The 57671-nt window shown below is 66.4% G+C and carries 45 protein-coding genes and 2 pseudogenes (1 of these 47 only partly in view); 30 read left to right on the top strand and 17 right to left on the bottom strand.

Features of this window, described 5'->3' with window-relative positions:
* Positions 1–119: 119 nt before the first annotated feature.
* The 6 genes from QX132_RS16400 to QX132_RS16375 all read left to right on the top strand — a co-directional run bounded on the left by QX132_RS16400 (position 120) and on the right by QX132_RS16375 (position 10751).
* Positions 120–1403, top strand: a complete 1284-nt coding sequence (locus QX132_RS16400; protein ID WP_315782703.1) for a nucleotide sugar dehydrogenase — start codon at positions 120–122, stop codon at positions 1401–1403.
* A gap of 10 nt (positions 1404–1413) precedes the next feature.
* A complete protein-coding gene (locus tag QX132_RS16395; protein ID WP_315782701.1) occupies positions 1414–2430 on the top strand; it encodes an NAD-dependent epimerase in 1017 nt (338 codons plus the stop codon).
* 11 nt (positions 2431–2441) lie between these two features.
* Complete coding sequence (locus QX132_RS16390) at positions 2442–3854, top strand: mannose-1-phosphate guanylyltransferase/mannose-6-phosphate isomerase (protein WP_316161951.1); 1413 nt, start codon at positions 2442–2444, stop codon at positions 3852–3854.
* Between the two features lie 69 nt (positions 3855–3923).
* The gene (locus QX132_RS16385; protein ID WP_316161950.1) at positions 3924–6146 is read left to right on the top strand and encodes a tetratricopeptide repeat protein; all 2223 of its coding nucleotides are present in this window, start codon (positions 3924–3926) and stop codon (positions 6144–6146) included.
* A gap of 81 nt (positions 6147–6227) precedes the next feature.
* Entirely contained in the window at positions 6228–8447 is a 2220-nt protein-coding gene (locus QX132_RS16380; RefSeq protein WP_316161948.1) for a tetratricopeptide repeat protein, read from the top strand.
* 84 nt (positions 8448–8531) lie between these two features.
* Positions 8532–10751, top strand: coding sequence for a tetratricopeptide repeat protein (locus QX132_RS16375; RefSeq protein ID WP_316161946.1), 2220 nt, complete (start codon positions 8532–8534; stop codon positions 10749–10751).
* Positions 10752–10764: 13 nt separating this feature from the next.
* On the opposite strand, the gene QX132_RS16370 is transcribed toward QX132_RS16375, so the two are convergent.
* Entirely contained in the window at positions 10765–11475 is a 711-nt protein-coding gene (locus tag QX132_RS16370; protein WP_315782692.1) for a DUF1223 domain-containing protein, read from the bottom strand.
* 360 nt (positions 11476–11835) lie between these two features.
* Between QX132_RS16370 and QX132_RS16365 the strand changes: the two genes are divergently transcribed.
* Positions 11836–12846, top strand: a complete 1011-nt coding sequence (locus tag QX132_RS16365) for a Gfo/Idh/MocA family oxidoreductase (protein ID WP_316161945.1) — start codon at positions 11836–11838, stop codon at positions 12844–12846.
* A gap of 55 nt (positions 12847–12901) precedes the next feature.
* Positions 12902–14053: a DegT/DnrJ/EryC1/StrS family aminotransferase gene (locus tag QX132_RS16360; RefSeq protein WP_316161943.1), complete on the top strand. Its 1152-nt coding sequence runs from the start codon at positions 12902–12904 to the stop codon at positions 14051–14053.
* Positions 14054–15264: 1211 nt separating this feature from the next.
* On the opposite strand, the gene QX132_RS16355 is transcribed toward QX132_RS16360, so the two are convergent.
* Complete coding sequence (locus QX132_RS16355) at positions 15265–15912, bottom strand: hypothetical protein (protein ID WP_316161942.1); 648 nt, start codon at positions 15910–15912, stop codon at positions 15265–15267.
* 781 nt (positions 15913–16693) lie between these two features.
* On the opposite strand from QX132_RS16355, the gene murJ reads away from it, so the two are divergent.
* From murJ to QX132_RS16335, 4 genes are all read left to right on the top strand, one after another.
* Positions 16694–18223: a murein biosynthesis integral membrane protein MurJ gene (murJ, locus tag QX132_RS16350; RefSeq protein ID WP_315738879.1), complete on the top strand. Its 1530-nt coding sequence runs from the start codon at positions 16694–16696 to the stop codon at positions 18221–18223.
* Positions 18224–18373: 150 nt separating this feature from the next.
* On the top strand, positions 18374–20683 hold the full coding sequence (locus tag QX132_RS16345) for a xanthine dehydrogenase family protein molybdopterin-binding subunit (protein ID WP_315798844.1): 2310 nt from the start codon (positions 18374–18376) through the stop codon (positions 20681–20683).
* A gap of 130 nt (positions 20684–20813) precedes the next feature.
* Complete coding sequence (locus tag QX132_RS16340; RefSeq protein ID WP_315738876.1) at positions 20814–21263, top strand: cytochrome c; 450 nt, start codon at positions 20814–20816, stop codon at positions 21261–21263.
* Positions 21264–21430: 167 nt separating this feature from the next.
* Positions 21431–22351, top strand: a complete 921-nt coding sequence (locus QX132_RS16335) for a cytochrome c (protein WP_316161940.1) — start codon at positions 21431–21433, stop codon at positions 22349–22351.
* Between the two features lie 26 nt (positions 22352–22377).
* Here QX132_RS16335 and QX132_RS16330 read toward each other — a convergent pair whose 3' ends face one another.
* Positions 22378–23538 (bottom strand): ABC transporter substrate-binding protein, encoded by a 1161-nt coding sequence (locus QX132_RS16330; protein WP_315738874.1) that lies wholly within the window; start codon positions 23536–23538, stop codon positions 22378–22380.
* A 237-nt stretch (positions 23539–23775) separates the two neighbouring features.
* Between QX132_RS16330 and QX132_RS16325 the strand changes: the two genes are divergently transcribed.
* Complete coding sequence (locus QX132_RS16325) at positions 23776–26298, top strand: EAL domain-containing protein (protein ID WP_316161939.1); 2523 nt, start codon at positions 23776–23778, stop codon at positions 26296–26298.
* Here QX132_RS16325 and QX132_RS16320 read toward each other — a convergent pair.
* Positions 26252–27316 (bottom strand): helix-turn-helix domain-containing protein, encoded by a 1065-nt coding sequence (locus tag QX132_RS16320; RefSeq protein ID WP_316162096.1) that lies wholly within the window; start codon positions 27314–27316, stop codon positions 26252–26254. The genes QX132_RS16325 and QX132_RS16320 overlap by 47 nt on opposite strands.
* Positions 27317–27689: 373 nt before the next feature.
* Positions 27690–27935 (bottom strand): Lrp/AsnC ligand binding domain-containing protein, encoded by a 246-nt coding sequence (locus QX132_RS16315; protein ID WP_172112765.1) that lies wholly within the window; start codon positions 27933–27935, stop codon positions 27690–27692.
* 121 nt (positions 27936–28056) lie between these two features.
* Here QX132_RS16315 and thiD point away from each other — a divergent pair, with 121 nt between their 5' ends.
* A complete protein-coding gene (gene thiD, locus QX132_RS16310) occupies positions 28057–28857 on the top strand; it encodes a bifunctional hydroxymethylpyrimidine kinase/phosphomethylpyrimidine kinase (protein WP_316161936.1) in 801 nt (266 codons plus the stop codon).
* 6 nt (positions 28858–28863) lie between these two features.
* Here the strand turns inward: thiD and QX132_RS16305 are convergent, their stop codons facing one another.
* Positions 28864–29937 (bottom strand): AraC family transcriptional regulator, encoded by a 1074-nt coding sequence (locus tag QX132_RS16305; RefSeq protein WP_315773354.1) that lies wholly within the window; start codon positions 29935–29937, stop codon positions 28864–28866.
* A 139-nt stretch (positions 29938–30076) separates the two neighbouring features.
* Between QX132_RS16305 and QX132_RS16300 the strand changes: the two genes are divergently transcribed.
* From QX132_RS16300 to QX132_RS16265, 8 genes are read left to right on the top strand one after another with little or no spacing between them, the layout of a single operon-like run.
* The gene (locus QX132_RS16300) at positions 30077–30901 is read left to right on the top strand and encodes an alpha/beta hydrolase (protein ID WP_316161934.1); all 825 of its coding nucleotides are present in this window, start codon (positions 30077–30079) and stop codon (positions 30899–30901) included.
* 47 nt (positions 30902–30948) lie between these two features.
* Entirely contained in the window at positions 30949–31593 is a 645-nt protein-coding gene (locus tag QX132_RS16295) for a hydrolase (RefSeq protein WP_315712755.1), read from the top strand.
* 14 nt (positions 31594–31607) lie between these two features.
* The gene (locus QX132_RS16290) at positions 31608–31895 is read left to right on the top strand and encodes a XapX domain-containing protein (protein ID WP_315813262.1); all 288 of its coding nucleotides are present in this window, start codon (positions 31608–31610) and stop codon (positions 31893–31895) included.
* Complete coding sequence (locus QX132_RS16285; protein WP_316161932.1) at positions 31892–33769, top strand: amidohydrolase; 1878 nt, start codon at positions 31892–31894, stop codon at positions 33767–33769. Before QX132_RS16290 ends, QX132_RS16285 begins: the two co-directional genes overlap by 4 nt.
* Before the next feature lies 1 nt (position 33770).
* Positions 33771–34196: a DoxX family protein gene (locus QX132_RS16280; RefSeq protein ID WP_316161931.1), complete on the top strand. Its 426-nt coding sequence runs from the start codon at positions 33771–33773 to the stop codon at positions 34194–34196.
* A gap of 26 nt (positions 34197–34222) precedes the next feature.
* Positions 34223–35113: a glyoxalase gene (locus QX132_RS16275; RefSeq protein WP_316161930.1), complete on the top strand. Its 891-nt coding sequence runs from the start codon at positions 34223–34225 to the stop codon at positions 35111–35113.
* A 30-nt stretch (positions 35114–35143) separates the two neighbouring features.
* Positions 35144–36547, top strand: coding sequence for an alginate export family protein (locus QX132_RS16270; protein ID WP_316161929.1), 1404 nt, complete (start codon positions 35144–35146; stop codon positions 36545–36547).
* Positions 36548–36568: 21 nt separating this feature from the next.
* Entirely contained in the window at positions 36569–37261 is a 693-nt protein-coding gene (locus QX132_RS16265) for a YoaK family protein (protein WP_315758372.1), read from the top strand.
* Between the two features lie 8 nt (positions 37262–37269).
* Here QX132_RS16265 and QX132_RS16260 read toward each other — a convergent pair whose 3' ends face one another.
* Positions 37270–40593, bottom strand: a complete 3324-nt coding sequence (locus tag QX132_RS16260; RefSeq protein ID WP_316161928.1) for a CHAT domain-containing protein — start codon at positions 40591–40593, stop codon at positions 37270–37272.
* A gap of 313 nt (positions 40594–40906) precedes the next feature.
* Between QX132_RS16260 and QX132_RS16255 the strand changes: the two genes are divergently transcribed.
* Both QX132_RS16255 and QX132_RS16250 read left to right on the top strand, forming a co-directional pair.
* Positions 40907–42172: an HlyD family secretion protein gene (locus QX132_RS16255; RefSeq protein ID WP_316161926.1), complete on the top strand. Its 1266-nt coding sequence runs from the start codon at positions 40907–40909 to the stop codon at positions 42170–42172.
* A 13-nt stretch (positions 42173–42185) separates the two neighbouring features.
* Positions 42186–43766, top strand: a complete 1581-nt coding sequence (locus QX132_RS16250) for a DHA2 family efflux MFS transporter permease subunit (RefSeq protein WP_316161925.1) — start codon at positions 42186–42188, stop codon at positions 43764–43766.
* A gap of 123 nt (positions 43767–43889) precedes the next feature.
* On the opposite strand, the gene QX132_RS16245 is transcribed toward QX132_RS16250, so the two are convergent.
* Genes QX132_RS16245 through QX132_RS16230 form a run of 4 tightly spaced genes read right to left on the bottom strand, consistent with a single transcriptional unit; the run spans position 43890 to position 48579 of the window.
* Positions 43890–44738 (bottom strand): fumarylacetoacetate hydrolase family protein, encoded by an 849-nt coding sequence (locus QX132_RS16245; RefSeq protein WP_315798855.1) that lies wholly within the window; start codon positions 44736–44738, stop codon positions 43890–43892.
* Positions 44739–44747: 9 nt separating this feature from the next.
* The gene (locus QX132_RS16240; RefSeq protein ID WP_316161923.1) at positions 44748–46070 is read right to left on the bottom strand and encodes an MFS transporter; all 1323 of its coding nucleotides are present in this window, start codon (positions 46068–46070) and stop codon (positions 44748–44750) included.
* 33 nt (positions 46071–46103) lie between these two features.
* Positions 46104–47654: a bifunctional 3-(3-hydroxy-phenyl)propionate/3-hydroxycinnamic acid hydroxylase gene (locus QX132_RS16235; RefSeq protein WP_316161922.1), complete on the bottom strand. Its 1551-nt coding sequence runs from the start codon at positions 47652–47654 to the stop codon at positions 46104–46106.
* 31 nt (positions 47655–47685) lie between these two features.
* Positions 47686–48579, bottom strand: coding sequence for a VOC family protein (locus tag QX132_RS16230; protein WP_316161921.1), 894 nt, complete (start codon positions 48577–48579; stop codon positions 47686–47688).
* Positions 48580–48753: 174 nt separating this feature from the next.
* Between QX132_RS16230 and QX132_RS16225 the strand changes: the two genes are divergently transcribed.
* Positions 48754–49470 (top strand): GntR family transcriptional regulator, encoded by a 717-nt coding sequence (locus QX132_RS16225; RefSeq protein ID WP_315712735.1) that lies wholly within the window; start codon positions 48754–48756, stop codon positions 49468–49470.
* A 2-nt stretch (positions 49471–49472) separates the two neighbouring features.
* On the opposite strand, the gene QX132_RS16220 is transcribed toward QX132_RS16225, so the two are convergent.
* Positions 49473–50129: a TetR/AcrR family transcriptional regulator gene (locus QX132_RS16220; protein ID WP_315753189.1), complete on the bottom strand. Its 657-nt coding sequence runs from the start codon at positions 50127–50129 to the stop codon at positions 49473–49475.
* A 188-nt stretch (positions 50130–50317) separates the two neighbouring features.
* Here QX132_RS16220 and QX132_RS16215 point away from each other — a divergent pair, with 188 nt between their 5' ends.
* On the top strand, positions 50318–50746 hold the full coding sequence (locus tag QX132_RS16215) for a CHRD domain-containing protein (RefSeq protein WP_316161919.1): 429 nt from the start codon (positions 50318–50320) through the stop codon (positions 50744–50746).
* 30 nt (positions 50747–50776) lie between these two features.
* On the opposite strand, the gene QX132_RS16210 is transcribed toward QX132_RS16215, so the two are convergent.
* The 5 genes and pseudogenes from QX132_RS16210 to QX132_RS16190 all read right to left on the bottom strand — a co-directional run bounded on the left by QX132_RS16210 (position 50777) and on the right by QX132_RS16190 (position 54996).
* Positions 50777–52351, bottom strand: a complete 1575-nt coding sequence (locus QX132_RS16210; RefSeq protein ID WP_316161918.1) for an EAL domain-containing protein — start codon at positions 52349–52351, stop codon at positions 50777–50779.
* Between the two features lie 161 nt (positions 52352–52512).
* Positions 52513–53700, bottom strand: coding sequence for an MFS transporter (locus tag QX132_RS16205; RefSeq protein ID WP_316161917.1), 1188 nt, complete (start codon positions 53698–53700; stop codon positions 52513–52515).
* A 27-nt stretch (positions 53701–53727) separates the two neighbouring features.
* Positions 53728–54318, bottom strand: a pseudogene (locus tag QX132_RS16200) (FAD-dependent oxidoreductase); the annotation flags it as partial.
* Positions 54318–54413: pseudogene (locus tag QX132_RS16195) on the bottom strand (transcriptional regulator); the annotation flags it as partial. The pseudogenes QX132_RS16200 and QX132_RS16195, both read right to left, overlap by 1 nt.
* Before the next feature lie 103 nt (positions 54414–54516).
* Complete coding sequence (locus QX132_RS16190; protein ID WP_315777161.1) at positions 54517–54996, bottom strand: hypothetical protein; 480 nt, start codon at positions 54994–54996, stop codon at positions 54517–54519.
* Positions 54997–55072: 76 nt separating this feature from the next.
* On the opposite strand from QX132_RS16190, the gene QX132_RS16185 reads away from it, so the two are divergent.
* The 4 genes from QX132_RS16185 to arsB form a co-directional block, all read left to right on the top strand.
* On the top strand, positions 55073–55723 hold the full coding sequence (locus QX132_RS16185; RefSeq protein WP_316161915.1) for a Crp/Fnr family transcriptional regulator: 651 nt from the start codon (positions 55073–55075) through the stop codon (positions 55721–55723).
* A 91-nt stretch (positions 55724–55814) separates the two neighbouring features.
* A complete protein-coding gene (locus QX132_RS16180) occupies positions 55815–56177 on the top strand; it encodes a metalloregulator ArsR/SmtB family transcription factor (protein ID WP_316161914.1) in 363 nt (120 codons plus the stop codon).
* On the top strand, positions 56170–56697 hold the full coding sequence (locus QX132_RS16175) for an arsenate reductase ArsC (RefSeq protein ID WP_316161912.1): 528 nt from the start codon (positions 56170–56172) through the stop codon (positions 56695–56697). The genes QX132_RS16180 and QX132_RS16175 overlap by 8 nt, the downstream gene beginning before the upstream one ends.
* A gap of 4 nt (positions 56698–56701) precedes the next feature.
* Positions 56702–57671 carry the 5' portion of an ACR3 family arsenite efflux transporter gene (arsB, locus tag QX132_RS16170; RefSeq protein WP_316161911.1) on the top strand. 59 nt of this gene lie beyond the right edge of the window, so only the first 970 of its 1029 coding nucleotides appear in the window; it begins with the start codon at positions 56702–56704; the stop codon falls past the right edge of the window.

Raw genomic sequence — 57671 nt, 5'->3', positions numbered from 1 at the left:
GCAGGGCCGGACCCCGGGTAAGGGGAGCCGTAGCCGCCCCTTGCGGTCCTGATGCCCCGGTGGCTAAACAGTCGCAGGGGTGGCGTCAATGGCCTCCGAAACGACCGGAATATCAATTTATGTCTCATGGCCGGAAGATTGCGGTGATAGGCCTTGGCTATGTCGGCCTGCCGGTCGCGGCTGCGTTCGCGCGGACAGGCTGCCCGGCGATCGGGTTCGATATCGATGCGGCCCGCGTCGCAGAGCTGAAGGACGCCAGGGATCGGACCTGCGAGGTCGATGCGGGCGATCTGCGGCGGCCGGGCCTGCGCTTCACCAGCGAGCCGGCCGATATCGAGACTGCCGATTTCTTCATCGTCACGGTTCCGACCCCGATCGACAGCGCACGTCGGCCCGATCTGGGCGCCATGCTGGCCGCGACGCGCGCCGTTGGCGCCGTTCTGAAGCACGGCGACATCGTCGTCTATGAGTCGACCGTCTACCCGGGCGCCGTCGAGGAAGACTGCGTCCCGTTGCTGGAGAGCTGCTCGGGCCTGAAGGCGGGGGCCGATTTCAACGTCGGCTATTCGCCGGAGCGCATCAATCCCGGTGACAAGACGCATCGCTTCGAGACCATCACCAAGGTCGTCTCGGCACAGAACCCGCAGACGCTCGAGATCGTGGCGGCCGTCTATGGCTCGGTCGTCACGGCCGGCATTCATCGTGCGCCCTCGATCAAGGTCGCCGAGGCGGCGAAGGTGATCGAGAACACCCAGCGCGATCTCAATATCGCCTTCATGAACGAGCTGTCGCTGATCTTCCAGGCGCTCGAGATCGATACCGGCGACGTGCTCGCAGCCGCCGCCACCAAGTGGAACTTCCTGCCCTTCACGCCCGGCCTCGTCGGCGGTCACTGCATCGGCGTCGATCCCTATTACCTCACCTATCGCGCCGAGAAGGCGGGCTACCATCCTGAGGTCATCCTGGCGGGCCGCCGCATCAATGACGAGATGGGCCGGCGCATTGCGCGCGAATGCATTCGCGGGCTGCTGAAGCGGAAAGGGCGCAGCGGCCTCGTCACGATCCTCGGCATGACCTTCAAGGAGAATGTGCCGGACATCCGCAATTCGCGGGTGATCGACATCATCAGCGAACTGCAGTCGTTCGGCGTCGAGGTGCAGGTCGCCGATCCCCTGGCCGATACGGCGGCGGTGCACGAGGAGTATGGCATCGGCCTCACGGCAGTTGACGCGCTGCGTCCAGCCGACGCGGTCGTGCTGGCCGTGTCGCACGATCAGTTCCTGGCCGGAGGCTGGCCTTTGGTTCAGAGCCTCCTCGGCGAGGAGAGCGGCCTCGTGCTCGACGTCAAGATGAAGCTCGACCGCGCGAGCAAACCCGCCGCCATCGAACTGTGGCGACCCTGACGGAGCGACCATGGCAGATCATCCCATCCTCGTGACCGGCGCCGCCGGCTTCATCGGATTTCACCTGTCGCAGCGGCTGCTCGCCGAGGGACGGCAGGTGGTCGGCATCGACAACATCAACGCCTATTACGATCCGAAGCTGAAGGAGGCGCGGCTCGACATTCTGAAGGCGGCGCCCGGCTTCACCTTTCACAAGCTCGATCTCATCGACCGTGCCGGCATCAAGGCGCTGTTTGCCCAGCATCGCTTTCCCGCCGTGGTGCATCTCGCGGCCCAGGCCGGCGTGCGCTACTCGCTGGAAAATCCGCACGCCTATGTCGATGCCAATCTCGAGGGCTTCATCAACGTCCTCGAGGGGTGCCGCCATCATGGCTGCGAGCATCTGCTGTTCGCATCGTCCTCATCGGTCTATGGCGCCAACACCAAGCTGCCGTTCTCGGTCAAGGACAATGTCGATCATCCGATCAGCCTCTATGCGGCAAGCAAGAAGGCGAACGAGCTGATGGCGCATTCCTACAGCCATCTCTATCGCCTGCCGGCCACCGGGCTGCGCTTCTTCACCGTCTACGGCCCCTGGGGCCGTCCCGACATGGCGATGTTCATCTTTGCCAAGGCCATCCTCGCAGGGCAGCCGGTCAAGCTGTTCAATCAAGGCCGGATGCGGCGTGATTTTACCTATGTCGACGACATTGTGCAGGCCATCGTCCGCCTGATCGGCCGCCCGCCCCAGGGAAACCCGGATTGGGATGGAAACAGGCCCGATCCGTCGAGCAGCCGGGCGCCATGGCGGATTTACAATATCGGCAACAATCATCCCGAACAGCTGATGGACGTGATAGTACTACTAGAGAAGGAGTTCGGGCGGCCGGCCATCAGGGAGATGCTGCCGATGCAGCCCGGCGACGTCGAAGCGACCTATGCTGATGTCAGCGACCTCGAACGCGACATCGGCTTCCGGCCGGCGACCTCGATCGCCGACGGCATCGGACGTTTTGCGAAATGGTACCGCGACTATCACCGAATTTAACGGGTTGATTCATGACCGGACGCATCATTCCTCTCATCATGTGCGGCGGCGCTGGGACCCGGCTGTGGCCGGCATCGCGGGAGGTTCGCCCAAAGCAGTTCCTGCCGCTGTTCGGCGCCCGTTCCACGTTCCAGGACACGCTGCTGCGCGTATCCGATGCCGATTTGTTCGAACGGCCGATCATCATCACCAACCTTGCCTATCGCTTCATGGTGCTGGAGCAACTGGCCGAAATCGGTATCGAGGCGGACGTGCTGCTGGAGCCGATGCGGCGTGATTCTGGCCCGGCCATCGCCGCCGGGGCCGCCTTCGCCCAGTCGCGCAACCAGGACGCCGTTGTGCTGGCGCTTGCGGCCGATCACGTCGTTCGTGACACCGCGGCCTTCCTCGCGGCGTGCCGGCAGGGGCTCGCTGCCGCCGAGGCCGGCCGCATCGTCACCTTCGGCGTCAATCCAGAGCGCGCGGCCACCGAATATGGCTATATCAGCCCGGGTGCATCGGTATCCGGGGAAGTGCGGGCCGTCGCAAAATTCGTCGAGAAGCCGGATCAGCCGACCGCCGAGCGCTACATCCGCGAGGGCTATCTCTGGAACAGCGGCAACTTCATGTTCCGCGCGTCGGTCCTGCTCGATGAATACCGCAAGTTCGACGCGGGCAGCGTGCAGACGGTGATCGACGCTGTCTCCAAGGCCGGCCGCGACCTCGGTTTCATCATCCTGGATTCCGATGCCTTCGCGGCGGCCAAGCCGATCTCGATCGACTATGCCGTGATGGAAAAGACCGAACGTGCCGCCGTGGTGGCGGTGTCGTGCGGCTGGTCTGACGTCGGCTCCTGGCATGCGGTCTGGGAACTGTCCGACAAGGACGGGCAGGGCAATGCCGCGCGCGGCACCGCCGTGTTCGAGGATTCCCGCAACTGCAACGTGGTCACCGACAAGGCGCTGGTCGCGCTCGAGGGCGTCGACGATCTCGTCGTGGTGGCGGCGCAGGATGCCGTGCTGGTGTCGCGCCAGCGCGATGCCAACGGCTTGAAGCGGCTGGTCGCCAAGCTCAAGACCGTGGCGCCCGAAGTGACCGAGGCGCACATCAAGGTGCACCGGCCCTGGGGCAGCTATCAGTCGGTCGACAATGGCGAGCGTCATCAGGTCAAGCGCATCATCGTCAAGCCTGGCCAGCGCCTGTCGCTGCAGAAGCACTATCACCGGTCCGAGCACTGGATCGTGGTGCGCGGCGCGGCGCGGGTCACCGTGAACGAGACCGTCAAGACCGTGCATGAGAACGAATCGATCTACATTCCGATGGGCGCGGTGCACCGGCTGGAGAACCCGGGCAAGATCCTGCTGGAGCTGATCGAGGTCCAGACCGGGTCCTATCTCGGCGAGGACGACATCATCCGCATCGAGGACGATTACCGCCGCGAGTAGGGCGGGTCTCGCCTCGAATCACGCGAGCCGTGCTAGACAGCCCCGGACGTCGTCCGCCGGAGAGCTTCGTTGCAAAGCACGATCGGATCGCGCGCGTTCCAGAATGCGCGCCTGCAGAAGAAGAATCGCAAGCAGGCCGATAGCCTGCTTCCGAAGGCCGTCGAGGCCTACCGGGCGGGCCGGCATGCCGATGCCCAGGCCATCTGCGGACAGGCTCTGGCCCTCGTGCCCGATCATTTCGACGCCTTGCACCTTCTCGGCGCCTCCGCGCTCGATAGCGGCCGGCTCGACCTCGCCGAGCAGGCCCTGACCCGCGCGGTCGCCGTGGAGCCGCGCAATGCCGAGGCCCTGGCCAACCTCGGCCTCGTGCTGTTCAGCATGAAGCGCTACGAGGAGGCGCGCGCGGTACAGGAGCGCGCCGTTGCGCTCAAGCCCAATTTCGCCACGGCTCTGACGAGCCTCGGCAACACCCTGATGAACATGCAGCTGTTCGCGCAGGCGATCGAGATGCATGACCGCGCCATCGCCCTCAAGCCGGACTTTGCCGACGCTTATTGCAATCGCGGCATGGCGCAACTGCTCCTGCTGCGCAGCGAAGAGGCCAAACAGAGTTTCGACCGCGCCCTGGCGCTGGCGCCGCGGCACATGCAGGCGACGTTCGGCAAGGGACTGGTCAGCGTCAATCTGCGGCATCTCGAGCAGGCGCTCGCTGCCTTCAACGCGGCGCTCGCCATGAAGCCGGGGACGGCGGCGGTCATCGCGCAGCGTGGCCGTCTCTACGTGCAGATGGGACGGTTCGCCGAGGCCGAGGCCGATTTCGATGCTGCGCTGGCGACCGACCCCGGGCTGGAGGCGGCGCTGCTCGGCAAGGCCCATGTCTGCGTGCTCACCGAGCGGATCGCGCCGGCCATGGTGGCCTGCAAGCGGGTGCTGGAGCAGAATCCGGCGTCGGAGGTGGCGCTGATCTGGCTCGGCACGTGCCTCGCAAAGCAGGGCGATACCGCCGGCGCCATCCAGCACTTCGACCGCGCCCTCGAGATCAAGCCGGATTTCGAGGATGCGATCATGAAGAAGATCTTCGCGCTCGATTTCTATCCCGGCGCCGACGTGGCCGTGCATCAGGCCGTCCGCCGCGAATGGTGGGAGCGGATCGGCGCGCATATCCCGCAGCGCCAGCTTGCCGCCATCGACCGCGACCCGGATCGCCGCATCACGGTCGGTTACGTGTCGTCCGACTTCCGCAGCCATTCGGCCGCGCTGACCTTCCTTCCGGTGCTGCGCCATCACGACCACGCGGCATTCAAGGTCATCTGCTACTCGTGCTCGCCGCTGGTCGATTCCGTGACGGAACAGTGCAAGGTCGCGGCCGACGGCTGGGTCGATGGATCTCAATTGTCCGACGATGAGTTGGCCGATCGCATCCAGGCCGACCAGGTCGACATTCTGGTCGATCTCTCCGGCCACTCGGCTGGCAATCGTCTCACCGTGTTTGCCCGCAAGCCGGCGCCGATCCAGGTCACCGCGTGGGGCAACGCGACCGGCACCGGATTGCCCACCATGGACTACTTCTTTGCCGATCCGGTCACGGTGCCATCGGCGGTGCGGCCGCTGTTCGCCGAACAGGTCTACGATCTCCCGGCGCTGATCACGACGGATCCGCTGCCGGGAGCGCAGGCGACGCCGCTGCCGATGCTGCGCAACGGCCACGTCACGTTTGGCGTCTTCAACCGCGTCGACAAGATATCCGACGAGGTGCTGAGGGTCTGGTCGACGCTGCTCCAAGCGTTGCCGGACGCCCGCATCGTCATCAAGAACGGCGCGCTGGAGGACGCATTCCTGCGCGACACGCTGATCGCCCGCTTCGCCGCGCACGGCGTCAACGAGAGCCGCCTCACCTGTCTCGGCGCCTCGATGCGCCACGAGCACATCGCAGCGTTCGCCAACATCGACATCTCGCTCGATCCGTTCCCGCAGAATGGCGGCGTCAGCACTTGGGAATCGCTGCAGGCCGGCGTGCCCGTGGTCGCCAAGCTCGGCAGCAGCGCGGCGTCGCGGGCCGGCGGCGCGATCGTCAAGGCGATCGGGCTCGACGACTGGGTGGCCGAGGACGACGAGGGATACATTGCGATCGCCCTGAAACACGCGGCGCGGCCGGCCGAGCTCGCTCAGCTCCGCGCGGAGCTGCCGACGCGGGTGGCCAACTCGGCCGCCGGCAATGTCGAGACCTACACGCGCAAGGTCGAGGAGGGGTATCGCCAGTTCTGGCGCCGCAATTGCGCCACTGGCGGCTGAGGCCCATCCGTCGCGGCCTGAAGCAAGGTCGCGCGTGAACAAGCCCGATATGTAGTTCCACGCGTTATTCGGAGGCCGTCTTTGGCAAGCGATGTCGGTTCCCGCGCGTTTCAGAATGCGAGGCTGCAGAAGAAGCATCGCAAGCAGGCCGATGCGCTGATGCCCGCGGCCGTCGCCGCCTATCGCGGCGGTCGCCGTGCCGAAGCCCAGGCGATCTGCAGCCAGATCCTGGCGCTGCTGCCCGATCATTTCGATGCCCTGCATCTGCTCGGCGTGACGGCACTGGACGGTGGCCAAATTGATCTCGCTTCGCAGGCGCTCACCAAGGCCGTCGAGATCGAGCCGCGACATGCCGAGGCGCTCTCCAATCTCGGCCTCGCGCTGTTCAACCGCAAGCGCTTCGAGGAGGCGCGCAAATACCAGGAGCGGGCGATTGCGCTCAAGCCGACCCTCGTGGTTGCTCAAACAGGTCTCGGCAACACGCTGATGCGCCTCGGCCTGCCGGACGAGGCGATTGCGGCGCATGACAGGGCGATCGCGCTCAAGCCGGACCATGCCGACGCCTATTGCAATCGCGGCATGGCACTGCTTCCGCTCGGTCGCAACACGGAGGCCAACCAGAGCTTCGATCGCGCACTGTCGCTCAATCCGCGCCACATGGAGGCGATGTTCGGCAAGGGGCTGGCGAGCATCAACCTGCGTCATCACGCCGAGGCGCTCGCGGCCTTCGATGCGGCGCTTGCGGTCAAGCCCGGTGCGCCGCAGGTGCTGGCGCAGCGCGGCCGGCTGCATCAGATGGCCGGCCGTTTCGACCAGGCGAAGGCGGACTACGAGGCGGCGCTGGCGCACGATCCGATGCTGGAGATGGCGCTGCTCGGCAAGGCCCAGCTCGGCCACTTCAAGGACGTCGCCCAATCCGTCGATGCCTGCCGCAAGGTGCTGGAGCGGAATCCGCGCTCCGAGGAGGCCTGGTTGTGGCTCGGCATCTGCTACGCCAAGCAGGGCGAGGTCGTTGCGGCCGTCGAGCATTTCGATCGCGCTCTTGAAATCAGGCCCGATTTTGCCGAGGCCATGACTGCGAAGATTTTCACGCTCGAGTTCATGCCGGAGGCCGACTTTGCGCTCCAGCAGGCGGCACGGCGCGAATGGTGGCAGCGGATCGGCGCCCACATCCGGCGCCGGCCGGCGCCGAAGCGCGATCTCGACCCGGAGCGGCGTCTGACGATCGGCTACGTCTCCTCCGACTTCCGGAATCATTCGGCAGCGCTGACATTCCTACCGGTGCTCAGGCATCGCGACCCGCAGAATTTCGCAGTCGCCTGCTATGCCTGCTCGCCGGTGCAGGATGCCGTCACGGCGCAATTCCGTGCCTGCGCCGATCTCTGGGTCGACGCCGCGCAGATGTCGGACGACGAACTCGCCGACCGCATCGACGCCGACGGCGTCGATATCCTGGTCGATCTCTCCGGCCACTCCGCCGGCAATCGCCTGCCGCTGTTTGCCCGCAAGCCCGCCCCGGTCCAGGTCACGGCCTGGGGCAGCGGCACCGGCACGGGGCTGCCGACGATCGACTACTTCCTGGCCGATCCGGTCACGGTGCCCGCAACGGTGCGTCATCTGTTCGCCGAGCAGGTCCATGACCTGCCGGCGGTGATCACCACTGAAGCGCTGCCGGACATCGCGCCGACACCGCTGCCGATGCTCCGCAATGGCTTTGTGAGCTTCGGCGTGTTCAATCGGTTGGACAAGATCTCCGATCCTGCGCTGATCGTCTGGACACGGATCATGCAGCAGCTGCCGGACTCGCGCATCGTGATCAAGAGCAGCTCGCTCGATGATCCCCTGTTGCGTGACCGTCTCCTGGCGCGCTTCGCCGCGCAAGGCGTCGCGCCGGAGCGCGTGGTCTGTCTCGGCTGGTCGACGCGCGAGCAGCAGATCGCGCAGTTTGCCGAGGTCGACATCTCGCTCGATCCGTTTCCGCAGAATGGCGGCGTCAGCACCTGGGAGTCGCTGCAGGCCGGCGTGCCGGTCATCGCCAGGCTCGGCTGCAGCGCGGCGTCGCGCGCCGCAGCCGCGATCGTCACGGCGGTCGGGCTCGGCGAGCTCGTCGCCGAAGACGACGACGGGTATGTCGCGCTCGCCGCGAAGTGGGCCTCGGAGCCGGCTGAGTTGGCGAAGCTGCGGGCGGCGCTTCCGGCGATGGTCGCAAGCTCGGCCGCGGGCAATGTCGAGACCTACACGCGCAAGGTCGAGGAGGGATACCGCCTGTTCTGGCGTCGCCATTGCGCCGGCGCCGGCTAGTCCTGGTGTCGCGGCATCCGCTCGTGCCGCATGTGAGTTCACCGCGTTCCCGCGATCTGCACGCCACCCGTGGAGGCAAGTCTCTTGGCAAGCAATGTCGGCTCTCGCGCCTTCCAGAATGCGAGACTGCAGAAGAAGCATCGCAAGCAGGCTGACGAGCTCATGCCGCGCGCCGTGGCGGCGTATCGTGCCGGCCGTCACGCCGAGGCGCAGGCGATCTGCGGACAGATCCTGGCGCTGCTGCCCGATCATTTCGATGCGTTGCACCTGCTCGGCGTTGCGGCGCTCGACGGCGGCCAGCCCGATCTCGCCGAGCAGGCCCTGACCAAGGCGGTCGAGATCGAGCCGCGGCATGCCGAGGCGCTCTCCAATCTCGGCCTCGCGCTGTTCAACCGCAAACGCTTCGAGGACGCCCGCAAATGCCAGGAGCGGGCGATCGCGCTGAAGCCGAACCTGCTCGTGGCGCTCACGGGTCTCGGCAACACGCTGATGCGCCTGGGGCGGCCGGAGGAGGCGATCGCCGCGCATGATCGGGCGATCGCGCTCAAGCCGGACTATGCCGACGCCTATTGCAATCGCGGCATGGCGCAGCTTCCGCTCGGTCGCAACACGGAGGCCAACCAGAGCTTCGATCGCGCGTTGTCGCTCAACCCGCGCCACATGGAGGCAATGTTCGGAAAGGGGCTCGCCAGCATCGCCCTGCGCCATTCCGATGAGGCGCTGGCGGCCTTCGACGCTGCCCTCGCCATCAAGCCGAACGCCGCGCAAGTGCTGGCACAGCGCGGCCGGCTGCATCAGCAGGCCGGACGTTTCGACAAGGCGATGCCCGATTTCGAGGCCGCGCTGGCGCTCGATCCGCGACAGGAGGTGGCGCTGCTCGGCTTCGCGCAGCTCAGTGTGATCAGGGATAACATCGCGCCGGCGATGGACGCTTGCCGCAAGGTGCTGGAGATCAATCCCGCGTCCGAGGTCGCCTGGACCTGGCTCGGCGAATGCTTCTGCAAGCAGGGCGATCTCACGACGGCCCTGCAGCACTTCGAGCGCGCGCTCGCGCTCAAGCCCGACTATGGCGATGCGATCACCGCCAGGATATTCCTGCTCGACTTCATGCCAGACACCGATTTCGCCCAGCATCAGGCGGCGAGACGCGAATGGTGGACCAGGATCGGCAGCCAGGTCGCGCGCCGTCCGGCGCCGGTGCGTGACCGTGATCCGGAGCGGCGCCTGACGATCGGCTATGTCTCGTCCGACTTCCGCAGCCATTCGGCGGCGCTGGTGTTCCTGCCGGCGCTGCGTCATCACGACCACGCCGCGTTCAAGGTGATCTGCTACTCCTGCTCGCCGCTGCGCGACACGATGACGGACCTGTGCCGCGCGGCCGCCGACCTCTGGGTCGACGCCTGGCAGATGTCGGACGAGGAGCTGAGCGATCGCATCGAGGCCGATCAGGTCGATATCCTCGTCGATCTCTCCGGCCATTCCGCCGGCAACCGGCTGCCGGTGTTCGCGCGCAAGCCGGCGCCGGTCCAGGTCACGGCCTGGGGCAGCGGCACCGGCACCGGCCTCCCCACGATCGACTACTTCTTCGCCGATCCGGTGACCGTGCCCGAAGCTGCACGTCATCTGTTCGCCGAGCAGGTCTACGACCTGCCGGCCGTGATCACCACCGATCCCTTGCAGGGATGGCAGCCGACGCCACTGCCGATGCTGCGCAACGGTTACGTCACCTTCGGCGTCTTCAACCGGATCGACAAGATCTCCGAGCCTGCGCTCGCGCTCTGGTCGCGCCTGATGGGCGCGCTGCCGGACGCGCGGATCGTCATCAAGAACGGCGCGCTCGACGAGCCCCTGCTGCGCGACGGCCTCGTCGCGCGGTTCGTGGCGCATGGCATCGCGCAGGAGCGCATCACCTGCCTCGGTCTGTCGACGCGCGATCAGCACATCGCGCAGTTCGCAGGCATCGACATGTCGCTCGATCCGTTTCCGCAGAATGGCGGCGTCAGCACCTGGGAGTCGCTGCAGGCCGGCGTCCCCGTGATCGCGAAGCTCGGCCACGGCGCGGCAGCGCGCGCGGCAGCCGCCATCAACACGGCGGTCGGGCTCGGCGACTTCGTGGCCGAGGACGACGACGGCTACATCGCCATCGCCCTGAAGCACGCCGGGCAGCCGGCCGAGCTTGCGAAGCTGCGGACGGAGCTGCCGGCGATGGTTGGCAGCTCCGCCGCCGGCAATGTCGAGACCTACACGCGCAAGGTGGAGGAGGGCTACCGCCTGTTCTGGCGCCGCACCTGCGCGTCCGCCTGACAGGCGGTCGAAGCTATAGCCGCGCGGCACCGACGATGCGCCCCTCCGGGCTTTCGAGCAGCACGGCCGCATCCTCGCCCTCCGGCATCGGCTCGGTGAGGCGCAGCGCCGTGCCGCTCCAATCGCCGAGCGTGCGCACCGAGCGCACCACGTTCAGCTCCTCCAGCGTGCGGCCGTCATTCTCGCCGCGGCGGATCGCCGTCTCATGCCGATGATCGAAGCCGACCAGCACGACGCGTCCACGTCCTTCACCGCCGCCGACCTCGACCGCGAGCTTGTCGCCATCGCGTGCGAGCTTGACCGGCGCCGCCGTCGCGCTCGCGCCCCTGGCGCGATCGATCGCGGCTCCCACCTCGGCCCTGTTGGAGCCGACATGACCCGTCACCCCGTCGACGACGATCTCCGGCGTGTAGGAGCCGTCGCCGAAGCGGCTGCCGTAGCGGGCCTGGCGATCGGTGGCGGCCGGCAATGAGAACGGGTCCTTCCAGCCCAGCCGGTCCCAATAGGTGACGTGAAAGGCGAGCGGCAGCACGTCGCGGCGCTGCCGCACCAGCTCGTTCAGATAGGCATTTGCAGGCGGGCAGGAGGAGCAGCCCTGCGAGGTGAAGAGCTCGATGACGACAGGCCGATCCACGGCGGCCACCGACGGCGACCACGGGGTAAGCGAGGCGAGCAGCACGGCGAAGGATGAGGCGTAGCGGAGCGAGGCGAGGCTGAGGGTCATGGGTGTTCTCCCGCGATGTGACGTGATCTCCTTCGCTGGCGGGATCCACCGCGTTACCTCCGGCTGCGGCCAACACGCAGGCGTGAAGGCGCCGCAACCGTTCTGTCCGCGGCCTGTCGTGACGCGTGAACAGGGCACTTGCCACACGTGAAGGGCATCGCACACGCCGTTCAAAAGACAGCGGTTTTCGTCCGCGCCCGATGTAACTTTCTGAATCAAATCGTGTCCTGAAAAAGGTTTCCGCATTCGCCTCGCTTCAACCGGCATGCTAGGAGAGCTTCGACCGGTGATTTGCAGTTCGTTAACCGTCATGGCCAATCCGTGACGTCGCAATCCGGGGACATTGATGGGGTCGATGACATGAGTTCCAAGGGGGCGGGCCACAAGGCCGAGCTGAGGCAGGCGCTGCGAGTCGGCGTCATCGGAGCCGGCGTGATGGGCAGCAACCATGCCCGCGTGCTCGCCGGACTGCCCGATGTGCACTTGGTCGGCGTGGTCGATCCGCTGCCGGCGCATCGCAGCCGCGTCACCGAGCTTGCGAACTGCCCGACCTTCGAGACGCTCGATGAACTCGTCGCCGAGGGCGTCGATGCGGTGACCGTCGCGGCTCCGACCCACCTGCATCATGAGCTCGCGCTCGCCTGCATCGCCCGCAAGGTGCATCTGATGGTCGAGAAGCCGATCGCCTCCACGGTGGACGAGGGCAGGGAGATCGTCTCGGCCGCGCATCGCGCCGGCGTCACCCTGATGATCGGCCATGTCGAGCGCTTCAATCCGGCGGTGGCCGCGATCAAGAAGGCGATCGCCGGCGAGGACCTCCTGTCGATCGCGATCACCCGCGTCGGCCCGTTCCCGCCGCGCATGTCCAATGTCGGCGTCGTCATCGATCTCGCCGTGCACGACATCGACCTCATCCGCTGGTTCACCGAGTCCGACATCATCGAGGTGCAGCCGCAACTGTCGAGTGCGGTGGCGGAGCGCGAGGACATCGCGCTCCTGCAGTTCCGCACCGCCTCCGGCGTGCTCGCCCACATCAACACCAACTGGCTGACGCCGTTCAAGGCGCGCAACGTCACCGTGGCGACGCGGGGCAAGTACATCATGGGCGATCTGCTGACGCGCCAGGTCACCGAGTGCTTCGGCTTCAAGCCGGATGGTAGCTACTCGATGCGCCATCTCCCGGTCGGCCATGACGAGCCGCTGCGCGCCGAGCTGATCGCCTTCCTGCACGCGGTGCGCTCGGGCACCTCGCCGGCTGTCACCGGCGACGAGGGCGTCGCGAGTCTGGCGATCGCCACGCAGTGCCTGGAGACCTCGAGCCATCGTCCCGCCGAGGCGGCTGCCACCAAGCGTCGCGCCGTGGCCGGCTAGCCGGCCACGCCTCCGCTTCACCCCATCGTCTCGATCCGAACCTTTGTCAGAGCTCATGAATCAGCACCTGCGTCATCAGCCCATTCCGTTCATCGACACCGCCGCGCAGCGCCAGCGGCTCGGCAAGTCGCTCGACGACGCCGTCGCCCGCGTGCTCGCGCATTGCCAGTTTCTCGGCGGCCCCGAAATCATCCAGCTCGAAGCTGAGCTCGCCGCATTCTGCGGCGCCAAATACGCGGTGAGCTGCTCCAGCGGCACCGACGCACTGCTGATGGTGCTGATGGCCCAGGGCATCGGCCCCGGCGAGGCCGTGCTGTGCCCGTCCTTCACCTTCTGCGCCACCGGCGAGGCCGTGGCGCTCACCGGCGCCACCCCGGTGTTCGTCGACGTGCTGGAGGACACCTTCAACATCGATCCGGCCTCGCTCCGGCGCGGCATCGCCACCGCCAAGCGGCTCGGGCTCAAGCCCAAGGCCGTGATCCCGGTCGATCTGTTCGGACAGAGCGCGGACCATGATTCGGTGGCCGCGATCGCTGGGGACGAAGGCCTGTTCGTGCTCGACGACGCCGCGCAGGGTTTCGGCGCCAGCTACAAGGGCCGCCGCATCGGCACCTTCGGGCTGGCGACCGCCACCAGCTTCTATCCGGCCAAGCCGCTCGGCTGCTTCGGCGACGGCGGTGCCATCCTCACCGACGATGCCGGCCTCCTGGAGCGCCTGCGCAGCGTGCGCGCCCATGGCGGCGGCAGCGACAAATACGACAACGTCCGCCTCGGCCTCACCGCGCGGCTCGACACCATCCAGGCCGCGGTCCTGATCGAGAAGCTCAGGATCTTCGAGGACGAGATCGTCGCGCGCAACAAGGTGGCCGAGCGTTACACGGCCGCGCTGGCCGATGTTGTGAAGGTGCCGCGCCTCGTCGAGGGCTGCACCTCGGTCTGGGCGCAATACACCATCCGCCTGCCCAAGGGCATCGATCGCGACACCTTCGCCGCGGCGCTGAAGGCGCAGGGCATTCCGACCGCGATCTACTATCCGAAGTCGATGCACCAGCAGACCGCCTACCGCATCTTTCCGAGCGCCGATGGCGGCCTGCCGGTCAGCGAGCAGCTCTCCGCCGACGTCATCAGCCTGCCGATGCACGCCTATCTCGACGAGCCGACCCAGGCCCGCATCATCGACGTCGTCCGCGGCGCCCTGCGGGGCTGAGGCATAAGGCATCGTTGACGTCACGCCGCTTGCAGCGGCGCGGCTCACAGCCCCGGCGGGCGATCTGCCCCGCCGACAGTCCCAACCAACACTGTCGTCCCGGCGAACGCCGGGACCCATACCGCGTGATCTCCGAAGCGGGCAGGCGGCCCGTTCCGCGCACCCCACCAGCTGCACAGCGTATGGATCCCGGATCTGCGCCCGCCGCCGCTTCGCGTCGGCCGGCTTGTGCGGGATGACAGCGGTGAGATTAACGGCCGGCTCTCTGTAGGGTGGGCAAAGGCGCGCCCATCTGACGGCTTGTTTCGCCGAGCTATCGCGCGCCGTGCCCACCATTCCCACCACCGATGCGGATGCGCGGTGGGCACGCGACCGCCCTGCGGGCGGCTGCTTTGCCCACCCTACGGCCGCGTTGCTCGCATTCCAATTTACATCTCAAACAGCGATCGACATAGCGGCGCATTCTCGCGGCACCTGGTGCCCGAGGCCTGTGATAAGTTAGTCCCTCGCAAACATGCAGAGGGCACGGGGAATGCCGGGCGCTGGCCGCACCCATGGCCCGCCTGCGGAAAAAAATGCAGGCGGCAGGTACCACAGGTTCAGCCGAGACATCCCGGCATTCCCCGCGCGATGGTTTGAACGGCTGCTTCGCGTTCTCCCCGGTGCTCCGGGCTTTTTGGCCACCGTCATCGGCACTGCGCGCCTTGCGCATCAGCACCAACTTGGCATCAGCGTCGGGATGCCAGGACCACGCGACTTGACCGTGCGCATCGATGTCGTTCGTCGGCATGGAGAACCACGCTGCAACATCGACACGCCCACCGCATCCCGCCTCAACGTCCGTGACGACCGCGAAGCGCCCCTCTGATCGAGACGGGACGGGGGTAATCAATCATAATTTCTGATAAAAAGAAAGTGGAATATTGTCCCGAAACGGGCTGGGTAGGGGGATGCGCTTGAAGTGGCTTATGAAATGAGTTTTTTGGCGCGGCCGATACCGACGGCGCATATCGGGCGGGAGACCAGCAGGCGGGGCAATAGACCGCATCGTGCTATCAACTGAGTTGCCCGACGGGTCGGCCTCCTGATCGTGGGTTTCTCGCGTTCGCGCTGGCTCTGGCCTGGCTCCCGTCCCTACATCAACATCAGTTCAAGACATCGCGCCGCGTAAAGCAGCGTGTAGAGCGGATTAGGGGGCATGACAAGGTTCTTTAGCTCGGTGGCCGCCGACTTGGTAAGCTGGCGGCCGTCGTGCCCTGATGAGGCTCGTTCGATGGCTTCAGTTTAGCTGGTATGTTCAAGAGGCCCGGGAGCGGCTCATTTAGTATGCGATCAATTATCTTTCGCTGCCCAGGTGGCTGATCTCTATATCGGAGATAAAGGCTTAGAGCAGCCGAGTTACGCTTACCATGTTCAATCTTGTCGGCTATGTCTCGAAGTTCTTCGACGGTAAGCCACATATACGTCGATGCGGGGTCACGCTTCGATAGAGGTTTTGTAAGATAGAGCTTGTCAGCATCTCCACCGAACATTGCCGGATACATTTCGGAATGCAGAAGCTTGTTGCGCGCATCAGAACACCAGTCGAAATATTCCAAGATGTTGTCCACGCGATCAATCACCTCAGGTTCTCTTTCATACTCGGAGAAGACCACTCTGATAGCCTTAAGTTGGTTAGCCTCATTCAAGGATGAGTAGTAGAGCTGCATGAGCGCATGTGGCATATTCTGGCGCTCGGGATGGTGAGAATAAAGACCAAAAAGGCGTCTCTCGAACGCAGTGTATGAGAGAGCAATCACGCCAACGGCGTGAACGTGTTCGCGTCTACCTGTGTGGTAATCGGGCCATTCTTTAGTCATCACGCAGGCCTCTCGGGAAAAATCGCGATGCGGGAAATACTTACCAATATCATTTTTACGGAGAGCAAAATAGGGGGGTACAACAGCGCCTAGTAATTGGGTCCGCAACGGGCTGAAGCGGGAGTATCCGGAGCGTCAGCGGTGCCGTAAGGCGCCCGGTAGCATTTCAGACTAGCGAGATTAGCTAACTAGCCCGTAGGGCGGATTAGCGGAGCGTAATCCGCCGTCACGCCACATTTGATATTGCGTGCCAGAACTGGTCGGGTGGCCACGTCCACACACTCGATCGGGATGGACTCTCACCATCATCGATTGTCCGCACTAGGCGCGGCGGATTACGCTCCGCTAATCCGCCCTACGGGCTGACGTTGGCATGAAGTGCAAGTGTCGGAACGCACAGCGCGCAGGGTGGATTGGCGCGGCTAAATCCGCCATCATGCAACCTTTGACATTGTCAGCCACAACTGATCGGGGGCCACGTCTATCCGACCTTTTCCCGCAATCCCGGCAAGCGCCCACGTCGTTCCGGGGACGCTGCACGACGTGGATGGCCGGGACAAGCCCGGCCATGACGACGTGGAAGCAGACGGGCGCGAAATGTAAGAGCGGCATATGCGAAAGCCTGCTGCGAGCGGGGAGGTTTCCACCGGCGCCCGCTGAAATCCTGGCAGCCATTGCTCCAAGCGGGAACGGGCCGCGACAGGGCGCCGCATTTTGGCCGCACGCGGCAAGAACGGACGTTCCGCTTCAAACTCCCCGCCCAATGCTCTAGAAGCCCCCCATGCTCGGACGTATCTTCACGGTCGGCGGCTATACGCTGCTGTCTCGGCTCACCGGCTTTGCCCGCGACATCATGCTGGCGGCGATTCTCGGCGCTGGGCCGGTGGCCGACGCCTTCTTCATTGCGTTCCGGCTGCCCAACCATTTCCGGGCGATCTTCGCCGAGGGCGCGTTCAACGCCGCCTTTGTGCCGGCCTATGCGCATGTCCATGGCGAGAAGGGGCCGGTCTCGGCGAGCCTGTTTGCCGACCGGATCTTCACGCTGCTGCTGGCCTCGCAGATCGTGCTCTTGATCCTGGCCTGGGTGTTCATGCCGCAGGCGATGACGATCCTGGCGCCCGGCTTCACCGACGATCCGGTGCAGCGGGACCTGGCGATCACGCTGACGCGGATCACCTTTCCCTACCTGCTGCTGATCACGCTGGTGACGCTGTATGGCGGCATGCTCAACGTGATGCAGCGCTTCGCCAGCGCGGCGGCGGCGTCCATCTTCCTTAATCTCGCAATGATGGCGACCTTGGCGCTGGCGGCGTTCTTTCCCGGCGTCGGTCATGCCGCCGCCTGGGGCGTGCTGATCTCCGGCTTCCTGCAATATGTCCTGCTCGCCGGCGATCTCGCCCGCCATGGCGGGCTGCCGCGCTTTGCGCCGCTCAAGCTCGACGATGACATCCGCGCCTTCTTCAAGGCGCTCGGTCCCGCAACGCTCGGCTCGATGGGCACGCAGGTCGCGATGTTCGCCGACACCATCATCGCGACGTTCCTGCCGGCAGGCGCGATCTCGGCGCTGTATTATGCCGATCGTCTCAACCAGCTGCCGATCGGCGTCATCGGCATCGCCATCGGCACGGTGCTGCTGCCGGAAATGTCGCGGCGGCTGACGGCGAATGACCAAGAGGGCGCCATGGAGCAGCAGCGCCGCGCCTTCGAGTTCACATTGCTGTTCTCGGTGCCGTTCGTCGCCGCGTTCCTCGCCGTGCCCGACGTCATCACGCGGGCGATGTTCGCCCGCGGCGCTTTCACCAAGGGCGATGCCGCGGCCGCCGGTGCGACGCTCGCTGCCTATGCCGTCGGGCTCATTCCGTTCGTGATGATTCGCAGCGCGGTCTCGACCTTCTATGCGCGCAAGGACACCGCCACACCGGTGAAGGCTTCGCTTACGGGGCTGACCGCCAACGTCGTGCTCAAGGTGCTGCTGATGGGCTCGCTCGCGCAGGTCGGTCTTGCGCTGGCGACGGCTGTCGGCGCGTGGATCAACCTGCTGCTGGTGCTCGGCTTCGCCGTGCACAAGGGTTATCTGCGTTTCGATCGGCGGCTCACCATGTCGCTGATGAAATTTGCTGGAACTGGCGTGGTGCTCGCGGCAACGTTGTGGGCGACGGCCTTCGTGGCATCGACCCATCTCGCATCGCTCGGCCGCATGCAGGATGAAGCCGTTCTCGGTCTGCTGATCATCGTCGGCGCCGTCATTTATGCGGGCGCCATTCTCGTTCTGTTCGGCCCGCGCTGGCTCAAGGCACTGGTGCGGCGCTGAGGTTTGCGCTGCAGCATCGCTTGCTGGCATGCCTGCCGAGAGTTGACCGCGCGTGTTCCGGCGCCGGCCATATGGCGTTTGCGCGAGTCCTCGTTCCGCTGCAATATGCCGTCCAATATTTGCGACAATGCAAGCGGGAAGTGAAACCAGATGGCAGCTCCAATCAAGTTCGGTGTCGGACAAGGCGTTCTCCGCAAAGAGGATGACGCGCTAATTCGCGGCAAGGGCCGCTACACCGATGATCTGGCGCCGGCTGCCGCCTTGCATGCCCTGGTGCTGCGCTCGCCGCAGGCCCATGCCAAGTTCACCATCGACGTCACCCAGGCGCGGCTCTTGCCGGGCGTGGCGCTGATTCTGACCGCCGCCGACACCGCGGAGCTCGGTGGGCTGCCCTGCCTGTTCAATCTCGAGACCGATCCGTTCACCGCGCCGCCTTATCCGATCCTCGCCAAGGACGAGGTGCGCCACGTCGGCGACGCCATCGCCTTCGTCGTCGCCGATACGCTCGATCACGCGCGCGACGCGCTGGAGGCGATCAAGGTCGAGTGGACGACGCTGCCGGCCGTGACCGGCGTCGTGAACGCGATCAAGCCGGACGCGCCGCAGGTGTGGGCCGAGCACAAGGGCAACGTCCTGTTCGACGTTGCGATCGGCGACAAGGCCGCGACCGAGGCGGCGTTCGCCAAGGCTCATGCGGTGGCCGAGATCCGCATCGTCAATCCGCGCGTGGTGGCGAGCTTCATGGAGACGCGCGCCGCGGTCTGCGAATACGACACCAAGCGCGACCATCTGACGCTGACGGCGGGCAGCCAGGGCAGCCACCGCCTGCGCGACATTCTGTGCCAGAACGTCCTGAAGATCCCGACCGAGAAGATGCGGGTGATCTGCCCCGATGTCGGCGGCGGCTTCGGCACAAAATTGTTTCCCTACCGGGAGTATGCGCTGCTCGCGGTCGCCGCGCAGCGGCTGCGTAAGTCGGTGCGCTGGGCCGCCGACCGCTCCGAGCATTTCATGGGCGACGCGCAGGGCCGCGACAACGTCACCACCGCGAAGATGGCGCTCGCCGAGGACGGCAAGTTCCTCGCGATGGACGTCGACCTGATGGGCGACATGGGCGCCTATCTCTCGACCTTCGCGCCCTATATCCCGCATGGCGGCGCCGGCATGCTGCCGGGGCTCTACGACATCCAGGCCTTCCACTGCCGGGTGCGCACGATCTTCACCCATACCGTGCCGGTCGACGCCTATCGCGGCGCGGGCCGCCCCGAGGCGGCCTATGTCATCGAGCGTCTGGTCGATGCCTGCGCACGCAAGCTCGACATGAGCGTCGATGCGATCAGGCGCAAGAACTTCATTCCGCCGCGCGCGCTGCCCTACAAGACCGCGACCGGCAAGGTCTATGATTCCGGCGACTTCAACGCGCATCTCAAGCGCGCGATGGAGATCGCGCAGTGGAAGGAGTTTCCGAAGCGCGCCAAGGCCGCCAAGAAGCACGGGCTGATCCGCGGCATCGGGCTCGCGAGCTATGTCGAGGTCTGCGGCACCATGGGCGAGGAGACCGCCAATGTGCGGCTCGATCCCAATGGTGACGTCACCATCCTGATCGGCACGCAGTCGAGCGGGCAGGGCCACCAGACCGCCTATGCCCAGATCGTCGCCGAGCAGTTCGGCCTGCCGCCGGAGCGCGTCCACATCCACCAGGGCGACACGGCCGAAATCGCGACCGGCCTCGGCACCGGCGGCTCGGCCTCGATTCCCTCCGGCGGCGTCAGCGTGCAGCGCGCCACCCATGAGCTCGGCGACAAGCTCAAGCAGATCGCGGCGGAAGCGCTCGAGGCCGGCCTCGGCGATCTCGAGATCGCGGACGGCGTGATCCGCGTCGCCGGCACCGACCGGGCGATCTCCTTCGCCGACCTCGCCAAGCGTCCGGGCACAGATCCCGCCAAGCTGAACGGCAGTGCCACCTTCGCCAGCGCCGACGGCACCTATCCGAACGGCACGCATGTGGCCGAGGTCGAGATCGATCCGGCGACCGGGATCATCAAAATCGTCAACTACGTCATCGTCGACGATTTCGGCGTGACGCTGAATCCGCTGCTGCTGGCCGGCCAGGTGCATGGCGGTGCGGTGCAGGGCATCGGTCAGGCGCTGATGGAGCAGGTGGTCTACAGCAACTCCGACGCTCAGCTCGTCACCGGCAGCTTCATGGACTACGCGCTGCCGCGCGCCGCCGACGCGCCGTCCTTTACCTTCGAGACCCACAACGTGCCCTGCAAGACCAATCCGATGGGTGTCAAGGGCGCGGGCGAGGCGGGCGCGATCGGCTCCTGCCCGGCTGTGGTCAATGCGATCGTCGAAGCGCTCTGGCGCGAGTACAAGATCGATCACATCGACATGCCGGCGACCCCGGAGCGCGTCTGGATTGCGATCCGGGAGCAGCATCGCCGTCATAGTCTCTGAGTACTCTCCCTCCGTGGCCTCTCCGATATCCGCCTCAATTCCGGAATAATCCGCGGGCTGAGGGGTTGATCTAACCGAGCGACCCGTTCAGGTGGGCTGGACGGGATTGTGACAACAAAGGAGCGAATTGATGAAGCGGACTGTCGTGGCTGTCGCAGCTTTGCTGCTAGGGGCGGGCGCCGTGATGGCACAGCAGGATCTGGTCAAGCATAGCCAGGACACGATGAAGGCCAACGCCAAGAACCTCGGCGGTGTTCTCATCGCCATGGTGAAGGGCGAGAAGCCGTACGACCAGGCCGCGGTCAATGCCGCTCTGGCGCAGCTCGACGAGACGGCCAAGAAGCTGCCGACGATGTATCCCGCCAGCGTCAAGGGCGCGAAGTTCGAGGGCGACTACAGCCCGTCGCCGAAGATCTGGGAAGACCATGCCGGCTTCAAGACCAAGATCGACAGCTTCGCCAAGGTGGTCACCGAGGCCAAGGCCAAGATCAAGGATCTCGACAGCCTGAAGGCGACCGCGCCGGCGATCGGCAAGGAGTGCGGCGGTTGCCACGAGACCTTCCGGCTCAAGGCCAGCTGACCTGATGTGATCTCATGCGAGGGGCGAACGCGTGCTGCGCGTTCGCCCCGTTTGTTTGTGCGCCTGTTTTGTTTGTGCGCCCGAGCGTCCTGTCGTATCGATCGCCGCCGACGCCTTGGAGCTTGCGGCGAAAACCACGACATCCTCCCCGCCGTGACGGAGCGACCATGTTGCGACGCCTTCTGCTTGCTGTCTGTGTGCTCGGTGCCGCGGGCCTTGCGGTATTCTGGTGGCTGACGAGCCCGTCGACCATGGTGCTCGCGGCGGCGACACGGGCGCCTGATCTCGCCAATGGCCAGGAGATGTTCAACATTGGCGGCTGCGCGTCATGCCATGCCGTCCCGAACCAGCCGGATCGACTGAAGCTCGGCGGCGGGCTGCCGCTGACCTCGCCGTTCGGCACGTTCTACGCGCCCAACATCTCGCCCGATCCCACTGACGGCATTGGGCGCTGGAGCGAGGCCGAGTTCGTCAATGCGGTGGTGAGGGGTGTGTCGCCGGGCGGCAGCCACTACTACCCGGCGTTTCCCTATGCCTCCTACGCGGCCGCGAAGATCGACGACGTCCGCGATCTCTTCGCCTACATGAAGACGCTGCCGCCGGTTGCCGGGGCCTCGCGCGCGCACGACATGCCATTCCCGTTCAACATCCGCCGCACCGTCGGGGTCTGGAAGCTCTTGTTCTTCGGCGACAAGCCCTTTGCCGCCAACGCCTCGCGCCCGGCGGAGTGGAATCGCGGCGCCTATCTGGTCAATACCTTCGGCCATTGCGCCGAATGCCACAGCCCGCGCAATGCGCTCGGCGGCATCGTCTCGGCGCAGCGTCTGGCGGGTGGGCCCGATCCGGAAGGTCAGGGCTTCGTGCCGAACATCACCCAGAAGGGCCTGTCGGACTGGAGCGAGAGCGACATCAGCTATTTCCTCGAGACCGGACAGCTGCCGGACGGCGACAGCGCCGGCGGCTCGATGGCGCGGGTGATCCGCAACACCTCGCAGCTCACGCCCGAGGATCGCAAGGCGATGGCGGTCTATCTGAAATCGTTGCCGCCGGTCGAAGGCCCGCCGAAGCCGAAGAAGCCCGCGGGCTGATCAGTTCGGCCGGCGCGCAACGCGGATCAGATCGGCTTGAAGCTGCCGTCGCTCTGGATCACCGTCAGCGACACCGGCGGTGGATTCTCCTTGCGCGCGTTGCCGAAGCTGACCACCAGCCCGCCGATGTCGAACTGGCCGACCTCGTTGATGATGCGCAGCAGCTCGGCGCGGGTCGGGTTAGGCCCGGTCATCGCCAGGGCGCGGGCCACCAGGCGGCCGGTGATGTAGCCCTCGAGCCCGATGAAGTCCGGCGTCTGGCTCGGATCGAGCGTCTTCATCGCGGCCTGATAGTCGGCGACGATGCGGAGGTCGGTGTCCCACGGAAACGGCACCACCTCGGAGACGATGACGCCGCGGCCTTCCGGGCCGAGCTCCTTGGCGAGCGCGTTGCCGCCGACGAAGGAGACCGCCGTGAAGGTCGGGTTGAAGCCGCTGCGATGCGCCATCTTGATGAACTCGGCGCACGGGCCGTAGGTGCCGACCAGGATCACCGCTTCCGGCTCCGCGCGCCGGATGACCTTGAGCGCCGCGCCGACCGCGCGCGTGTTGCGCTCGAACGTGCCTTCGGCCGCGAGCTCGAGGCCGCGGCGATCGAGATGTGTCTTCACGCCGGCCAGCACGTCGCGGCCGAACGCGTCATCCTGATAGAAGATCGCGATCCGGGTCAGGTGAAGCTCTTCGGTGAGGTACTTGATCGAGGCTTCTGCCTCGGCCGCGTAGCTCGCGCGGATGTTCACGATGTTCTGGAATTCGGGCGCCCGCAGGAATTCGGCGCCCGAGATCGGCCCGATGAAGGGGACGTCGTTCGACGCCGCGATCGGAGCGGTGGCCATCGCGGTCGGCGTGCCGACGGCGCCGATCAGCGCGAACACCTTATCCTCGTAGATCAGCTTGATGGTCTCGACCACCGAACGATCGGGATCGTAGCCGTCGTTGCGGCTCGCCAGCTTGAGCCTGCGTCCGTAGACGCCGCCCTTGGCGTTGAGCTCGTTGAAGGCCGCCAGCAGTCCCTGGCGCGCCGCCTGGCCCAGCGCGGCCGACGGGCCTTCCAGCGCCGCCACCTGGCCGAACATGATGGAGTCGTTGGTGACGCCGAGCTCGTCGGCGCGCGCAGGCCCGGGCGGGAGCACGCCGGCGATCAGGATGAGAACGATGGAGATCCGAAGGCTTGAAAACCAGTTCATTGCGATCTTCGATGCACGGGTACGCTGGATGACAACTCAGTCTAGGCGTGTTGAATGAAGACCTCGCTAAGGACGTGGCCCGCGCTTGATCGCGTTTTGGGCGGCCCTCAACAGTCAGCCGTTAACCAAGCCCCGGTTTCTGGTACTCCACAACGGATCATCTTTGACCGTCCTTAACTTACCGCGGCCAGCATCGGCCGCATCGTGGTGAGGGGCAGCCGTTTGGCGGGGGCCATATTGCAGGTTGAAGAGTACAGCGCACCGACGCTGCCGGAAAAGGATGATGCTCGCAGCGGTAGCGGGCGGGAGAGGCTGCGCGCGTCGTTATCGCGATACCGCCTTTATCGCCCTGCGATCATCGCGGCATGCGTCGGCGTCGTGCTGTCGGTCGTCGGGACGGTTGCCGTGGGACGCTGGGAAAACCGGCTGGCGCGCACCGATTTCGAAGGCGTGGCCGAGGCCCAGGCGATCCTGGTCCAGAACGGCGTCAACGAATATGTCAGCCGGCTGACCGCGCTGCGCACTCGCTTCGAATCCGCCAACGACGACATTACCCGCAGCGAGTACCAGACCTTCAGCGCGCGCCTGTTCGAGGCGCATCGCGGCATGCTCCGCCTGGCCTGGCTGCCGCGGATCAAGCGCAAGGAGCGCGGCGAATACGAGGCGGCGGCGATCACCGATGGCGTTCCCGCCTTTCGCATCAAGTCCTATCCCGACGGCACGGTGGCGCCGGAGAGCGACGAATACTATCCGGTCTACTTCTCCACCGAGGCGAAGACCTCCCCGGTCTACGGCCTCGATTATTGGAGCATTCCCGACCATCGCGCCGTGCTGGAGCAGTCGCGCGACTACGACGTGATCGGCGCGCTGCGCACGCGTCAGAACCTGATCAATCAGAACGAGCGCAACAACGCCGTGATGATCGGCATCCCCGTCTACGCCAAGGGGACGTCGCGCACGACGGTCGCGGACCGCCGGCGCAATCTCAGCGGCTTCATCATCGGTGTGTTCGACCTGCCGACGCTGCTGCAGTCGGTGCGCGCGAACAATCCCAACAGTCCGGCGCTTGCGATCAACCTTCTGCCGCCCGAACGCGTGATCAACGCCTCCGGCGTGGACCCGCAGCGCTGGCCCGCGGACCCCAGCATCTGGTCGACGACCTTGCGCATCGGCGATGCCGACTGGGTGTTCCAGGCGGCGCCCGCCGGCGGCAGCCTGATGGCGAGCCACAATCGCGCGCTGGCGCTGTATGCGGCCGGCATGGCGACGACGATCTTCCTCGCCGTGTATCTCGCGCTGTCGAGCCGCAACGCCCTGCAGCTCGCGCTCGCCAATCGCCGCGTGCTCGAGCTGGCGCAGACCGACGCGCTGACGGGCCTCGCGAACCGCGCCTTCTTCCTCGAGGAGATGGAGCGCATCAACGACGAGAAGAACGGCCGCTTCACCGTTTTCCTGCTCGACCTCGACCGTTTCAAGAACGTCAACGATTCACTCGGTCATGGCGCCGGCGATGAGCTGCTGGTGCAGGTCGCGCAGCGGCTGAGATCGCAACTGCGCGACGAGGACGTGCTGGCCCGGCTCGGCGGCGACGAGTTCGCCCTGATCCAGGCCGGATCCGCCGACCAGCGCGCCGCCGCGATCGAGCTTGCGCAGCGCATCACCAAGCTGATCGCCGAGCCGTTCCAGCTCGCCGGGCAACGGGTCGAGATCGGCACCAGCATCGGCATCTCGCTCGCGCCCCAGCACGGCCGCGACCAGGAGCACCTGCTCAAGAAGGCCGATCTCGCGCTCTACCGCTCGAAATCCGCCGGCCGCAGCTGCTACACGCTCTACGACGATGCGATGTCGGCCGAGCTCGAGGCGCGCAACACGCTCGAGGGCGATCTGCGCGACGCCATCGCGCAGTGCCAGTTCGAGGTGCACTATCAGCCGTTCTACGACGCCGAGACGCGCGAGCGCCGCGGTGTCGAGGCGCTGGTGCGCTGGCGTCATCCGGTCAAGGGCCTGGTGCCGCCCGACAAGTTCATCCCGCTTGCGGAATCGACCGGCCTGATCGTGCCGCTCGGCGAATGGATCATCGGGCGCGCCTGCGACGACGCCACCGCATGGCCCGACGACGTCAAGATCGCCGTCAATCTGTCGCCCGTCCAGTTCAAGCAGGCGGAACTGTTCGACGTCATCCAGTCGGCGCTCGCGCGGTCGGGCCTCGATCCGAAACGCCTGGAGATCGAGATCACCGAGTCGGTGCTGCTGGAGCGAGCGGCCGAGAACGAGAGCTTCATCGACAGGCTGAAGGGCCTCGGCATCTCGCTGGCGCTCGACGATTTCGGCACCGGCTATTCGTCGCTGCGCTCGCTGACGGCGTTCCCGTTCAACAAGATCAAGATCGACAAGTCCTTCGTCGCCAATCTGAGCGTGCGCGACGAAAGTGCCGCCGTCATCTCGTCGGTCGTGACGCTGGCGCGGGGGCTTGGCATCCAGATCACCGCCGAAGGCGTCGAGACCGAAGAGCAGCTGGTGCAACTGCGCTCGCTCGGCGTCAACTTCGCGCAAGGTTATCTGCTGGGCCGGCCGATGCCGGTCGAGCAGCTCGAGCAGCATTTGGAGATCGCGCGCGCTGCGTCCGAGGCCGACGAGCCGCAGCCGGCCGAAGACGCATCTGAGGACGACGCAACCGAGGACGACGATCCGCACTCGGCGGCCGTCGTCGCGCTCATTCCCCGGTCCGGGGCGCTGCTATCCCTCGCATCCAACGGCTGAGCGGCGAGGCGGTTTCGGCGTCCGCGTCGACCGACAGGCGTGGCGAGCCCAGCATGGCGGCCTCGCGCGCGGCGCTCGGCGTGATGCCGTAGGCGGTCTTGAACAGCCGCGTGAAATGCGCATCGGTACCGAGCTGCCAGCGCCGCGCGACCTCGCTGATGCGCAACGCCCGCGATCCGGTTCCCGCGAGATCGAAGAACGCACGGTGCAGTCGGCGGCGGCGGATGTAGTCGGCGATGCCGCCGATCGGCGCGAACAGGCGATAGAGCGACGCGCGAGACATCCCGAAATGCAGCGCCACGGCGTCGGCGCTGAGTTCGGGGCTCGACAGCCGCGCTTCGATATATTGGCGGACGCGGAGCAGCGAGGCGTCCGGCGTCACGCTGCGGTCGGCATCGCGGCGTTCGAGCTCGCCGCGCAGGCACGCCGAGATCAGCGCGATCGTGCCCTCGACCGCGGCCTGGCACTCGTCGAAACTCATGCGCGGCGCATAGTCGAGCAGTGCGCCGAAATGCCGCGCCAACAGCGGCGCCAGCGCGCCGCTGCGCGGCAGCACCAGGCCGTGCAGGTCGTCGACCTGCAGCAGGCGCGCATCGAACATCGGACGCGGCACCACCAACGTGACGTTCTCGAACGGGGTCGCGCGCGTTTCGAGTGTCTGGGCGAGATCGAGCACGCAGAGGTCGCCGGCCTCGACCCGGATCGGCGAGGCGCCAGCGACGCCCTCATAGCTGCCGTCCACGTAGAGCTGCAGGATGATGTGATCCACGCCGCTGCGGGCGACGGTCTCGGCCGATCGCCGGAACCGCTGGCCGCTCGCACGGGCCGATCCGAGCAGGACGGAGCCAAGCGCGTAGGACAGGACGTCCGCCCGGAACGGAGCGGCCTCGCCGGCCGCGAGCTCGTCGACCTCGAAGAACGTCGACGTGGCCTCACGCCACGCGGCAATGTTGGTCTCGGTGTCCATCTGCTCGGCGGAAAAGCCATAGCTCGGCAGCAGGGACGAAACGGCTTTGATCTCACTCTTCACACGGCGCCGCAGTCATTCTTGAGTTTTCGTCTCAACTTCTTGATCGACCGTATCGGATCGGTCGCCCGCCTTGACCCGATGCTCCGCGCACCGGTTATAGACGCCTATCGCCAAGTTGCCCGAAAGGAAAGCCGGGCCGTTCGACGGTCCCCCCATCACCCCTCGCGATCGAAAGGTCCGGCTTTTCAGCCTGCTGACACGCACTGGCGGACACGGGCCTCCGGCCGCCCCCCGTCTTTCATGACGAAACCATGCTTGACCCATTTTCAGGACCTCGGCGCCCGTCGGTCACGACGGGCGCCTTTGTCGTGAGGCAGGTGGCCGACGGGCAGGCCGTCCCCGGGCTTGGACGAGCTCGTCGCTAGGTGGCGCCGAAGGCCTTGAACGTGATGATGGTGTGGGTGTCCTGAATGCCCGGCAGCACCTGGACCTTCTCGTTCACGAAGTGGCCGATGTCGGTGGCATTGTCGACGTAGAACTTCACCAGCAGGTCATAATTTCCCGCCGTCGAGTAGATCTCGGAGGCGATCTCGGCTTCCGCCAGCGCATTGGCGACCGTGTAGGACTGGCCAAGCTTGCACTTGATCTGGACGAAGAAGGGAACCATTGCGGGCTGTCTCCGGAAGGCATCTTTCGCCTCAATATAGCGTTTTCCGGCGAAGTCGATACGCTTTCTCCGGTGGCCGGGCCCGCTTGCCGGGCGCGGCCGGCCCGCGCTAGGAAGGGGCATGAGCACCCCCGTCGCACTTTCCATCGCCGGTTCGGATTCCTCCGGGGGAGCCGGCATCCAGGCCGACCTCAAGACCTTTGCGGCGCTGGCCGTCTATGGCGCGTCGGTGCTGACGGCGCTGACCGCCCAGAACACCAAGGGCGTGACCGGGGTGCACCTGGTGCCCCCCGATTTCGTCACCGCGCAGATCGATGCGGTGTTCGACGACCTCGCCGTCGGCGCGGTCAAGATCGGCATGGTGGCGCAGGCGCCGATTGCCGACGCCATTGCCGCAAGCCTTGCGCGCTGGACGCCGTCACATGTGGTGCTCGATCCGGTGATGGTGGCGACGTCGGGCGCCCGGCTGTTGCCGGAGGATGCGATCGACGCGCTGCGCCGCGGGCTGATCCCGCGGGCGTCGCTGATCACGCCGAACCTGCCCGAGGCGGCCGCGCTGCTGGACGAGCCGGTCGCGACCTCGGACGAGGCGATCGCGGCGCAAGGCCGCCGGCTGCTCGCGCTCGGCTGTCCGGCCGTGCTGATCAAGGGCGGCCACGGGCAGGGCACCGACAGCACCGACTATTTGATCACCGCGGATGGCTGCATCGCATTGGCGTCGCCGCGCATCGACACGAAGAACACCCACGGCACGGGGTGTTCGCTGTCGTCGGCCGTGGCCGCAGGGCTGGCGAAGGGCGAGAGCCTCGAGACGGCCGTGCGCAATGCCAAGGCCTTCATCTCCGGTGCCATCGCGGCGGCCGATCGCTTCACCGTCGGGCATGGCCACGGCCCGGTGCATCATCTGTACCGGTTCTACTGATTGAGATCATCCGATGCTGGTTCGAGCCGTGCGCATCAGCCGCGCGGCGGCGATCTCCTGCTGATGTCCCCCCATCACGCGGGCGCGATATTCGCCTGGTGATTCGCCGAACCAGCGATTGGACGCGCGGAAGAAGGTGCTCTGGTCGGCATAGCCGAGCAGATAGCCGATGTCGGTGAGCGTCATGCGGAAATCGGCGAGATGGCGCTGAGCGAGCTCGCGCCTGACATCATCGACGAGATCACTGAAGGAGAGGCCTTCATCGGCGAGCCGGCGCTGGAAGGTGCGATCGCTCAAGCCGAGCTCGGCGGCAATGGCCGAGCGCAACGGGCTGCCGTCGGGCAGCAGCTTGGCAATCGCGGTGCGGGCGCGATGCGCGGTGTCGGTCTTGACCAGGCGCTCCAGCGCCTCGTCGGCGATCCGATCGTGGATTGCCGAAAGCTCGGGCGCCGAGGTCGTCAGCTTGCAGGCGAGATCCTGATCCGACACCAGAAAGCCGTTGAAGGGCGCATCGAATTCGAGCGGGGACTGGAACGCCCTGTTGTAGGACGCAATCGACAACGGCACAGCGTGCGAGAAGCGGGTGGCGAGCGGCGTCAAGCGACGATCTAGCATCCACCGGCATAGATTGAGCAGATTGACGACGCCGTAGTCGTAGCGCTGCCGCGGAATCGGGCATTCACCACCGAACACGTCGGTCCGCACCCAGCGGCCGCCATTGCCCTGCTCGAGCGTGATGGTCACCGCGTCACTTACCAGGCACATGTAGCGGATCAGGCGCGTCAGCCCGGCGAGAAGCGTGGGGCTCGACATCATGGCGTAGCCGGCGACGCCATAGTTGTCAGGCCGCGGCGCATCGAGCTTTGCCAGCCCGATGTCCGGATTGCCCGAACGCTCCGCCGCCAGCACCCACAACCGGCTCAGTGCCTCGGTCGGCCAGCGGCGATCGCAATCGTCGAGATCGTCGATCGAGAGGCCGACGTCGGCGAACAGCGCGGCCGCATCCAGACCTTGCTCGTTCAGTGTCGTCGCGACGCCGCGCATCCAGGACGACGATGTGGTTCGAATCTGCTGAGCCATCCCTTGGCCTTCTGGAGCCAGTGCTTTGGCCTCCTCGGGTCATTGTGCAGATGCACATGAGATTGCATAGCACCGGGCATTGGCGATCGCGACACGAAATTCGTTGTGCGACCGCATGGCTGGCGCGCAGGAGAAAATCATGCCCGTTCTGAGAACCAATGACGGCACAGAGATTTACTACAAGGATTGGGGCTCCGGCCAGCCGATCGTGTTCAGCCATGGTTGGCCGCTGTCAGCGGATGATTGGGATGCGCAGATGCTGTTTTTCCTCAATCACGGCTTTCGCGTCGTCGCCCATGACCGCCGCGGCCATGGCCGCTCGGCCCAGGTCGCCGACGGCCACGACATGGACCATTATGCCGACGATCTCGCGGCATTGACCGCGCATCTCGATCTCAAGAGCGCGATCCATGTCGGCCATTCCACGGGCGGTGGTGAGGTGGTGCATTACCTCGCGCGCCATGGCGAGAGCCGCGCGGCCAAGGCTGCCATCATCGCCGCGGTGCCGCCGCTGATGGTGCAGACCGCGGCCAATCCGGGCGGGCTGCCGAAGTCGGTGTTCGACGACTTCCAGACCCAGGTCGCCACGCGCCGCGCGGAGTTCTATCGCGACGTCGCCGCTGGGCCGTTCTACGGCTACAACAAGCCCGGCGCCAAGCCGTCCGAGGCCGTGATCCAGAACTGGTGGCGCCAGGGCATGATGGGCAGCGCCAAGGCGCATTACGACGGCGTCGTCGCGTTCTCGCAGACCGACTTCACCGAGGATCTCAAGAAGATCACGCTGCCCGTGCTGGTCATGCACAGCGAGGACGACCAAATCGTGCCTTACGCGGATTCCGCGCCGCTGTCGGCCAAGCTCCTGAAGAACGGCACTCTGAAGACCTACAAGGGCTTTCCGCACGGCATGCCGACCACGGAGGCCGCGACCATCAATGCTGACCTCTTGGCCTTCATCAAGGGCTGACGCCCTCGCGCGTCCTTCCGCATCACAAATCTGTCACGGAGATTCTCATGTCGAAGCTCGAAATGCTGACCCCGCAGAACTGCGCGGTGGCGCTGATCGACTATCAGCCCGCGATGTATCAAGGTGTGCAGTCGCACGATCGCCTCGGCGTCTTCAACAACATCCAGATCGTCGCCAAGGCGGCCAAGCTGTTCAAGATCCCGACCGTGCTCACCACGGTCGCCAAGGACTCGTTCTCCGGTCCCTTCATGCCGGAGGTGACCGAGCTGTTTCCAGAGCACGACATCGTCGACCGCACGGCGATGAACTCCTGGCTCGATGCCGGCTTCCGCAAGCAGGTCGCCGCCACCGGTCGCAAGAAGTTCATCATCGCGGGACTCTGGACCGAGGCCTGTGTGCTGTTCCCGACGCTCGACATGCTGCGCGAAGGCTACGAGATCTACATCCCGGCCGATGCCTGCGGCGACCTGTCGCTCGAAGCGCACAACCGGGCGATGGACCGTGCGGTGCAGGCCGGCGCGGTGCCGATCACCTCGTGCCAGTTCGCCTTCGAGCTGCAGCAGGACTGGGCGCGTGCCGAGACCTATGACGGCATGATGGAGATCCTGAAGGCGCATTCGCCCTACGGCATCCAGATCCGCTTCTCCAAATGGGCGCTTGGAGAGCACGCCTCGGAGGGCGGGGCCAAGTAGTCCCGGGACGAACGATGAAGATCTATCTGTTTTCGCTCGGGGCAGGGCTGCTGGTCGGCGTGATCTACAGCCTGCTTCAGGTCCGCTCGCCGGCGCCGCCATTGGTGGCGCTGGTCGGCCTGCTCGGCATCCTCGTCGGAGAGCAGGTGATCCCCGTGGGCAAGCAGCTCCTGAACGGCACCACGCTTGCTGCCGCGTGGCAGAAGGCGGCCTGCGCCACGCACATCTTCGGCATGCTGCCCGGCCATCACGGCCGGGCAGACACAACCATCACTTCGGCGCGAGACGAGAAGACCTCATGACCGATCATCCCGACCTTATCCTGCATCGCGGCCTGTTCACGACGCTGGATCGCTCCAACCCGCAGGCGAGTGCTGTCGCGATCAAGGACGGCGTGTTCACCGCGGTCGGCCGTGAGCAGGACGTCATGAAGCTCGCTGGCTCGGCGACGAAGATCATCGACCTGAAGGGCCGGCGCGCGCTGCCGGGCCTGATCGACAATCACCTGCACATCATCCGCGGCGGTCTCAACTTCAACATGGAGCTGCGCTGGGACGGCGTGCGGTCGCTCGCTGACGCAATGGCGATGCTGAAGGCGCAGGTCGCGATCACGCCGCCGCCGCAATGGGTGCGCGTGGTCGGTGGCTTCACCGAGCACCAGTTCGCCGAGAAGCGGCTGCCGACCATCGATGAGCTCAACGCGGTCGCGCCGGACACGCCGGTGTTCCTGCTGCATCTGTATGATCGCGCCATTCTCAACGGCGCCGCGCTACGCGCCGTCGGCTACGACAAGGACACGCCAGAGCCGCCCGGCGGCGAGATCGCGCGCGATGCCCAGGGCAAGCCGACCGGATTGCTGCTCGCGAAGCCGAACGCCGCTATCCTCTATGCGACGCTCGCAAAGGGCCCGAAGCTGCCGTTCGACTATCAGCTCAACTCGACGCGGCACTTCATGCGCGAGCTGAACCGGCTCGGCGTCACCGGCGCCATCGACGCCGGCGGCGGCTTTCAGAACTATCCGGACGACTATGCCGTGATCCAGAAGCTCGCCGATGACGGCCAGCTCACGATCCGGCTTGCCTACAATCTGTTCACGCAGAAGCCGAAAGGCGAGAAGGACGACTTCGTGCGTTGGACGCAATGCTCGTCCTACAAGCAGGGCAGCGACTACTTCCGCCACAACGGCGCCGGCGAGATGCTGGTGTTCTCGGCCGCCGATTTCGAGGACTTTCGCGTACCGCGACCGGACATGCCGGCCGAGATGGAAGGCGAGCTCGAGGAGGTCGTGCGCATCCTGGTCCAGAACAGGTGGCCGTGGCGGCTGCACGCGACCTATGACGAGACCATCTCGCGCGCGCTCGACGTGTTCGAGAAGGTGAATCAGGATACCCCGCTCGACGGGCTGCACTGGTTCTTCGATCATGCCGAGACCATCTCGGACCAGTCGATCGACCGTATCGCCGCGCTCGGCGGTGGCATCGCCGTGCAGCACCGCATGGCCTATCAGGGCGAGTATTTCGTCGAGCGCTACGGCTTTGGCGCGGCGGAGGCGACGCCACCGGTGAAGACGATGCTCGACAAGGGCGTCAAGGTCTCCGCCGGCACCGATGCGACGCGCGTCGCCTCCTACAATCCGTGGGTCTCGCTGTCCTGGCTGGTGACCGGCCGCACCGTCGGCGGCCTGCGACTGTATCCGCAGCGCAACTGCCTCGATCGCGAGACGGCGCTTCGGATGTGGACCGAGAACGTCACCTGGTTCTCCAACGAAGAAGGCAGGAAGGGCCGCATTGCGGTCGGGCAGTTCGCCGATTTGATCGTGCCGGATCGCGACTTCTTCTCCTGTGCGGAGGCCGAGATCGCCGACATCACCAGCGACCTCACCATGGTCGGTGGCCGCATCGTCTACGCAGCCGCCGCGTTCAAGCCGCTGGATGACGCGGCTCCGCCGCCGGCGATGCCGGATTGGTCGCCGGTGCGCCGCTTCGGCGGCTATGGCGCCTGGCTGGAAAAGGGCGACGATGGCACCGTCCGCGCCCAGGCGATGCAGATGTGCGGCTGCGCCAGCGCGTGCGGCATGCATGGCCACGACCACGCGCGGGCATGGTCCTCCAGCCTGCCGGTCTCCGATCTCAAGAGCTTCTGGGGCGCGCTCGGCTGCGCCTGCTGGGCGGTCTGAGATGGCGGGGATGTCCGACACGCCGCGGCCGATCGCCGCGGTGCTCGACTGGCGCTGGCTGTGGCCCGCGGCGCGGGTCGCGCTGGTCTCGGCCTATCTAATCGGCGGCGTCCAGAAGTTCATGGACTTCCCAAGCGCCATCGCTGAGCAGGCGCATTTCGGTCTGCAGCCGGCGGCGCTGTGGGCGTCGACCGCGATCGCCGTCGAGCTGATCGGCTCGGTGCTCGTCATCGCGAACAGGTTCGTCTGGCTCGGCTCCGGCGCGCTCGGTGTGCTCACGCTCGTTGCGATGCTCACCGCCAATGATTTCTGGCACATGGCCGGCCATGACCGCTTCACGGCGCTGAACGCCTTCTTCGAGCATCTCGGCCTGGTCGCCGGCCTCGTGCTCGTCTCGATCATCTCCTGGCGCGCGCGCCGCGCTTGATCCACATCTGCTCATTCGAGGTCGTCATGGTCCGTTCCCGTCATCTGCTGGGTGCCGTCATTGCCACCACGCTGCTCGCCGCGCCCGCTCTCGCCAAGGACGCGACGCCGCTGATCGGCGTGGGCGCGCAATACGACACCACGCATGTCTATGTCGCGCCCGACGACGTCGAGAAGTTCGCTACCTCTTTCCTCGCCACCTTCGGCGGCCTGAGCACCAGGCAGGTGGTTGCGACGGTGACGCCTGCTCCGAGCAGCACGACCTCGCAGCTGCTGCAGACGCCGGTCGGGACCGTCTCGCTGTTCGGCTTCAAGACACCAATCCCGTACCCATTCGGCGCCGAGCGCACCGGTTATCTCGTCACCGATCTGGACGCGGCGATCAAGGCGGCCATGACTGCCGGCGCCGACGTGGTGGTTGCGCCGTTTCCCGATCCGATCGGCCGCGATGCGGTGATCCAGTGGCCGGGCGGCGTCAACATGCAATTGTACTGGCACACGACGAAGCCGTCCTACGCGGCATTCCAGACCGTTCCCGACAACCGCGTCTATGTTTCGCCCGATCGCGTCGATGCCTTCACGCGCGCCTTCCTGCGCTTCTCCAAGGGCAAGGTCGTCTCCGACGACCCCAAGGCGCCGGGGGTCGAGATCGGTCGTCCCAACGATCACTATCGGCGCCTCCGCATCGAGTCGGTGTTCGGGCGGATGGCCGTGCTCGTGACCGACGGCCATCTGCCATATCCGTTCGGGCGCGAGATGACCGGCTACGAGGTCGCCGATCTCAAGGCGACCCTCGACAAGGCGAAAGCAACAGGCGCGACCGTGCTGGTCGAGCCCTTCATCTCGGATAAGCGCGAACAGGCGGTGGTGCAGTTTCCCGGCGGCTATGTCGCGGAGATTCATGCGCCGTCGAAGTAGGGTATTGCTGCGATTCCCGAGAGGTGACGGATGGCGCGGGTCCTGAGAAAGACGGTGGTCGCGAGCGCGCTGCTCGGCGCGCTATGTGCGGCCACGTCAGCTCTCGCCGAGGACAACGCCTCACGTCCGGCAATCCGCACCAACCGCTGGCAGGAGGACTGGTCGGTGCTCGCCGATCCGGCGCTGCGCACGGCGCCATCAGATCCGATCAAGTACATCCCGCTGCAGCAGGATCATCCGCAGAGCTACGTCTCGTTCGGCATGAACCTGCGCGAGCGGTTCGAGAGCCTGGAAGCCGCGAGCTTCGGCATCGGTGGAACGAAGCCCGATCAGCATGTCCTGCAACGGCTGCAGATCCATGCCGACGCACATCTCAACGAGAACTGGCAGTTGTTCGTCCAGCTGGAGGACGACCGTGCCTTCGGCAAGGCCAAGATCACGTCCGTCGACCAGGACCCGCTCGACCTCCGGCTCGCCTTCCTCGCCTATGTCGATGCGACGGAGAAGGGCACCTTCAAGGCCCGGGTCGGGCGCCAGGATTTCGACTTCGACCTGCAGCGCTTCGTCTCGTCGCGCGACGGGCCGAACGTGCGCCAGTCCTTCGACGCGCTGTGGGCCGACTGGGAAAACGGCCCATTGCGCTTCATCGGGTTCGTCAGCCAGCCGGTGCAATACAATCTGGTGCGCCCGTTCGACGATACGTCGAACGGATCGTTCCTGTTCCACACCTTCCGAGTCGAGCGCCAGGTGTTCGGCACCAACGAGCTGTCGTCGTATTATTCCTACTATCAGCGTGACAATGCGCGCTTCCTCGACGCAGTGGGTGCCGAGCAGCGCCACGTGCTCGACATCCGCTTCGCCGGCAAGCTGGCGGGCTTCGACTGGGATCTCGAGGCGATGGGGCAGGCGGGCTCGGTCGGGACGAAGCAGATCCGCGCCTGGGGCGCCGGCGCGCGCGCCGGCTACACCTTCGCCGATTTGGCCTGGCAGCCGCGCATCGGCCTTCAGCTCGACGGCGCCTCCGGCGACCGCCATCCCGGCGACAACAGGATCGAGACCTTCAATCCGCTGTTCCCGAACGGCTATTACTTCACGCTCGCGGGCTTCACCGGCTACACCAACCTGGTCCACCTCAAGCCGTCGCTGACGGTGAAACCCGCGACCGATCTGTCGTTCATGGCGGCCATCGGCCTGCAATGGCGCGCGACGACGGCGGACGCGATCTACGTCCAGCCCAATGTCGCAGTGGTCGGCACGGCCGGGCGGGGCAGCGCATGGTCCGGCGTCTACGCGCAGCTGCGCGCCGACTATCGCTTCAGCGCCAATCTCACCGGCGCGCTGGAAGCCGTGCACTACAAGATCGGTGATGCGCTGCGCCGCGCCGGCGGCCACGATAGCGATTACATCGGCATCGAGCTGAAATACGGGCTCTGAACAACGAAGGTAGGACCACACATGTCGCAATTCGTGTCCCGCAACGTTGTGCCGCTGCTGCTCAGCGTCAATGCCGGCTATGTCGACACGGCCGGCTTCCTGGCGCTGCAGGGCCTGTTCACGGCGCACGTCACCGGCAACTTCGTGACGCTCGGCGCGGCGCTGGCGCTCGGGACCTCGGGCGCGGTCGCCAAGCTGCTGGCGCTTCCGGTGTTCTGCGTGGTCGTGATCGCGACACGCCTGACCGGCACCTTGCTGTCGCGGCGGGGGGCGCGCGCCTTCGAGATCCTTATCGCGGTCAAGCTCGTGCTGCTGATCCTCGGCGCCGCGCTCGCGGTGCATTTCGGCGCGTTCCATGATGGCGACAGCCGCGAGGCGATCATCACCGGCATGGTGCTGGTCGCGGCGATGGCGATCCAGAACGCCGTGCACCGGATCCATCTGCCGACCGCGCCGCCCTCGACCCTGATGACCGGCACCACGACGCAGGTGATGATCGATCTCGCCGACAGGATCTATGTCGGTGACAAGGGCCAGGCGCCGCCGCCCGCGCGGCTCATGCAGATGGCCATCAACGTGCTCGCCTTTGCGCTCGGCTGCGGCGCCGCCGCGCTGCTGTTCGTGCGCCTGGGCAGCTGGTGCTTCGTCGTGCCACCGGTCGTTGCCGCGCTGGCTCTCGTCGTGCGTCTCGCCGGGCCGGAGCCGGCGCGCTGAGGACGCTGTCAGGTGCCGGTGCCGAGCGCCGGCTGCACGTTCGGCGCGGGGGTCGTTGGCGGCAACCGCGGCAGTGACGGCGCGACCTGGGTGTCGCCGTCGCAATGGACCGCGTAGAGCAGTCCGAGCGGGTTGCCGTGCTCGCGGAGAAATTCCCGGCGCAGGCTGAGGAACGTCTCACCCAGCGGTACGCCGTCGAGAAAGCTCTCGAAGAAGCGCTTCGCCCAGGCCGTGGCGAAGGTCGCCGGCGTCTTGCATTCCGTCCCAACCACGCCGCGCGCGCCCTTGGCCATGAAATACGGCACGAAGCCGTCGTAGAACGCCGGCGACAATTCGGCCGACTCGCAGGCGTTGATGAAGACGAGGGGATTGCCGGGAAGCAGCTTGCTGGTCGGGGCGTCCAAGCTGAGCTCGCCCAGCGTGATGCCGGCATCGGTCAGCACCAGGCTGGAGCCGTCGGGACCGCCGGGATCGTCGAGGCCGGTCGCCCGGGCGTGACAATAGAGGTAGAGGATCTGGTCGTTGGTGGTCTCGTCGGCCAGCGCCTTGACCAGCTCCTTGCTGGTCGTGCGCGAGACCACGTGGACGTTGCGGCGTGCCGCCTTCTCCGCGACCCAGAAGCGCTGCTGCTGGGCGACGAGGTCGGCGCCCATCTGCCGGTCGATGTTGTCGTTGACGTTGACGCTGATGCTGAGTTCGGGCTTGTCGCTGGGGATCAGGCAGTCGGAGACGCGCGGCGTGTTCTGCATCGGGATCTGCTCGATCACGTGGCGCATGCCGATGAAATTGTCCCAGTCGAGCTTGGCGCCGGCCGAGGCATCGCCGACATAGAGCAGGCCCCACGGCACCGTGGTCGCCTCCGCCACGATCTGCAGCTTCAGCCGCCTGGAGCGGTCGCTGGTCAGCTTGCGCAGGAATTCGCCGATGTCCTTGGAATCCTGCGCGGCGGCGGGGCCGAAGAACAGCTTCGTGAACAGCGCCGCTCCCGCGCGCGCCATGATCCTGAGCGCGGCGTCGCGGTCGGCATCGGCGATGTCGATCCCGCTCTGGAAGACGAAGGTGCCGGCCGCGTTCTGATAGGTCACGACCTTCATGAGCTCCTGACGCGCGATCTCGATCGACTTGGCGAGGTAGTCCGGCAGCAACGGCAGCCGGGCGCGCACCGTGACGGGCTTCCAGACGAGACAGTCGTAACCGCCCGCGATCGGCATGATCGACAGGCCGACGTCGCGCGGATTGAGCACGCTGGCGGAGGAATAGGGCCGGCCATGCGCGCCCTCGACGCGGGGCGAGGGCGCTGCGCCGACATCGATGACGAGGTCCATCTGCTGGACGAAATTGCCGTCCTTGTGGACCGTCGCCCGCAGCGCCGACGGGCCGAATTTCTTCGGCGACAGGTCGAACCGCGCCTTGTTGCGCGACTTGCCTGTGCGCGGCAGCCGCAGCGGGCGGCTCTTGTCCGACAGCTCGAAATCGTCGCTGTCGAGCTGGATGGTCAAGGTGACATCGGACGTCCCTTCCGGGAACAGTTGCTCGTCGGCCAGCGGCACCGACGAGACGCCGCTCTGCTGGATGTCGACGTCGAAAGCGAAGGTGTACCACTGGCCCGGCTTCAACGGCGCATCGAGATCCTCGAAGCCGGCGTTGATCCAGCGCTGCTCGCCGGGCGGATAGGCTTTGCGGTTCTCGAACGGGGGTGGCTGCGCGACCGGCGGCTCCGGCACCCATTGCGGATATTGCAGCTGAACCTGCTGCTGCTGGTCTTCCTGCTGCCGTTGCTGCTGCTGATGCTGACCCTGCTCCCGCTGCTGCTGCTCGCGTTGCTGCCGCTGGGCCGGCTCGACCTGCTGCTGATCCTGCTTCTGCACCTGCTCCGGGAACGGAGCACTCTCGAACGTCCGCTGCCGCCAGAGCTGCTGATCGAAGTGGCGGATGTCGCTGCCGAGCAGCCCGCCGCCCGGGCCGGGTTGCGGCCGCACGGCCATCGGCGCAGCCAGGATCGCAGCCCAGAAAGCGTGCGCCACTTCGGGGTGGGCGATGTCGCTGTGAGCGCCGGCCGCGCCGCCGCCGTTCCTGATGATGCGGCTCGCCTCGATGTTGTAGACCCGGCCGCTGCCGAAATTGTAGCTGAAGCCGACATCCTGGATCGGCATGTCGACGATCGCCAGGGGCTGGGTGCCGCGGACGCCGAAGCTGCCGATGGCGCCGTACAGCGGATAGTCGGTATCGAGCAGATATTGCTGCTTGAGCCGCGCTCCGAGCGGGTAGAACCATCCGTTGGCCCGGTCGTAGCTCGAGCGGGTGGTCACGAAGGCGCCGCGCACGAGCCCCTTGAGCAGTGTGCGCCGGAAATAGCCCTGCGTCGGCGCGGCCTGCGGAATGCTCTCGGCATAGCACCACAGCGACAGCGCACCTTGAACCAGGAACATCGTCTCGACCGGGCGCGGCAGCGCGCGGCCGTCGGGCGTGCCGGCGACGGCTGCCGACACGACGATGCAGCCGAAGCTGTGGCCCATCAGGTGAATCCGGGCCGTGGGCGCCGCCTGCTGCAGTCTGACGAGGACATCATGGGCGCCGGCCTCGCCGAACTGGCGCGCGCGATCCTTCATCTTCCAGAACGACAGGATGCGGAGCGGCGCCAGCAGCGCGTCGCGCAGATCATCGCCGAGGCCCAGCGTCCCGGCGGTTGCGTCGGCCGGCGCGCTCCGCGCCTCGCTCACGATCACGGATGGATCGAACCGGTCCTGCTCGGCGCCGGGGCGTCCGCTCGCATCGCCCATCGTAAGGCCGGCCGCGGCGAACAGCCTGAGATAGGCATCGCGCATCGAGTCCGGCAACGTGGCCGCCGCCGGCGCAATGCGCGCCTGCTCGAGGATCGAGCGAATGTCGGCGCGTGCCGCCGGGGTGTCGGCGATGCGGGCCGCATAGCGTTCCACCTCCGCCTCGAGCGATGCCGCCGACGTGTCGGCGGACAGCAACCCGCCGCCGCCCGATGGCAGCGTCTCGTCTCCGAACGGCAGGCTCGGCCAGTGCAGTCCGATGATGACGGGGGCAAAGCCGGGACGCTGCCGCGCGGCGGCGAGCCGATCCGCTTCGAGCGCCGCCATGGCGGCAAGCCAGCGATCATACTGCTCGATCGCCGCAGGGACATCGCCCATCCAGCCATGGCTCAGCAGAAGAATATCGGTGACCGCCCCGCCCAGCGTCTGGAGGCGGTTCACCACCATCTCGCTCGCGAGCGAACCGTCGGCCTCTCGCCGCTCCTGCCCCGTCGCGTCGAAGGCGATGAGCACGTATTGCAGGTCTGAGCCTGGTACCTGACGGACGGGCATGCGTGCCTCGCAATATGACCATGTCGGCACCCGCTGTGGTGGTTGGTTGCCGACCCTAACAATTTCTTATTATGCGTGTGTTGTATTTAGCCGAGTTGATCGAGTCAACGCGATGACGTGAGGCTGCAACCCCGGCTGCGTCACGCAGTTGGTCCTGCTGACGGCGGACCGCGGTGAAGGCGTAGGAATCGCGCGCCGGCGGCCTCCAATGACGAAAAGTTTAGCTGTCCGCATCGCGGTGCGCCATTGCCTCCCATCTGCATGACCCCCAATTCTAGAAACGAAACTGTTCCGTTCTATTCAAGGAGACGTGATGACACAGCAAGCTCTGTCATCGGCTGAGGTCCCATCGGCGGCCAACGACGGTCCGGCGGTCTCCGCGCGCGATCGTGCCGTGCGGCAATGGCGCGGGGATGCCTCCAGCGAGACTCCGCAGCAGATCGAGGCCAAGGCGCCGGCTGCGGAGCCCGGCCCGTCGCCGACGGAGCACGGGCAGCGCCAGGAGGGGTCCCGGAGGAGCCTGATCCGGCGGCATCCGCTTGGGGCAGCGCTGGGTCTCGTGCTGCTGCTCGCCGTCGGCGCCGGCGGCTACGTCTACTACGATGCGGCTGGTCACTATGAGACCACCGACGACGCCTTCATCGCGGCCCGCCAGTTCTCCATTGCGCCGAAAGTCTCCGGCTACATCACCGCCGTCCCGGTCACCGACAACCAGCACGTCAAGGCCGGCGACGTGATCGCGCGCATCGACGATCGCGACTACAAGACCGCGCTGGCGCAGGCCGATGCGCAGGTGAAGTCGGCGCAGGCGGCGATCCGCAACATCGATGCGCAGATCGAGGTGCAGCAGGCGCAGATCACCGCGGGCCAGGCCCAGGTCGAGCAGGCCCAGGCCGGGCTGACCTTCGCCGAGCAGCAGGCCAAGCGCTATCAGGACCTCGCCCGCACCGGCTCCGGCACGGTGCAGAGCGAGCAGCAATACACATCGCAGCTCCAGCAGCAGAAGGCGGCGCTGACCTCGGCGCAGGCCAACCTCTCGGTCGCGCAACGCCAGTTGGAGTCGCTGAAGGCGCAGCGCGAGAGCGCCGAGGCCAACCTCACGCAAGCCCAGGCACAGAGCAACCAGGCGCAGCTCAATCTGTCCTACACCACCGTGACCGCGGCGCAGTCCGGCCGCGTCGTCAATCTCAGCGCCGCCGACGGCCAGTTCGCGGCACAAGGCACGGCGCTTTCGATGTTCGTGCCAGACGACGTGTGGGTCACCGCCAATTTCAAGGAAACCCAGCTCGACCAGATGCGCCCCGGCGAGCCCGTGACCTTGGAAATCGATGCCTATCCCGAGCGCGAGATCCGTGGCCACGTCGCCAGCGTGCAATCCGGCTCGGGCCCGGCCTTCTCGTTGCTGCCGCCGCAGAATGCGACCGGCAACTATGTCAAGATCGTGCAGCGCGTGCCCGTGAAGATCGAGATGGACGATCCGCCGACCGACGTCGCACTCGGGCCGGGCATGTCGGTGGTGCCGACCGTGCGCGTCGATCCCAAGCCGTCGCTCTATGAGCGGCTTAAGGCTGCGCTGTGAGAAGGCTGATGCCATGAGCGAGGCCGCTGCTCTCTCCGCGCCGCGCGCCGGCAGTCCCTGGATCATCGCCGTGCTGGTTGCGCTCGCGACCTTCATGGAGGTGCTGGACACCACCATCGCCAACGTCGCGCTGCCCTATATCGCCGGCGGCATGGGTGTCAGCCAGGACGAATCCTCCTGGGTGGTGACGACCTATCTCGTCTCCAACGCGATCATCCTGACGGCGTCGAGCTATCTCGCCAAGCGTTTCGGCCGCAAGACCTTCTTCCTGCTCTGCCTCGGCCTGTTCACCGTGAGCTCGGTGCTGTGCGGCTTCGCCTGGAATCTGCAGGTGCTGCTGCTGTTCCGGATCATGCAGGGCCTCGGCGGCGGCGGCATGGTGCCGGTGGCGCAATCGATCCTGGCCGACTCCTTTCCCCCGGAAAAGCGCGGCCAGGCCTTCGCGCTGTTCGGCGTCGCCGTGGTCGTGGCGCCGGTGGTCGGCCCGACGCTCGGCGGCTATCTCTCCGACAACGCGTCGTGGCACTGGTGCTTCCTGATCAACGGCCCTGTCGGTGTTGCGGCAATGATCCTGATCGGACTGATCCTGAAGGAGCCGGCCTCAGTCACGGCGGAGCGTCGCAAGCAGGCGCATGGCTTCGATGTCGTCGGATTCCTTCTCGTCGCGACCTTCCTCGGCGCGCTCGAACTGATGCTCGATCGCGGCCTGGAGGACGACTGGTTCGACTCGCGCTTCATCATGGTCACCGCCGCGGTCTGCGTCGCGGCCTTCATCGCCATGATCCCGTGGGAGATGAACCGGAAGAATCCGACCGTGGACGTCCGCATGCTGGCGTCGCGCCAGTTCGGCGCCAGCTTCCTGGTGATGCTGGCGACCGGCGCGATCCTGCTCGGCACCACGCAGATGCTGCCGCAGATGGTGCAGCAGGATTTCGGCTACACCGCCACCTGGGCCGGCCTCGTGCTGTCGCCGGGCGGCCTCGTGACGATGGCGATGATGTTCGTCGTCGGACGCCTCTCGGGCAAGGTGCAGCCGAAATACATGATCATGACGGGCGCGGCCGTCGTGGCGTTCGCGATGTACGACCTCACCCGGGTCTATGCCGATGTCGACTTCTGGTTCTTCGCCGAATCCCGCATGCTGATCGGAGTGGGCCTGCCGCTGATCTTCCTGTCGATCACCACGGCGTCTTACAACGGCATTCCGCCTGAGAAGACCGATCAGGCCTCGGCGCTGATCAACGCCGCGCGCAACACCGGTGGCTCGATCGGCGTGTCGCTGGCGGCCAACATCCTGGCGCACCGCGCGCAGTTCCACCAGAGCCGGCTGGTCGAGAACACGATCCCCTCCAACCCCGCCTATCAGGACACGCTGCATCAGGTGACCAACTACTTCGCCGCCCACGGCAGCTCGCTCGTGCAGGCTCAGCAGCAGGCGCTCAGCTGGATCGGCCAGACCGTCCAGATGCAGTCGTCGCTGCTCGCCTATGTCGACGTCTATTGGGCCTTGATGCTGATTTCGCTGTCAGCCATTCCGCTGGCGCTGACGCTCCGCAAGGTCAGGCTCGGCGGCGGCCCGGCGATGGCGCATTGAGTAAGCACTGTTGTTCGGCTGTCATTCCGGGGCGATGCGCAAGCATCGAACCCGGAATCTCGAGATTCCGGGTTCAGCCCTGGCGGGCTGCCCCGGAATGACGGTCAAGAACATCAGGGGCGCTCACACCTCGTCGGCGATGCCGTTCCGCAACAGTCCGATCTTGTCGATCTCGACCTCGACGATGTCGCCGGGCTTCATCCACAATGGCGGCGTGCGGCGGGAGCCGACGCCGCCCGGCGTCCCCGTGGCGATGACGTCGCCCGGCTCGAGCCGGGTGAACGACGAGCAGTATTCGATCTGGCGCGGGATATCGAAGATCATCTGGCTGATCGTGGCGTCCTGAACGACCTCGCCGTTGAGCCGGGTCTGCAGCCTGAGCGGGCCGAGATCATCGATCTCGTCGGATGTGACCAGCCACGGACCGAACGCGCCGGTGGCCGGGAAATTCTTCCCCGGCGTGAACTGGTGGGTGTGGCGCTGGAAGTCGCGGACGCTGCCCTCATTGTAGCAGGCATAGCCGGCGATGTGCTGCCAAGCCTCGCTGCGCGGGATGTAGCGGCCGGGCTTGCCGATGACGACGGCGAGCTCGCCCTCGAAATCGAGATCGGTCGAGACGCGCGGGCGGATGATGTCGGTGAGATGCCCGGTCTGGCTGTTGGCGAAGCGGCCGAACACCGTGGGGTTCTCGACCTCGGATCGGCCGGTCTCCTTGCGGTGCGTCTCGTAGTTCAAGCCGATGCAGAGGATCTTGTCCGGGTTCGGGATGACCGGAAGGAAGGTGATGGCGGAGAGCGGATACCGCCTCGCGCCCGAGGCCGCTGCGGCCGCTTCCTTCAGCGCGTCCGCTGCGATCGCCGATTTCAGGTCGGGGAAGCGGTCGCGCAGGATAGCACCGAGATCGGCGATGTCAGTGCCCTCGACCAGTCCCCAGGTTGACGCATTGTCGATGGTGAAGCTTGCAAATCTCATCCGATGTCCTCAGGTCGAAACCGCCGCTACGGCGGAGGGAGAAGCCGGTTCTTGCGCCGATTTCGCGAAGCGCGCGATGGTGCGCTCCGGGAAGATCAGCGCGAAGGCCGAGATGGCGCCAACGATCAGCACGCCGGCGGTGAATGTCATGGCGTGGGCGTAACCGAGCGGCGCGTTGTTTCCGGCCTCGCCGACGATCCAGCCGGTGAGCGCATTCGACACCAGCGCGGATGCCGCGTTGCCGGAGTAGATCACGACGATGAGTCGGCCGCGCTGGATCGCCGGCGCCACGGCGCCGAGCGCGACGGGGCCGAAGATCGTGGTGAGGCTCGGTGCGGCGAAGGCGACCGCGATGCAGGCGAGCTGCAGCGGACCCGTCGTGACGATGCTCAACAGCAGCGCGCAGCCGGCGGCGAGCAGCGCGAGACCGGAGGCGTGGCCGAGGCAGGCACGCAGGCTGAAGCCCTTGCGCTGCAGAACTTGCGTCAGCCAGGAGCCGCCGAGCAGCAGCGGCGACTGGAACAGGTAGATCCCTGAGATGATCCAGCCGACATCGACCTGCTTGTAGCCGAGCCCGAGCTGCAGAAAAGGCGGCAGCCAGGTCGCGGACATGCCGACGATCCAGTACGACGCGGTCGACATGATGATGACGCCGATCACGGTCGGATCGGCCCACAGCACGCGCGCCGGCAACGCCTTGTCCTTCGCCGCCGAAGCCTCCGGCGCAAGGGCGGAGTAGGGTCCTTCGCCGCCGACCAAGAACCAGCCGAGCATCCAGGCCAGCCCGAGCAGGCCGCAGAACAGGAAGCCGGTGCGCCAGCCATAGCTCACGATGACATAGGTCAGGATCGGACCGCCGGCCAAGAGGCCGACGCTGATGCCCTGCAGCACCACGGCGCTCGGCACGCTGCGCCGGTCGGCGGGAAACCAGTTGTAGCAGGCGTGCAGCGCGGTCGGCAGTCCCGGCCCTTCGCCGGCGCCGAGGATGATGCGGCAGATCACCAGCACGGCGATCGAGCCGGAGAAGAAGATCGGGATCTGCGTCGCCGACCAGACGCCGGCCATGATCAGGAGCAGCCATTTCACCGGGAAGCGGCCGACCACGAACATGCCGACCGCCATGCCCGACAGCGAGAACAGCAGGAAGAAGCTGCTGCCGATCAGGCCGAAATCCTTCGGGCTCAAGCCCAGCTCCTTCATCATCGGCACGGCCGAGAGGCCGAACACCAGCTTGTCGAAGAAGTTCAGCGTCTGGAACAGGAACAGCATGACGAGGACGGCGATCGCGCGTCCTCCCACACTGGGTCTGGCGGTGTCCGATGTTGTCGTCATGGCGTTTCCCCGTTTGATAGTCTCTTGTTTTGATTAGTGCAGTCGTTCGTTCAATTCGCTCAGCAGCGCGGCGAGCTCCGGCGCGTCCGTCGCGACGCCGTAGACATAATGGTCGGGTCGCACCAGCGCGGCGCTGCAGCCGTGGCGTTCGAACCAGCGTGCGACGACCGCGCTCTCCTCGTGCAAGCCGTGACCGCCGATGGCGATCACACTGATCCCGGCGTCACGGGTCGCAGCGTCGATCGAGCTCGAGTTCATCGCGCCCCGCCCGTCGAGGACGAGCCGCCATCCGGTGCCGGCGACGGTATCGAGCAGGGCACGCCCGCCATCACCGACGATCCAGGGCTGCGGAAACAGCGTGCCATTGGCCGCGTTTGCCTTGGTCGCGAGCAATCCCTGCGTCAGCGGCGGCACGATCTCCTGCCGGGTGATGGTGCGCGGCACGCCGCCGCCTTCGGCAAGGATACGCGCATCGCGTGCCGCTGCGGCCTCCGGATCCTGCTCGCAGATGACGCGGCCGATCGCCTTGATGCGCGTGGTCAGCTCGCGCACATGCGTGCTGCGCTCGATCTCGTAGCTGTCGAGCAGGGCCGCGGTCGATTGTCCGCGCAACACGCGCGCGAGCTTCCAGCACAGATTGGCTGCATCGCGCAGGCCCTGGCACATGCCCTGGCCGATGAAGGGCGGCTGCTGATGCGCGGCGTCGCCGGCGAGCAGGACACGGCCCTGGCGCCAGCGGCGCGCGACCAGCGCATGGAAGCGGTAGCTCGCCGCGCGCCACAGCTCGCCATCGTCCGGAGAGAGCCAGGGCGAGAGCAATTGCCAGACCTGATCCGGCTGCTCCATCGCATGTCGGTCCTCGCCCGGCCGCAGCATGATCTCGAAGCGGCGATGGTTACCGGGACCAATGATGTAGGTGGTCGGCCGCGCCGGATTGCAGAACTGAGCGGCTGTCTTCGGCAGCTTGCCGACGCCGCTGTCGTTGACGAGGAGGTCGACCACGAGCCACGGCTCGTCGAAATCGAGATCGTCGAAGCTGATGCCGAGCTGCTGGCGCACGCTGCTCGAGGCGCCGTCGCAGGCGATCACGTAGTCGGCGGTGACCTCGCGCGTGGTGCCGTCCTCGCGCTTCAGCACGACCGTCGCCGCAGAACTGTCCTGGCGGATGTCGACCAGCGTCGTGCCGAGCTCGATCGTCACGGATGGGCAGCGGCCGACACGATCGCGCATCACCTGTTCGACCGGCGGCTGCGTGAACACCATGCTCGGCGTGTAGCCGAGAGGATAGGGCTCGCCAACCATGTCGATGCGGCGGATCAACTGCCCTTGCGCGCCGAAATGCTCGGACGCCGGGAACGGCGCGACGTAGCGGCTGACTTGTTCGGCGATACCGAGATTGTCGAACAGCCGCATGATCTCGTGATCGAGCGCGATCGCGCGCGGCTTGTCGTAGATCTCGACAGCGCGGTCGATCGCGAGCGTTTTGATGCCCTGCATATCGAGCAGGCTCGCGGCGATGGCGCCGGTCGGACCGAAGCCGACGATCACGACCTCGAAATGCTTGTGATCTGACGTGGCGGACATGGATCTGGAAACTCTGGAGTTGGAAAGCGAGTCAGGCGGCGTAGCCGACCGCGAGCTGCGCGGCCTTGACGTGCTCGGCCTTGGGCGGCGCGATGCCCCATTGATCGGTGCGGCCGGGCGGCCAGACCCAATGCTCCGGCCCGCGCACGACGTAGTCGTCGTCGACCTGCAGCACCTCGGCGGTGTATTCGATCACGGTGCCGACAGGATCGATGAAGTAGGCGAAGACATTGTCGCCGGGGCCGTGGCGTCCGACACCCCAGGCGATCGGATGACCGGCATCGATCATGCGGCCCGCGCCGCGCATCACGCCCTCCCAGGTCGGCATCAGGAAAGCGACGTGGTTGAGCCCGTTGACCTTCGCCGCAGCGATCACGACGGCATGGTGGTCCGAATTGCAGCGAACGAAGGCCATCGCCGCGGAGCGGTCGGTCAGGCGGAAGCCGAGCGCCTTCTCGTAGAAGGCCGCCGAACGATCGACATCGGTGCTGTTGAGATTGACGTGGGCGAGCCGCTCCGGGAGCTCGGGCCGCGGCGGCCTGGCGTCGTGCCTGATGTCGCCATGCACGAAGCGCAGCACGCCACCTTCGGGGCCGCGCAGGCTCATGATCACGCCGCCGTCGGGGCCGGGGTTCGGCGCTGGCGCTGCGATCAGCGTCGCGCCTTCATGGATGGCGTTGCGGCCGACGGCATCGAAATCACTGGAATCGGCGAGGCGGAATGTCACCGCCTGCAGTTCGGTGCGCTCGCTCTGGTGCAGCGCCACGACATGATGGTCGCTGCCGGTCGCACGGAGGTAGACGATGCCGTGGGCCTCTGCGACGCGCTCCAGCCCCCAGGTCTGTCGATAGAACGCTTCCGAACGCGCGAGATCTGGCGTGCCCAGATCGACGCTGCGCAGAGCCGCGACCGGAAACCGGGTCATGAGCGTGTCCTCCTGCGCGATGCCCGGGTGAGGACGCGCGACGTTTCTGTCCCTGGCCGGCGAAGCCGGCTCGTCCCTTTTATTACAGAAAAAATAGAAATCAATCAGAATTTATAAATTTTATGTTCTGTGGCCCGGCTCTATATATGTCGTCTGATTCAGAGGAGATCGGACGTGGATGCGGTTTTGGAGGCCGAGGGGCAGGGCCCGTCGACCCAGGCGAGTCATGTGTATGACCGGCTGCGCGAGGACCTGCTGTCCGGCCGGCTGGCGCCGTCGCGCAAGCTGCAGATGCGGTTCTTGACCGAGACCTATCAGACCGGGCAGACGCCGCTGCGCGAGGCGCTCAACCGCCTGACTGCCGACGGGCTGGTTGAGGTGCGCGAGCAGCGCGGCTTCTACGTCAAGGACATCAGCCGCGCCGAGCTCGCCGAGCTGACCAAGACGCGCTGCTGGGTCGAGGCGCTGGCGCTGCGCGAGTCGATGGCGGCGGCGACGCCTGATTGGGAGGAGCAACTGGTGCTGGCGCAGCATCGGCTCAGCCGCGCGCCGCGCTCGCTCAGCGCGACGACGTTCGAGGACAATCCGGAGTGGGAGAGGCTGCACCGGATCTATCATCGGGTCCTGATCTCGAACTGCGGTTCGCAATCGCTGATCGCGTTCTGCGGCCAGCTTGCCGACCAGCTCTATCGCTACCGCCGGCTGTCGATCCGCAAGGCGTTTCCGTCACGCCCCGTCGGCGACGAGCACGCCGACATCGTGAACGCCGTGCTCGACGCCGACACCGAACGCGCGGTTGCGCTGCTCACGGCGCACTATCAGCGCACCGCGGACGTCATCCTGCAGGACGAGACGATCTTTCCGGAGCTGCGGAAGGACAAAAAGATTTAGGATCACGTCGTCGCGGCGAGGAAGAAGTCGACGCGCTTCTCGACATGCGCCTGGGCTTCCTTCTTCAGGGCGCGCATGTCCTCGCCGAGCAGGCTGCGGATCAGCACGGCGAACACGACGAGATCGAGGAAGATCCGTGCGCTGTCCTCGATGCGGTCGGCCGAGAAGGCGCCCTTGCCGGCGAGACCTTCGGCGCGCGCGAGCTCGCCGATCGCATGGCTCACATTGCAGGTGGCGCGCTTGCGCGCCGTGTCCTGGATCTCGAGCGTCAGCTCGGGAAAGCGCGGACTTTCCGCAATCGCAGTGCGCATCAGGCCGATCGTGTCCTCGACGAAGGCGCGCTCGATCAAGGTGAGCCCGAGGCTGATCAGCCGGGCGCGGAAGGTGCGGCCCTGCGGCACCAGGTTCTCATACTGCGTGTTGCGCGCGGCCTGGCGGCCGATGACGGCCGCGAACAGCGCGGCCTTGCTGGGAAATCGCGCGTAGATGGTCGGCTTGCCGGCGCGCGCGGTCTGCGCGATCTCGTCGACGCTCGCGCCTTCGAAGCCGTTTGCGAGGAACACCGTCTTTGCCGCGTCGAGAATGCGCTCCTCGACCTCGCCGGCACGTTCGAGCGGAGGCCGCCCCACCTTGCCGCGCGCCGTCCTGGAAGCAACCATTCGATCCGCCATGGCTTTCTTTCGAGGCCTTTGTGTTCCCGTCCTGTTTGGCACAGGGGTCGGGATTGTTCAATCAACGCGGCCAGGGCCGCTGCCCATGCCTGGGTGTTAACGCGTTCCACGGAATATCGGCTTGCCCGTGGGGTCTCGAACACCGAGACTGCACAAAACGAGTTAGGAGGAAAACCATGGGACGGACATTCGTTCATTTGGCGTTGCTCGCCGTCGCCTGGGTCGGGGCCGCGCCGATTGCTCGCGCCGAAACCGTCATCTTAAAGTCCGATCTCAAGGCCGCCAACGAGGTGCCGCCGAACGCGTCCGCCGCGTCGGGCGCGGCCGAAGCGAGCTTCGACACCGCAACCAAGACGCTGAGCTGGAAGGTCACCTTCTCCGGCCTCAGCGGGCCGCCGATCGGCGCGCATTTCCACGGTCCCAGCGAGCCCGGCAAGAACGCCGGCATCGTGCTGCCGTTCAAGAGCCCGGAGCCGCCGATCACGGGCTCCGCCGTGATCACCGATGCGCAGGCGGCCGATCTGCTGGCCGGCAAATGGTACGCCAACGTCCACACCCAGGCGAACCCGGGCGGCGAGATCCGCGGACAGATGACCAGGCAGTGAGGCGTGTGCCCGACGCGCGCGGGCTCGCCGTCACGCGGCCAGTTCCGGCTCGCCGGCCTGGCCGGGAACGGCCGAGGCCCGGCGCACGTCGAGGAACTGCTTGAAACGGCCGAGCGACATCGGCTGTGCGACCAGATAGCCCTGGCCTTCCTCGACGCCGCAGGCGACCAGCGCATCGACCTGCTCCTGATGCTCGATGCCCTCGGCGACCACGGACATGTCGAGCTCGCGCGCCAGCGCCACCAGCATCTGCACCACCACCACGGCGGACTGGTCGCGGGTGATCGCGTCGACGAAGAACTTGTCGATCTTCAGGATGCGCGCGCCGAGCCGCTGGATGTAGGACAGGCCGCTATGGCCGATGCCGACGTCGTCGAGCGCGACGCGGAAGCCGAGCTCGCTGAGCTCCTTCACGACATCAGTCGCCTTGGTGAGATCGGCGAGCTCCTCGCGCTCGGTGACCTCTAGCACGACTTGGCGGGGGGAGACCGACGAGGATGCGACCGTCTTGCGTAGATCGTCGATGAAGCGGTCGCCGAGCAGATGGCGCGGGGTGATGTTGACGGACAGCTTGAACAGCTTGTCCTGCTTCATCTCCGGCTGCAGCTCGCGCAAGGCGGTCTTGAGAAGCTGCCAGGTCAGCTTCTCAATGCGGCCGGTGCTCTCGGCGAGCGGGATGAAGCTCATCGGCGGGATCAGCCGGTCGTCCGGCTTCTCCCAGCGCGCCAGGATCTCGCAGCCGACGATGTCGCCGGTCTTCAGTCGGAAGGTCGGCTGCACATAGGGCTTGAACTCGTTGGCCGCGAGCGCGCGATCGAGCTCGGCGACCGGGTCCACTGGCCGGCTGAGATAGCTCGCCAGCAGCAGGCCGAACATGCCGCCCAGCGTGCCGGCGGCGAGCATCGTCAGGAGATAAGCGAGGTCGCGGCGCGCGCTCAGGCTCTGCGGTCGCACATGGATCGTGGCCTGCAGCGGATAGCGGTCGGACACGGTGGTGAAGGCGACGGTCTGCGCCGGCGTCTTGGCTGATGTCTCGGGTTGATAGCCGGCCACCTGCTCGCCATCGGGCAGGGTCAGGGTGACGTTGCTCTCGGCGCGCAGGCCGACCGGCATCACGTCCAGCAGGTTGCCGTCGATGCGCAGGATCGCCGCCAGCGACCGTTGCGCGTCGATGTCGCGCATCACGCCGAACGCGGCGCCGGTGAACTGCTCGACGCGGAACAGCCGCAGCTCGCCGTCGGCGGACTTGAACATCTCGTCGCGCCGCGCCCAGCCATTGTCGAATTCGAGCGTTTCGGAATAGGCCGCGCACTCGACCGCGCCGCCGCGATCGACGGTGCGGATGTCCTTGATGATGGTGCCTTGATAGACGTGAAGGCGCAGCGCCTGTAGCGCGACGGCGCTGCAATCCATCGGTCCTTTCGCGATCAGACGGTTCAGGATCGATCCGGCCGAGTCGATCGCGGCCTCGGAACGGCGCAGCGCCACCTTGCTGAGCTCGCTGAGCTGCCGCGCGGTCTGGTTGCCGATCAGCGCGGTCACGGCGAAATCGGCGCCGGCGAGGAAGATCCCGACGCAGGCGGCCACCGCCCCGACACGAAGCATGTGTTTGCGCTGCAATGCCATCGTGTGGTGAACACCCCCGTATGACCACGGGTATCCTTCAATCCAACCTTCAACTTTCCGTATATGCGCCCCAGGATGCCCGTCCGCAGCGGCAGGTTGGGCTGTGGGCGCAGCAAGCTGGTTAAGGAAGTGCTACCGGCTCAGGCCGCCTTGTCGGTCGTGCTGCGCGGCACCGCCGCCTCGGCGCGCCCGGCCGGGAGCAGCATCAAGGCGGCGAGCGCCGACAGGCTGAGGCTCGCCGACACGATCAGCACGCCGCGGCCGAGCCCGTCGATCAGCAGGCCGAACAGCAGCGGCGCGAAGGCCTGGCAGATCCGTGACGGCGCCCCGATCAGGCCGAGCCGGTAGGCGTAGTTGACGGGGCCGAAGATCGCGAGCGGCAGGGTGCCGCGAGCGATCGTCAGGATGCCGTTGCCGGAGCCGTGCAGCAGCGCGAAGGCCGCCGCGGCGCCGCCGCCGAACAGACCGATCGTCACGGCGGCGATCGGATGGGTGATGCAGGCGAGCCGCGCCGAGGCGAGCGGATGGAAGCGGCTGAGGAAGCCGGCCTCGAACACCCGCGCGGCGACCTGCGCCGGCCCGATCATCATGCCTGCGAACAGCGCCTGCGCCGGCGTCGCGCCGAACGCCTGCATCAGCCGCGGCAGATGCACCGCCATCGCCGCGGTCACGGTCCAGGCCGCGGCCATCGCAAACGCGATCAGCACCATCGGGCGGTCGAGCGGGATGTTCGGCTTGCCGGTCGGCATCTCGCCGGGCGCCATCTGGGTCGCACGCGGCAGCGACAAATTGAGCGGCAGGCCGATCACGAGGTGCGCGATCGCCCAGGCGAAACAGGTCTCGCGCCAGCCGATCGTCGCGAGCCCCCAGGTGCTCAGCGGCCAGCCGACCGTGGAGGCAAAGCCCGCGATCAGGGTGATGCCGGTGATCGCGCCGCGTGCATCCTTGCCATAGATGCGCCCGAGCGCGCCGAACGCGGCGTCATAGAGGCCGAGCCCCATGCCGACGCCGAGCCACAGCCACGCCAGCGCCATCACCCACAGCGAATGCGACAGGCCGAGCAGCGCCAGCCCGATCGCCAGCACGATGTTGGAGGCGCACAGCACCTGACGGCCGCCGACGCGGTCGATCTGGCGGCCGATGCGCGGACCCAACAGGCCGGAGATGATCAGCGAGGCCGAGAACGCGCCGAAGAACCAGTTGTTGGACAGGCCGAGATCCCTGGCGATCGGGTCGGCGAGGATCGCCGGCAGATAGTAGCTCGATCCCCAGGCCAGCGTCTGGGCGGTGCCGAGAGCGATGACCACGCCCAGCCGTCGTGCCTGCATTCCGTTAAACCTCTGCTTGGCTCTACGTCACGAACAGCCGCAGCCGCTGCGGCCAGCCTCCTTGGCCTTGGCATCATCGGCACAGCAACTGTCTACGCCGGACGGCGCCGGTCCGCCACAGCAGCCGGGCAGGGCTGCAATGCTCTCCAGTCCGCCGCGGGTGCAGACGCCGGTCTCCGGCAGCTTCAGCTCGACACGCTGCGCGGCGGCCTTGTCGCCGGCGATGTCGGCGGTGATCGAACGGACCTGCTCATAGCCCGTCATCATCAGGAAATTTGGCGCGCGGCCATAGCTCTTCATGCCCGCGAGATAGAGCCCCGGCTCGTCGGCCTGCGCCAGCTCGCGCGCGCCATGCGGCCGTACCGTGCCGCAGGAATGCTCGTTCGGATCGATCAGGGGCGCCAGCGCCACCGGCGCTTCGATCGCCGGATCGAGCCGCAGGCGCAGCTCTGCCAGCAGCGACAGATCGGGACGGAAGCCGGTGGCGACGATCAGCTCGTCCGCGCCGACGCTGCGGTCACCGGCCGCGATGATCTGCAACTTTCCGTCCTCAACGGTGATCCCCGTGACGCCGAAACCGGTCTCGAGCCGGACGCGGCCCGAACGCACCAGCGCGGCCCGGCATGCCCTGCGCGCACCAGCGCGCGGTAGATCTTCAGGCGCGTGGTGTTGCCGAGGGCTTCCAGGCGGGCAGCGGCGTCATCGAGCTTCATGGTGTGGAGGATGCGGCAGGCGGCCCGCCGGAGTCAAACGATATTTCTAGAATATTGGAAATATCAATGAGCGCGCGCCGCGCGCGGTCGGTTGTCCGGCGCGCTATCTCAGCCGGTAGCCGGCATGGCAGCCGACGCAGGCGGCCATCGTCTCGCCGAGCGCCTTCAGCGCCGGCTTGAGGTCTCCGGTCACGCCCGCGTTCTGCGCTTCGATGGCGAACCGGCTCGCCGCCTTGTGCATCGTCGTTCCGGCCTCCTGCATGCCCTGCGGCATGAACCCGGCGACCTCAGCGGCACCGTGCAGCCGCAGCGAGCTCATCCCCAGGCGTTGCTCAGCGATCTGGCCGGCCTTGTCCGGCTCGCCCGCCGCCAGCGCGTCGTTGATCTGCTGCAGCGCCAGCAAATGGTCGCGCATGTTGGCGAGGGTGTGCTCGGCGAGATCGGGCGGAAACGCCACCCGCTCGCGCGGGTCTGGCGGAAGCGCCCCGTGGCTGCCGTGGTCGTGATGGCCGTGGTGCTGCGCCGTGGCGATGCCGGCGGACGCAACGAAGGCCAGCACAATGGCGGCAAGACGCAGGCGCATGAGGACCTCCATTTGAGCGAACGCGGTGACGTCTTCCCTAGACCGCGCAGCCGGCGGCACATATGATCCTGATCATATGCCGAGGATCATCCATCTCCCGCCCGAGGGCACGCGCCCGCCGCTCGACTGGCGCGCCCTTGCACGGCTGTCGCCATTGCTTGCCGCTCTGCCGGCGGCCGCGCGGTTGCAGACCCGGCGCGTCCAGGTGCCGCGCCAGGGCACGGTGTTCTGTCGGGGTGATCGACCGCGGGCGATGTTCTTCGTGCTGACGGGCGAGGTGCGATTGCTGCGCCGCTCGCGCGCCGGCGACGACATCATCCTGCAGCGTGCGCGGCGGGGCTTTCTCGCCGAGGCCAGCCTCGATCAGGCGTCGTATCATTGCGACGCCGTCGCGGCGCAGGATTCAGCGCTGCTCGCGATCGACCGCAAGGCCTTCGCCGAAGCGTTGCGTCGTCCCGAGATCGGGGACCGATGGTGCGATCATCTCGCCCGCGAGTTGCGCACGGTCCGGGCGCAGTCGGAGCGGCTCAGCCTGAAGACCGCGCGCGAGCGGATCGTGCATTTCATCGAGACCGAAGGGGAGGGCGGCGAGGTCGAGCTCGGCCGGTCGAAGAAGGACTGGGCCGCCGAGCTCGGCGTCACCCATGAGGCGCTCTATCGCGCGCTGGCGCGCATGGAACGGGACGGCGAGCTCATCGTCGACGGCACCCGCCTGCGCTTGCGATGAGCCTTCGGGCGCGTCGTCTCCGTTCGTCGACAACGACCATTCGAGCTCGTCGGCCTTGACGCCGACTCTATATATCGATAATTCTGGATATATGGAAAACGAACAGGCCGTTCTGGCCTTGGCGGCGCTGGCGCAACCGACGCGCCTGCAGGCCTTTCGCACCCTGGTGCAGCACGAGCCCGACGGTCTGCCGGCCGGCGAGCTCGCACGTCTGCTGGAGGTGCCGCAGAACACGCTGTCGGCGCATCTGTCCGTGTTGGCGCGCGCCGGCCTCGTCAGCTCGATCAGGCACAGCCGATCGATCGTCTACCGCATCGACCTCGCGCAATTTCTGAAGGTCGCGCTGTTTCTGCTGCAGGACTGCTGCGGCGGCCGACCGGAGGTCTGCGCGCCCGTCGTCGCAAGCCTTACCCCCTGCTGTCCGCCCAAGCGCAAGGAGAAGAATCGTGTCTGATCGCGTCTACAATGTGCTGTTCCTCTGCACCGGAAATTCGGCGCGCTCGGTGCTGGCGGAATCGATCCTGCGCAAGGACGGCGCCGGCCGCTTCCGCGCCTTCTCGGCCGGCAGCACGCCGAAAGGCGCGGTGCATCCGTTGGCGCTCAAGACCCTCGCGCGCATGGACTATCCGACCGACGATCTGCGCTCGAAGAGCTGGAGCGAGTTCGCCGTCGCCGGCGCGCCGGCGATGGATTTCGTCTTCACCGTCTGCGACAACGCCGCCGGCGAGGCGTGTCCGATCTGGCCGGGGCAACCGATGACCGCGCATTGGGGCATCGAGGATCCGGCGGCGGCCGAAGGCACGGAGCTGGAGAAGCTCGCGGCGTTCACGACCGCCTTCCGCTATCTGAAGAACAGGATCGACGCCTTCATCAATCTGCCGCTCGGTCGCATCGATTCGATGTCGCTCGGCACGCGGCTGCGCGAGATCGGGACGGGCGAGGGGGCAACGTCGTTCCGCTCCGACGTGGCCTGATCTAATGACGATCTTCGAGCGCTATCTGACGGTCTGGGTCCTGCTCTGCATCGTCGCAGGCATCGGTCTCGGCCATCTCATGCCGGGGCTGTTCGCGGCTGTCGCGTCGGCGGAGGTGGCGCGGGTCAATCTGCCGGTCGCGGCCCTGATCTGGCTGATGATCATTCCGATGCTGCTGAAGATCGATTTTGCCGCGCTCGGCAATGTGAAGGAGCATTGGCGCGGCATCGGCGTCACCCTGGTCGTGAACTGGGCCATCAAGCCGTTCTCGATGGCCCTGCTCGGCAGCATTTTCATCGGCCACGTGTTCGCCCCGATGCTTCCCGCAGGCCAGTTGTCGTCCTACGTGGCCGGTCTGATCCTGCTGGCGGCGGCGCCGTGCACGGCGATGGTGTTCGTCTGGTCGAATCTGTGCGACGGCGAGCCGCACTACACGCTGAGTCAGGTCGCGCTCAACGACGTCATCATGGTGTTCCTGTTCGCGCCGCTGGTGGGCCTGCTGCTCGGCGTCGCCTCGATCTCGGTGCCATGGACCACCCTGCTGCTGTCGGTGCTGCTCTACATCGTTGTGCCCGTCATCATCTCGCAACTCTGGCGTCGCTCTTTGTTGCGGACGAAGGGCGGGGCATTGGAGCGCACCTTGCGGGTGCTGCAACCGGTCTCCCTCGCGGCGCTGCTCGGTACGCTCGTGCTGTTGTTCGGCTTCCAGGGCGAGCAGATCCTGAAGCAGCCGGTCGTCATCGCGATCCTGGCCGTGCCGATCCTGATCCAGGTCTATCTGAACGCGGGGATCGCCTATTGGCTCAGCCGCCGGCTCGGCGTGGCCTGGTGCGTCGCGGCTCCGGCCGCCTTGATCGGCGCCAGCAATTTCTTCGAGCTGGCGGTTGCCGCCGCGATCAGCCTGTTCGGGCTCGACTCGGGGGCCGCGCTCGCGACGGTCGTCGGGGTTCTCGTCGAAGTCCCCGTGATGCTCT

The sequence above is a fragment of the Bradyrhizobium sp. SZCCHNRI20481 genome (genome assembly GCF_032485055.1).
In the GTDB taxonomy this organism is placed as follows: Bacteria; Pseudomonadota; Alphaproteobacteria; order Rhizobiales; family Xanthobacteraceae; genus Bradyrhizobium.
This window is presented reverse-complemented; position numbering and strand designations above follow the sequence as displayed.

What these genes read in the sequence shown, in the direction of transcription:
- QX132_RS16400 (WP_315782703.1), top strand. Translation starts at nt 120, where the DNA reads ATGTCTCATGGCCGGAAGATTGCGGTGATAGGCCTTGGCTATGTCGGC.
- QX132_RS16395 (WP_315782701.1), top strand. Translation starts at nt 1,414, where the DNA reads ATGGCAGATCATCCCATCCTCGTGACCGGCGCCGCCGGCTTCATCGGA.
- QX132_RS16390 (WP_316161951.1), top strand. Translation starts at nt 2,442, where the DNA reads ATGACCGGACGCATCATTCCTCTCATCATGTGCGGCGGCGCTGGGACC.
- QX132_RS16370 (WP_315782692.1), bottom strand. Translation starts at nt 11,475, where the DNA reads ATGACCCTCAGCCTCGCCTCGCTCCGCTACGCCTCATCCTTCGCCGTG.
- QX132_RS16365 (WP_316161945.1), top strand. Translation starts at nt 11,836, where the DNA reads ATGAGTTCCAAGGGGGCGGGCCACAAGGCCGAGCTGAGGCAGGCGCTG.
- QX132_RS16360 (WP_316161943.1), top strand. Translation starts at nt 12,902, where the DNA reads ATGAATCAGCACCTGCGTCATCAGCCCATTCCGTTCATCGACACCGCC.
- QX132_RS16355 (WP_316161942.1), bottom strand. Translation starts at nt 15,912, where the DNA reads ATGACTAAAGAATGGCCCGATTACCACACAGGTAGACGCGAACACGTT.
- murJ (WP_315738879.1), top strand. Translation starts at nt 16,694, where the DNA reads ATGCTCGGACGTATCTTCACGGTCGGCGGCTATACGCTGCTGTCTCGG.
- QX132_RS16345 (WP_315798844.1), top strand. Translation starts at nt 18,374, where the DNA reads ATGGCAGCTCCAATCAAGTTCGGTGTCGGACAAGGCGTTCTCCGCAAA.
- QX132_RS16340 (WP_315738876.1), top strand. Translation starts at nt 20,814, where the DNA reads ATGAAGCGGACTGTCGTGGCTGTCGCAGCTTTGCTGCTAGGGGCGGGC.
- QX132_RS16335 (WP_316161940.1), top strand. Translation starts at nt 21,431, where the DNA reads ATGTTGCGACGCCTTCTGCTTGCTGTCTGTGTGCTCGGTGCCGCGGGC.
- QX132_RS16330 (WP_315738874.1), bottom strand. Translation starts at nt 23,538, where the DNA reads ATGAACTGGTTTTCAAGCCTTCGGATCTCCATCGTTCTCATCCTGATC.
- QX132_RS16315 (WP_172112765.1), bottom strand. Translation starts at nt 27,935, where the DNA reads ATGGTTCCCTTCTTCGTCCAGATCAAGTGCAAGCTTGGCCAGTCCTAC.
- thiD (WP_316161936.1), top strand. Translation starts at nt 28,057, where the DNA reads ATGAGCACCCCCGTCGCACTTTCCATCGCCGGTTCGGATTCCTCCGGG.
- QX132_RS16305 (WP_315773354.1), bottom strand. Translation starts at nt 29,937, where the DNA reads ATGGCTCAGCAGATTCGAACCACATCGTCGTCCTGGATGCGCGGCGTC.
- QX132_RS16300 (WP_316161934.1), top strand. Translation starts at nt 30,077, where the DNA reads ATGCCCGTTCTGAGAACCAATGACGGCACAGAGATTTACTACAAGGAT.
- QX132_RS16295 (WP_315712755.1), top strand. Translation starts at nt 30,949, where the DNA reads ATGTCGAAGCTCGAAATGCTGACCCCGCAGAACTGCGCGGTGGCGCTG.
- QX132_RS16290 (WP_315813262.1), top strand. Translation starts at nt 31,608, where the DNA reads ATGAAGATCTATCTGTTTTCGCTCGGGGCAGGGCTGCTGGTCGGCGTG.
- QX132_RS16285 (WP_316161932.1), top strand. Translation starts at nt 31,892, where the DNA reads ATGACCGATCATCCCGACCTTATCCTGCATCGCGGCCTGTTCACGACG.
- QX132_RS16280 (WP_316161931.1), top strand. Translation starts at nt 33,771, where the DNA reads ATGGCGGGGATGTCCGACACGCCGCGGCCGATCGCCGCGGTGCTCGAC.
- QX132_RS16275 (WP_316161930.1), top strand. Translation starts at nt 34,223, where the DNA reads ATGGTCCGTTCCCGTCATCTGCTGGGTGCCGTCATTGCCACCACGCTG.
- QX132_RS16270 (WP_316161929.1), top strand. Translation starts at nt 35,144, where the DNA reads ATGGCGCGGGTCCTGAGAAAGACGGTGGTCGCGAGCGCGCTGCTCGGC.
- QX132_RS16265 (WP_315758372.1), top strand. Translation starts at nt 36,569, where the DNA reads ATGTCGCAATTCGTGTCCCGCAACGTTGTGCCGCTGCTGCTCAGCGTC.
- QX132_RS16260 (WP_316161928.1), bottom strand. Translation starts at nt 40,593, where the DNA reads ATGCCCGTCCGTCAGGTACCAGGCTCAGACCTGCAATACGTGCTCATC.
- QX132_RS16255 (WP_316161926.1), top strand. Translation starts at nt 40,907, where the DNA reads ATGACACAGCAAGCTCTGTCATCGGCTGAGGTCCCATCGGCGGCCAAC.
- QX132_RS16250 (WP_316161925.1), top strand. Translation starts at nt 42,186, where the DNA reads ATGAGCGAGGCCGCTGCTCTCTCCGCGCCGCGCGCCGGCAGTCCCTGG.
- QX132_RS16245 (WP_315798855.1), bottom strand. Translation starts at nt 44,738, where the DNA reads ATGAGATTTGCAAGCTTCACCATCGACAATGCGTCAACCTGGGGACTG.
- QX132_RS16240 (WP_316161923.1), bottom strand. Translation starts at nt 46,070, where the DNA reads ATGACGACAACATCGGACACCGCCAGACCCAGTGTGGGAGGACGCGCG.
- QX132_RS16235 (WP_316161922.1), bottom strand. Translation starts at nt 47,654, where the DNA reads ATGTCCGCCACGTCAGATCACAAGCATTTCGAGGTCGTGATCGTCGGC.
- QX132_RS16230 (WP_316161921.1), bottom strand. Translation starts at nt 48,579, where the DNA reads ATGACCCGGTTTCCGGTCGCGGCTCTGCGCAGCGTCGATCTGGGCACG.
- QX132_RS16220 (WP_315753189.1), bottom strand. Translation starts at nt 50,129, where the DNA reads ATGGTTGCTTCCAGGACGGCGCGCGGCAAGGTGGGGCGGCCTCCGCTC.
- QX132_RS16215 (WP_316161919.1), top strand. Translation starts at nt 50,318, where the DNA reads ATGGGACGGACATTCGTTCATTTGGCGTTGCTCGCCGTCGCCTGGGTC.
- QX132_RS16210 (WP_316161918.1), bottom strand. Translation starts at nt 52,351, where the DNA reads ATGCTTCGTGTCGGGGCGGTGGCCGCCTGCGTCGGGATCTTCCTCGCC.
- QX132_RS16205 (WP_316161917.1), bottom strand. Translation starts at nt 53,700, where the DNA reads ATGCAGGCACGACGGCTGGGCGTGGTCATCGCTCTCGGCACCGCCCAG.
- QX132_RS16190 (WP_315777161.1), bottom strand. Translation starts at nt 54,996, where the DNA reads ATGCGCCTGCGTCTTGCCGCCATTGTGCTGGCCTTCGTTGCGTCCGCC.
- QX132_RS16185 (WP_316161915.1), top strand. Translation starts at nt 55,073, where the DNA reads ATGCCGAGGATCATCCATCTCCCGCCCGAGGGCACGCGCCCGCCGCTC.
- QX132_RS16180 (WP_316161914.1), top strand. Translation starts at nt 55,815, where the DNA reads ATGGAAAACGAACAGGCCGTTCTGGCCTTGGCGGCGCTGGCGCAACCG.